This is a genomic window from Streptomyces capparidis (assembly GCF_054782095.1).
In genome coordinates, this window is record NZ_BAAGTD010000011.1 from 1 (window position 1) to 41,106 (window position 41,106).

40 protein-coding genes and 2 pseudogenes are annotated in these 41,106 nt (G+C 74.2%); 26 read left to right on the top strand and 16 right to left on the bottom strand.

All coding sequences use genetic code 11. The features are described from left to right. Positions 1 to 649, bottom strand: a pseudogene (locus ACYVO2_RS11410) (hypothetical protein); the annotation flags it as partial. A 64-nt stretch (positions 650 to 713) separates the two neighbouring features. Then, complete coding sequence (locus ACYVO2_RS11415; RefSeq protein ID WP_461007579.1) at positions 714 to 1,016, bottom strand: hypothetical protein; 303 nt, start codon at positions 1,014 to 1,016, stop codon at positions 714 to 716. Positions 1,017 to 1,152: 136 nt separating this feature from the next. Between ACYVO2_RS11415 and ACYVO2_RS11420 the strand changes: the two genes are divergently transcribed. Continuing rightward, complete coding sequence (locus ACYVO2_RS11420; protein WP_461007580.1) at positions 1,153 to 2,148, top strand: LuxR C-terminal-related transcriptional regulator; 996 nt, start codon at positions 1,153 to 1,155, stop codon at positions 2,146 to 2,148. A 135-nt stretch (positions 2,149 to 2,283) separates the two neighbouring features. Here the strand turns inward: ACYVO2_RS11420 and ACYVO2_RS11425 are convergent, their stop codons facing one another. The 3 genes from ACYVO2_RS11425 to ACYVO2_RS11435 form a co-directional block, all read right to left on the bottom strand. Continuing rightward, complete coding sequence (locus ACYVO2_RS11425; protein ID WP_461007581.1) at positions 2,284 to 3,351, bottom strand: HalD/BesD family halogenase; 1,068 nt, start codon at positions 3,349 to 3,351, stop codon at positions 2,284 to 2,286. Between the two features lie 94 nt (positions 3,352 to 3,445). Then, the gene (locus ACYVO2_RS11430; protein ID WP_461007582.1) at positions 3,446 to 4,075 is read right to left on the bottom strand and encodes a hypothetical protein; all 630 of its coding nucleotides are present in this window, start codon (positions 4,073 to 4,075) and stop codon (positions 3,446 to 3,448) included. Positions 4,076 to 4,124: 49 nt separating this feature from the next. Continuing rightward, positions 4,125 to 4,277, bottom strand: a complete 153-nt coding sequence (locus ACYVO2_RS11435) for a hypothetical protein (protein WP_461007583.1) — start codon at positions 4,275 to 4,277, stop codon at positions 4,125 to 4,127. A 325-nt stretch (positions 4,278 to 4,602) separates the two neighbouring features. Here ACYVO2_RS11435 and ACYVO2_RS11440 point away from each other — a divergent pair. Continuing rightward, positions 4,603 to 6,658 (top strand): annotated as a pseudogene (locus ACYVO2_RS11440) (thioredoxin domain-containing protein). Positions 6,659 to 6,674: 16 nt separating this feature from the next. Here the strand turns inward: ACYVO2_RS11440 and ACYVO2_RS11445 are convergent. Both ACYVO2_RS11445 and trhA read right to left on the bottom strand, forming a co-directional pair. After that, on the bottom strand, positions 6,675 to 7,343 hold the full coding sequence (locus ACYVO2_RS11445; RefSeq protein WP_461007584.1) for an acyl-CoA-like ligand-binding transcription factor: 669 nt from the start codon (positions 7,341 to 7,343) through the stop codon (positions 6,675 to 6,677). Between the two features lie 533 nt (positions 7,344 to 7,876). Beyond that, complete coding sequence (gene trhA / locus ACYVO2_RS11450) at positions 7,877 to 8,527, bottom strand: PAQR family membrane homeostasis protein TrhA (protein WP_461007585.1); 651 nt, start codon at positions 8,525 to 8,527, stop codon at positions 7,877 to 7,879. Positions 8,528 to 8,907: 380 nt separating this feature from the next. Here trhA and ACYVO2_RS11455 point away from each other — a divergent pair, with 380 nt between their 5' ends. After that, positions 8,908 to 10,770, top strand: a complete 1,863-nt coding sequence (locus ACYVO2_RS11455; protein WP_461007586.1) for a phosphoenolpyruvate carboxykinase (GTP) — start codon at positions 8,908 to 8,910, stop codon at positions 10,768 to 10,770. 162 nt (positions 10,771 to 10,932) lie between these two features. On the opposite strand, the gene ACYVO2_RS11460 is transcribed toward ACYVO2_RS11455, so the two are convergent. The 4 genes from ACYVO2_RS11460 to ACYVO2_RS11475 all read right to left on the bottom strand — a co-directional run bounded on the left by ACYVO2_RS11460 (position 10,933) and on the right by ACYVO2_RS11475 (position 15,823). Beyond that, positions 10,933 to 11,352, bottom strand: a complete 420-nt coding sequence (locus ACYVO2_RS11460) for an SCO4983 family protein (protein WP_461007587.1) — start codon at positions 11,350 to 11,352, stop codon at positions 10,933 to 10,935. Positions 11,353 to 11,493: 141 nt separating this feature from the next. Beyond that, the gene (locus ACYVO2_RS11465; protein WP_461007588.1) at positions 11,494 to 12,708 is read right to left on the bottom strand and encodes a pyridoxal phosphate-dependent aminotransferase; all 1,215 of its coding nucleotides are present in this window, start codon (positions 12,706 to 12,708) and stop codon (positions 11,494 to 11,496) included. Between the two features lie 138 nt (positions 12,709 to 12,846). Further along, positions 12,847 to 14,460 carry an N-acyl-D-amino-acid deacylase family protein gene (locus tag ACYVO2_RS11470; protein WP_461007589.1) on the bottom strand — a complete coding sequence of 538 codons (1,614 nt, stop codon included), beginning with the start codon at positions 14,458 to 14,460 and terminating at the stop codon, positions 12,847 to 12,849. An 85-nt stretch (positions 14,461 to 14,545) separates the two neighbouring features. Further along, on the bottom strand, positions 14,546 to 15,823 hold the full coding sequence (locus ACYVO2_RS11475; protein WP_461007590.1) for an alanine racemase: 1,278 nt from the start codon (positions 15,821 to 15,823) through the stop codon (positions 14,546 to 14,548). A 208-nt stretch (positions 15,824 to 16,031) separates the two neighbouring features. Between ACYVO2_RS11475 and ACYVO2_RS11480 the strand changes: the two genes are divergently transcribed. The 17 genes from ACYVO2_RS11480 (at position 16,032) to ACYVO2_RS11560 (ending at position 30,743) form a co-directional block, all read left to right on the top strand. Continuing rightward, entirely contained in the window at positions 16,032 to 17,087 is a 1,056-nt protein-coding gene (locus ACYVO2_RS11480; RefSeq protein WP_461007591.1) for a sugar kinase, read from the top strand. Next, positions 17,084 to 17,866, top strand: a complete 783-nt coding sequence (locus tag ACYVO2_RS11485) for an IclR family transcriptional regulator (protein WP_461007592.1) — start codon at positions 17,084 to 17,086, stop codon at positions 17,864 to 17,866. The genes ACYVO2_RS11480 and ACYVO2_RS11485 overlap by 4 nt, the downstream gene beginning before the upstream one ends. Further along, the gene (locus ACYVO2_RS11490; protein WP_461007593.1) at positions 17,863 to 18,258 is read left to right on the top strand and encodes a RidA family protein; all 396 of its coding nucleotides are present in this window, start codon (positions 17,863 to 17,865) and stop codon (positions 18,256 to 18,258) included. The genes ACYVO2_RS11485 and ACYVO2_RS11490 overlap by 4 nt, the downstream gene beginning before the upstream one ends. Positions 18,259 to 18,548: 290 nt before the next feature. Further along, positions 18,549 to 20,093, top strand: coding sequence for a GntP family permease (locus ACYVO2_RS11495; protein WP_461007594.1), 1,545 nt, complete (start codon positions 18,549 to 18,551; stop codon positions 20,091 to 20,093). Between the two features lie 246 nt (positions 20,094 to 20,339). Further along, the gene (locus tag ACYVO2_RS11500) at positions 20,340 to 21,218 is read left to right on the top strand and encodes a hypothetical protein (protein ID WP_461007595.1); all 879 of its coding nucleotides are present in this window, start codon (positions 20,340 to 20,342) and stop codon (positions 21,216 to 21,218) included. Next, complete coding sequence (gene cpaB / locus ACYVO2_RS11505; protein ID WP_461007596.1) at positions 21,215 to 21,925, top strand: Flp pilus assembly protein CpaB; 711 nt, start codon at positions 21,215 to 21,217, stop codon at positions 21,923 to 21,925. Before ACYVO2_RS11500 ends, cpaB begins: the two co-directional genes overlap by 4 nt. A gap of 7 nt (positions 21,926 to 21,932) precedes the next feature. Continuing rightward, on the top strand, positions 21,933 to 23,588 hold the full coding sequence (locus ACYVO2_RS11510; protein WP_461007597.1) for an AAA family ATPase: 1,656 nt from the start codon (positions 21,933 to 21,935) through the stop codon (positions 23,586 to 23,588). Further along, positions 23,581 to 24,006 (top strand): TadE/TadG family type IV pilus assembly protein, encoded by a 426-nt coding sequence (locus ACYVO2_RS11515; RefSeq protein WP_461007598.1) that lies wholly within the window; start codon positions 23,581 to 23,583, stop codon positions 24,004 to 24,006. The genes ACYVO2_RS11510 and ACYVO2_RS11515 overlap by 8 nt, the downstream gene beginning before the upstream one ends. A 7-nt stretch (positions 24,007 to 24,013) precedes the next feature. Further along, a complete protein-coding gene (locus ACYVO2_RS11520; RefSeq protein ID WP_461007599.1) occupies positions 24,014 to 25,348 on the top strand; it encodes a CpaF family protein in 1,335 nt (444 codons plus the stop codon). Beyond that, the gene (locus ACYVO2_RS11525; RefSeq protein WP_461007600.1) at positions 25,349 to 26,287 is read left to right on the top strand and encodes a type II secretion system F family protein; all 939 of its coding nucleotides are present in this window, start codon (positions 25,349 to 25,351) and stop codon (positions 26,285 to 26,287) included. A gap of 1 nt (position 26,288) precedes the next feature. Further along, on the top strand, positions 26,289 to 27,173 hold the full coding sequence (locus ACYVO2_RS11530; RefSeq protein WP_461007601.1) for a DUF5936 domain-containing protein: 885 nt from the start codon (positions 26,289 to 26,291) through the stop codon (positions 27,171 to 27,173). 127 nt (positions 27,174 to 27,300) lie between these two features. Beyond that, complete coding sequence (locus ACYVO2_RS11535) at positions 27,301 to 27,534, top strand: hypothetical protein (protein ID WP_461007602.1); 234 nt, start codon at positions 27,301 to 27,303, stop codon at positions 27,532 to 27,534. Positions 27,535 to 27,536: 2 nt separating this feature from the next. After that, positions 27,537 to 28,223, top strand: coding sequence for a pilus assembly protein TadG-related protein (locus ACYVO2_RS11540; RefSeq protein ID WP_461007603.1), 687 nt, complete (start codon positions 27,537 to 27,539; stop codon positions 28,221 to 28,223). A 20-nt stretch (positions 28,224 to 28,243) separates the two neighbouring features. Continuing rightward, positions 28,244 to 28,849, top strand: coding sequence for a hypothetical protein (locus ACYVO2_RS11545; protein WP_461007604.1), 606 nt, complete (start codon positions 28,244 to 28,246; stop codon positions 28,847 to 28,849). Positions 28,850 to 28,857: 8 nt separating this feature from the next. Next, positions 28,858 to 29,472, top strand: coding sequence for an OmpA family protein (locus ACYVO2_RS11550; RefSeq protein WP_461007605.1), 615 nt, complete (start codon positions 28,858 to 28,860; stop codon positions 29,470 to 29,472). A 41-nt stretch (positions 29,473 to 29,513) separates the two neighbouring features. After that, positions 29,514 to 30,185 carry a maleylpyruvate isomerase N-terminal domain-containing protein gene (locus ACYVO2_RS11555; protein WP_461007728.1) on the top strand — a complete coding sequence of 224 codons (672 nt, stop codon included), beginning with the start codon at positions 29,514 to 29,516 and terminating at the stop codon, positions 30,183 to 30,185. 51 nt (positions 30,186 to 30,236) lie between these two features. Beyond that, positions 30,237 to 30,743, top strand: a complete 507-nt coding sequence (locus ACYVO2_RS11560; protein WP_461007606.1) for a hypothetical protein — start codon at positions 30,237 to 30,239, stop codon at positions 30,741 to 30,743. Here ACYVO2_RS11560 and ACYVO2_RS11565 read toward each other — a convergent pair. After that, the gene (locus tag ACYVO2_RS11565; protein WP_461007607.1) at positions 30,730 to 31,098 is read right to left on the bottom strand and encodes a DUF192 domain-containing protein; all 369 of its coding nucleotides are present in this window, start codon (positions 31,096 to 31,098) and stop codon (positions 30,730 to 30,732) included. The genes ACYVO2_RS11560 and ACYVO2_RS11565 overlap by 14 nt on opposite strands. A 26-nt stretch (positions 31,099 to 31,124) precedes the next feature. Here ACYVO2_RS11565 and ACYVO2_RS11570 point away from each other — a divergent pair, with 26 nt between their 5' ends. The 6 genes from ACYVO2_RS11570 (at position 31,125) to ACYVO2_RS11595 (ending at position 38,213) form a co-directional block, all read left to right on the top strand. Then, the gene (locus ACYVO2_RS11570; RefSeq protein WP_461007608.1) at positions 31,125 to 31,838 is read left to right on the top strand and encodes a prepilin peptidase; all 714 of its coding nucleotides are present in this window, start codon (positions 31,125 to 31,127) and stop codon (positions 31,836 to 31,838) included. Positions 31,839 to 32,030: 192 nt separating this feature from the next. Further along, on the top strand, positions 32,031 to 32,792 hold the full coding sequence (locus ACYVO2_RS11575; RefSeq protein ID WP_461007609.1) for an isoprenyl transferase: 762 nt from the start codon (positions 32,031 to 32,033) through the stop codon (positions 32,790 to 32,792). A gap of 442 nt (positions 32,793 to 33,234) precedes the next feature. Further along, on the top strand, positions 33,235 to 34,572 hold the full coding sequence (locus ACYVO2_RS11580; RefSeq protein WP_461007610.1) for a PhoH family protein: 1,338 nt from the start codon (positions 33,235 to 33,237) through the stop codon (positions 34,570 to 34,572). Positions 34,573 to 35,335: 763 nt separating this feature from the next. Beyond that, positions 35,336 to 36,043 (top strand): aggregation-promoting factor C-terminal-like domain-containing protein, encoded by a 708-nt coding sequence (locus tag ACYVO2_RS11585; protein WP_461007611.1) that lies wholly within the window; start codon positions 35,336 to 35,338, stop codon positions 36,041 to 36,043. Between the two features lie 250 nt (positions 36,044 to 36,293). Beyond that, positions 36,294 to 37,685: an AI-2E family transporter gene (locus tag ACYVO2_RS11590; protein WP_461007612.1), complete on the top strand. Its 1,392-nt coding sequence runs from the start codon at positions 36,294 to 36,296 to the stop codon at positions 37,683 to 37,685. A gap of 114 nt (positions 37,686 to 37,799) precedes the next feature. Beyond that, a complete protein-coding gene (locus ACYVO2_RS11595) occupies positions 37,800 to 38,213 on the top strand; it encodes a nuclear transport factor 2 family protein (protein WP_461007729.1) in 414 nt (137 codons plus the stop codon). 94 nt (positions 38,214 to 38,307) lie between these two features. Here ACYVO2_RS11595 and ACYVO2_RS11600 read toward each other — a convergent pair whose 3' ends face one another. The 4 genes from ACYVO2_RS11600 to ACYVO2_RS11615 all read right to left on the bottom strand — a co-directional run bounded on the left by ACYVO2_RS11600 (position 38,308) and on the right by ACYVO2_RS11615 (position 40,831). Continuing rightward, entirely contained in the window at positions 38,308 to 38,844 is a 537-nt protein-coding gene (locus ACYVO2_RS11600) for an alkyl hydroperoxide reductase (protein ID WP_461007730.1), read from the bottom strand. Positions 38,845 to 38,849: 5 nt separating this feature from the next. Then, complete coding sequence (locus ACYVO2_RS11605) at positions 38,850 to 39,404, bottom strand: peroxiredoxin (protein WP_461007613.1); 555 nt, start codon at positions 39,402 to 39,404, stop codon at positions 38,850 to 38,852. A 117-nt stretch (positions 39,405 to 39,521) separates the two neighbouring features. After that, on the bottom strand, positions 39,522 to 39,863 hold the full coding sequence (locus tag ACYVO2_RS11610) for a type II toxin-antitoxin system antitoxin (RefSeq protein ID WP_461007614.1): 342 nt from the start codon (positions 39,861 to 39,863) through the stop codon (positions 39,522 to 39,524). A gap of 5 nt (positions 39,864 to 39,868) precedes the next feature. After that, positions 39,869 to 40,831: an SPFH domain-containing protein gene (locus ACYVO2_RS11615; RefSeq protein WP_461007615.1), complete on the bottom strand. Its 963-nt coding sequence runs from the start codon at positions 40,829 to 40,831 to the stop codon at positions 39,869 to 39,871. Positions 40,832 to 41,106: the final 275 nt, after the last annotated feature.

Sequence of the window (41,106 nt, forward strand, 5' to 3'; positions counted from 1 at the left end):
CCAGCGCGCCGGGGGCGGGGGCGGGGGCGGGCCGGGGCGCGGCAGGTTCGGGGCGGGTGCGCGGCGACGCCTCGGGGACGGCGGCGGCCGTGGCCTCGTGCTCGCGGGCGCCGTCCGGCACGGCCTCGTGCTCGCGGGCGCCGTCCGCCCGCCCCGTGCCGTCCCCGCCCGCCGGGGAGGGCTCCCCGGCCTCGGCCAGCAACGCCTCCAGCTCGCGCCGCAGCGCCGCGATCCACTCCCTGCGCCTGGCCCGCTCCTCCCGCAGCGCCCGCGCCCGGCGCGGCCCTCCCGCGAGCGCCCCCGTCACCCCCGCCGCGCACGCCAGCGCCCCCATCCCCGCGGCCATCGCGGGACCGGCGCCCGACGCCAGCTCCACCGCGGCGCCCAGCGCCCCGAACCCGGCGCCCGCGGCCCCCGCCGCCCCCGCGGGGAACCGGCCCTGCCCGCGCGCCGCCCCCGAGGCCAGCAGGTACGCGGCGTACTCGGGGAAGGACCCGGCCGCGACCCGGGCCGCCGCGGCACGCGCGCGCTCCCGCCGGGCCGGATCGTCCGTGACCCGCTCCACCAGGGCGTCGAACACCCGCAGATGCTCCTCGCGCGCGAACGCGGCGCCGTGCTGCCCACCGTTGCCCGCCGGACGACCGGACATCTGGCTCCCCTCGTGACCGCCGCGGGCGGGGCCTGCGCCGCGCCCGGGGGGAGTGGTCTCCCCCCTACCAGGACGCCGCCGCGTTCAGTGCCCGTTCCGGACCCTGCCAGGTGAAGTCCCAGCCGCGCAGCTCCCCGCGGCGCAGCGCCTCCCGGCACACCTCCACCGCGGCGTCCTCCGCGGCCCGGGCGCCCGGGCCGTTCATGAACAGCACCGCGTACACCCCGAAGGGCGTGGCCTGGGTGTAGATGTGCTCCAGGCCGTCGTCGGGCTCCGCCGTGGAGCGCAACTGCCGGGCGATGTCCGGAGCCCCACCGGGCGCTTCATGTCCTTCGAAGGCGTGAAAACGGGCGGTAAAGGCGTACATGGCGGTCATCCCCCGATGTGTGGGCTGCGGAGTCTTAGGGACTGAATGCGGACTGGGCAACGGACGAGCGGGGAGCCTACGATGCGGAGACCTCGGAGTCGTCCGGCATGAGGTTGGGGAGGCCAGAGTGCTGCACGTGTTCGGGATAAGCGAGCGGGCGGAAGCGGTCTACCGCGTGATGCTCTCCGACCCGAGCCTCGGCGTCAGCGATCTGGCGGAGCGTCTGTCGATCGATCCCGACCAGGTGCGCTCGGCGTTCGACGAGCTGGCGCGGGCCGCGCTGCTGCGGCCGTCGCTGACCACCCCCGACCAGTGGCGGGCCGTCAGCCCCGAGGCGGGCCTGGAGGCGGTGCTGGCGCGTCAGGAGGCCGAGCTCGTCGCGCAGCGCAACCGCATCGAGGAGGCCCGCGCCGCGGCGGCAGCGCTGATGGCGGAGTACACCAAGCTCCGGCCGGGCTGGCAGTACGCCGAGGTCGAGCAGCTCATCGGCGTCGCCGCGGTGCGGGAGCGCATCGGTGAGCTGGCGCCCACCGTGCACACCGAGGTGCTCAACTTCCAGCCGGGCGGCGGCCAGTCGCAGGACAGCCTGGACGCCAGCACCCCGCACGACGAGCAGATGCTCGGCCGCGGGGTGCGGCTGCGCTACGTCTACCTCGACAGCGTCAGGAACGACGCCAGGACCCTCAGCTACGCCCGCTGGCTGACCGAGCTCGGCGGGGAGATCCGCACCGTCCCCGCGCTGCCCATGCGGATGATCGTGTACGACCGCAAGCTGGGCATCGTCCCGATAGACCTCGACGACAGCCGCGCGGGCGGGGTGCTCATCCAGGGGCCCGGCATGATCGCCGCGCTGACCGCGCTGTTCGAGCACGTGTGGGCGAACGCGGTGCCGCTCGGCGAGCCCCGCAGGCAGCGCGACAAGGGCACGGCGGACGCGCCGAGCACCCAGGAGCGGGAGATGCTGCGCCTGCTGGCGCAGGGCCTGACCGACGAGCTGGTGGCGCGCAAGCTCGGCGTCTCGGTGCGCACCATGCGCAGGGTGGCGGCGAACCTGATGGACCGCCTGGGCGCGCGCAGCCGCTTCCAGGCGGGGGCGCTCGCGGCGGCGCGCGGCTGGATCGAGCTGGACTGAGCGGGGCGACCGGGACGGACGGGCCGTCCGGCGGGTCCGAACCGGCCGGTCCGGGCGGAGGCTTCCGGCCGCGGGGCCGTCCGGCGGGGGCGGGAGCGGCGCCGTCCCGGCGGGTGCGCGTCGTGGGAACGCCATTCAGTCCACCCTTCGCTTGCTCCGGCCCTCCTCGGCCGCGCGCAGCCGGGTGACCTCGACCTCGTCGAGCTCGCCCCGGCGCAGCACGTCGATCGCCTCGGCGACCTCCCGCACCGCCTCGGTGAGCCGGCGCACGATCAGGTCGCGGTCGTCCGTCCACGGCACCTCGCGCAGGAAGTCGTCCAGGCGGCCCCGGGCGCGCCACGCCTTGTGCCGGGCGAAGTCCACGTAGCGGCAGAAGCGCTCTACCTCGGTGTCCGGGTCGAGCTGCTCCTCGGGCCGGCCGCGCAGGAAGTAGGTGCGGTTCGGGTCGGGGTGGCTCAGGTCGCGGGTGTCGTAGCAGGAGCCGAGGGTGAACCGCTCGCCGGGCGAGCGCAGCGGCTCGGCCCGGTGCACCAGCGCCGACCCCTGGATGAGCACCGCGTACCCCGGTCCCGGCATCACCGGGGACACCACCCGCTCCGGTGGCAGGCCGCGCCCCTCGCGGAAGTGGTCGGCCGCCTCCTGCCGGGTGCCGTGGAAGTACTGGAACCGGCCACCTTCGAGGAACGCCGGGTCGTGCACCACCAGCATCATGGCCAGGCCGTTGTCGTCGTGGTGCCAGCCGTCGAAGGCCGCCTCCGGCTGCGGGTGGACGTAGTTGATGTGGGCCAGGTTGAACGGCAGCGCGGTCGGGACCAGGCCCGTCCCGGCGATGGCGCTGAAGAAGGCGGCGACGTCCGGGGACAGCGACAGGTCGCGCAGGAACCGGGAGCGGTACACCGCGCCGCGCAGCACCGGGGCCACCCGCGGGTCGGGGCTGTGCACGGCGTGCGGCCACAGCCGCTTGATCACCGCGCGGACCTTCTCCACGCCGGTGTCGGACAGCACCCGCAGGCAGGAGGTGACGGCGAGCTGCGACGGGTAGCCGGACCTGAAGCCCTCGTCGTAGCCGAGATCGGCCAGGGTGACCACTTCCCCGGGCTGTTCGAGCTGCAAGTCCGTCCCCGGGTGGAACGCGGGTTCATCCTCCAGGTACGAGTAGCCGGGCGGCGCCTCGCGTGGAAAGATGTGCGGCTCGGTCAGCATCGGGGGCTTTACTCCTATCGCTGAGCAGCAGTGGCAGGAGCGGGGCCGGCGGGTGGCACGCCGGCCCCGCTCCTGGCGCAGGGGCCAGCCGTGGTCACACGGGCGCCGCCCTGCGGTCCCCTGCGCTCATTTCGCCGCCGACGGCCACGTCGAACGTGGTGTCGTACGACCCTCCGTCACGGAGGATCTCCAGCCGGCGTCGCATCAGGATCTGCAGCACATGCGGGGGAAGCGGCAGTTCGTTGACGCTGAGCGAGGGGAAGCTGCTCGGTGGGGTGTCGGTCGGAACTCGGATCTGGTCGTTTCCGATGTCGTGGTGGCCGGCGTCGTGGGGGTTGTCGGCCGGTGAGGAGGCGAACCAGGTGCTCTCGGTGCGCACGGTGATGTTCGTCAGGCCCTGGAACCGCATGGCGATCCCCTGGGCGACGTGCAGCACCCTGCGCGGGTCGGGGGTGAACTCGAGGCGGACGGCGCGGCGGAGCGTCGGGGAGCCGCGCCGGCAGTCCACGAAGTCCCCGGTCAGCGGCTGACCGGGCGCGCCGAGGAACGTGAACCGCGTGCTGTGGCCGACGTGCACGACGAAGTCGTCGTACGCGTCCCGCCGGAAGAAGTGGACATCACTCACCAGCGAGGCGGGAGCCACGACAAGGGTGTGGCTCCGGTCGGCCGTCTCGGCGCAGAGGTTGGCGTCCCAGTGCAGGCCGGGGATCGTCGGCTCGCCCATCCCCACCTCAAGCCCTCCGCGTCCGTGGATGGTTCGAGGACCGCCGCGGTCAGTCCCAGCCGTTGTCGGCCGGGCCCTGGACCACGGCGTGGTCGGCGGTGGAGGAAACACTGGCGGCCTGCGCCGCCGTGGAGAGCCCGGCGACCACGGCGATGGCGGCGACGAACGCGACGGCCAGCCGCTTGATGACCTTCGTGGGCATTGTGGTTCCTCCCATTGTGCAAGGTTCGTGAATTCCCCGTCCCGACCCCCCGTGGCCATAATCTTTCGTCGTTCGGGCGACTTCTGTCATCCGGTAGCGCTGTCAGCCTGCTGCCGTGCAGGAGGCTGACAGGACGATGCCACCCCCCGGGGAGCGCCCCCGACCTGCCCCGCCCCGGCGCGCCGCCCCCCGCGCCGCACCCCCACGGGCGGCCGTCGCGATCCCGCCACGGCGCCCGCCCGCCGCCCCCGCCCGGGGCCCGCCGCCCGCCCGCCCCGGGCACGCCTGCGCGGCGGCGGGGGGCCGTGCGTGGGAGAGTGGGGGCATGAACAGACTGAGCGGAAGCCAGTCGCCTTACCTCCTCCAGCACGCCGGCAACCCGGTGGACTGGTGGCCGTGGGGAGAGGAGGCGATGCAGGAAGCCAGGCGGCGGGACGTGCCCATTCTTCTTTCGGTGGGATATTCGTCCTGCCACTTATGCTTCCGCTGACCACTGGTGCCACGTCATGGCACACGAGTCCTTTGCGGACGAGGAGACCGCCGCCCAGGTCAACGCGCACTTCGTCGCGGTGAAGGTCGACCGCGAGGAGCGGCCGGACGTGGACGCGGTGTACATGGAGGCGGTGCAGGCGGCGACCGGGCAGGGCGGATGGCCGATGACGGTCTTCCTGACCCCCGACGGCGAGCCGTTCTACTTCGGCACCTACTACCCGCCCGAGCCGCGCGGCGGCATGCCCTCCTTCCGGCAGGTGCTCGACGGCGTCGCCGCGGCCTGGCGGGAGCGGCGCGACGAGGTCGGGGAGGTCGCCCGGCGGGTGGTTGCGGCGCTGGCCGGGCGGAGCCTGGCGGACGAGGGCGCGCGGCCGCCCGGCGACGAGGAGCTGCACACGGCGCTGCTCGTGCTGTCCAGGGAGTTCGACGCCCGCAACGGCGGGTTCGGCGGGGCGCCGAAGTTCCCGCCGTCGATGGTGCTGGAGTTCCTGCTGCGGCACCACGCGCGCACCGGGGCCGCGGCGGCGCTGGAGATGGTCGAGCGCACCTGCGAGGCGATGGCCCGCGGCGGCATCCACGACCAGCTCGGCGGCGGTTTCGCCCGCTATTCCGTGGACGCGTCCTGGGTGGTGCCGCACTTCGAGAAGATGCTCTACGACAACGCGCTGCTGCTGCGCGTGTACACCCACCTGTGGCGGGCCACCGGCTCGGACCTGGCCCGGCGGGTCGCGCTCGGCACCGCCGACTTCCTGCTGCGGGAGCTGCGCACCCCCCAGGGCGGGTTCGCCTCCGCGCTGGACGCGGACAGCCCCGACGAGCACGGGCGGTCGGTGGAGGGCGCCCACTACGTGTGGACGCCGCGGCAACTGGAGCAGGTGCTCGGGCCCGAGCTCGGCGCCCGGGCGGCCCGCTGGTACGGGGTGACCGAGGAGGGCACCTTCGAGCACGGCACCTCGGTGCTGCGCCTGCCGGGCGAGGGGCTGCCGGGCGAGGGGCCGGAGCCGGGGGCGCGCGAGGCGCTGCTCGCCGCCCGCGGGGCGCGGCCCCGCCCGGAGCGGGACGACAAGGTGGTGGCGGCCTGGAACGGGCTGGCGATCGCCGCGCTCGCCGAGGCGGGCGCGCTGTTCGACCGGCCCGACCTGGTGGACGCCGCGGAGGCCGCGGCGGACCTGCTGGTGAGCGTGCACCTGGTGGGCGGCCGGCTGCTGCGCACGTCGCGGGACGGCCGGGCCGGGGACAGCGCGGGCGTGCTGGAGGACTACGGCGACGTCGCCGAGGGCCTGCTCACCCTGCACGGCGTCACCGGCGACCCGTCGTGGCTGACGTTCGCCGAGGTGCTGCTGGAGACCGTCCTCACCCGGTTCACCGGCGAGGGCGGCGCCCTGTACGACACCGCGGACGACGCGGAGCGGCTGATCCGCCGCCCCCAGGACCCCACCGACAACGCCGCGCCCTCCGGCTGGACGGCCGCGGCGGGCGCGCTGCTGTCCTACGCCGCGCTCACCGGCTCCGCCCGGCACCGGGAGGCGGCGGGGCGGGCGCTCGGGGTGGTGCGCGCCCTGGCGGTGCGGGCGCCGCGGTTCATCGGGTGGGGCCTGGCGGTCGCCGAGGCGCTGCGGGACGGGCCGCGCGAGGTCGCCGTGGTGGGCCCGGCCGGCGACCCGGCCACGCGGGCGCTGCACCGCGCCGCGCTGGTGGGCACGGCGCCGGGCGCGGTGGTGGCCGTGGGCGAGCCGGACGCGGACGAGGCCGCGCCGGTGCTGCGCAACCGGCCGCTGCTGTCGGGACGTCCGGCGGCGTACGTGTGCCGGGGTTTCACCTGTGAGCTGCCGACGGCCGACCCGCAGGCACTGGCGGAGCGGCTCGGCGCGGGCACGGTTCCGGCGTGAGGGACGGCCGCGGGGCTCACGGCTCCGCGGCCAGACCCCGGCCCAGGAGGTCGAGCGCGGCGTCCACGTCGGCGAACAGCCGTTCCGGGCCCGCGTCTTCCGGCCAGCCGGAGAACGCCTCCGCCAGGGCGGCCACCAGCGCGCCGCTCACCACCCGTACGGGGAGCGAACCGGGGGCGTGCCCGGTGCGCGCGGCCACGGTCTCCTGCACCGCCTCGCGCCAGGGCTCCAGGGTGCCCGCCGTCCTGGCCCGCAGGGCGGGCACCTCGCGGAACAGCCGTATCCGCACCCGCAGTTCCTCCCGGGAGTCGGCCAGGTAGTCGCCGAGCACCTGCCGTGCGACCTGCCGCAGGGACTCCGGCACCGGCTCGTCGGCGGGCCGCGCGCGCAGCGCCGCCGCCACCCGGCCGCCGTACTCGTCGGTGAGGACGATGTCCTCCTTGGCGGGGAAGTAGCGGAAGAAGGTGCTGGTGGAGACCTCGGCGGCGGCGCAGATCCGCTCCACCGTGGTGGCGTCCCAGCCGTGCAGCGCGAACAGGCGGTACGCCTCGCGGCGGATCGCCAGCCGCGTCCTGGCCTTCTTCCGCTCCCGCAGCCCGGGCCCGGCGGGTGCCGCCCCCGGGGCGGCGCACGGGGACGGCGGGCCCGCGGTCGTGCCCCCAGAGGCGGTGCGCACGGGTGTCATGGCGTCGATTTCCGGTCAGCGCGCGGCAGTTGAGCCGTGGGGCGCCTGCCTGATTTGGCGTAAGTCCGACGGTTGTTCGAGCGTGATTGTCGGTGGGGTCTGTCACTCTGGGTTCTACAGCGGTATGCCATCAGTGACGATGGTCGCGAACGCAAGGCGGCAGTCCTGTGAAGGGGGAAGGTATGAAGGCACCTCATCGTTTCGGGCACCGGCTCTGGGTCGGTGCGGCCCCGGCGCTGCTGGCCGCCGGGTTCCTCCTCGGCGGCGCGGCGGCGGTGCTGGGGCTCGCGCTGGTCGGGGCGGCGGTGGTGGCCGGGTACGCGTCCTCGCCCTCCCGGGCCACGCACCGCACGGTGCACGCGGCGCTCACGTCCGGCACCTGCCCGCGCTGCGGCCCGGCCCGCGGCACCCTCGCGGTGCGCCGCGGCGGCCCTGCCGTGCCCGCCGCCTGGGCGCCGTACGGGATGCCGCTGGCGGGCGTGGCGGGGCCGGGCGCGCCGCGGCCGGGCCGGTGCGGGCGGGGGCCCGCGTGGTCAGGAGTGCGAATAGGCGACGATCGAAATGCCCACGTAGTGCGTTACGAACGCCGCCAGGGTGAAGGAGTGGAACACCTCGTGGAAGCCGAACCACCGAGGTGAGGGGTTGGGCCGCTTGATGCCGTACACGATTCCGCCGGCGCTGTAGAGCAGTCCGCCGACGACCACGAGCACCAGCACCGCCATGCCGCCGGTGCGCAGGAAGTCGGGCAGGAAGAACACGGCGGCCCAGCCCAGCGCGATGTAGCACGGTGTGTACAGCCAGCGGGGAGCGCCGACCCACAGGATGCGGAACGCGATGCCGGCCAGCGCTCCCGCCCACACCAGCCACAGCAGCAGCTCACCGCGGCCGTTGGGCATCAGCAGGATGGTGAGCGGCGTGTAGGTGCCGGCGATGATCAGGAAGATGTTGGAGTGGTCCAGGCGCCGCAGCACGGCGTTGCCGCGCGGCCCCCAATGGCCGCGGTGGTACAGGGCGCTGACACCGAAGAGCAGGCAGGCGGTGACGGCGTAGATCGCGCAGGCGACGCGGGCCCGGGGAGAACCGGCGAGCGCGACCAGGGCGATCCCCGCGACCACGGCCGCGGGGAACATGCCCAGATGCAGCCAGCCGCGCATTTTCGGCTTGGCGACTTCCATGTGGGGCATCCGCGGAGCACCGGGGGCGGTGTGCTCGGCGGGAGGTGCTGACGGGGTGTTCGCGGCGGCAGGGATCGCGGGGGCGGCAGCGGCGGAGCGCGCCGCGGGCGGAGATGTCTCCTCTGCTGTCATGAGTGCACTTTACCTACGCGCACGTAAGTTACTTCTAAGTAAAGAGTGGTCCTGGTCACCACGGATTTGCTGGACAAGTGGGGCTGTCGCCTTAAATGCTGATCTTTGGCATGCTCGACACCGGACGATTGCCATGAAGCGTCCGGGTCGTCGCCCCCAAGGGGCCCCTCCACGCTGTGGAGACAAGCGGGTAGTAACATCCGCGAAACCCTCAACCTTGACGCCGATTCGTGCGGAATCGGCGGAACGGAGCAATCGTGGCACGCGAGAAAGCGGCTCCCTCTCCCAAACCCTCGGCCCAACCCTCCGGCGGCACTCCGCCCACCCGTCACAAGGGTCTCCTCGAGTGGGTCGGGCGGATCGCCGACCTGACCCGGCCCGACGAGATCGTCTGGTGCGACGGATCCGAGGAGGAGTACCGGCGCCTGTGCGACCTGCTGGTCGAGAAGGGCACGTTCAAGCGGCTCGACCCCGTCAAGCGCCCCGACTCCTACTACGCGGCCTCCGACCCCTCCGACGTGGCCCGCGTGGAGGACCGCACCTTCATCTGCTCGGAGCGGCAGGAGGACGCCGGGCCCACCAACCACTGGAAGCACCCCGAGGAGATGCGGGCGATCTTCGCCGACATCTTCGAGGGCTCCATGCGCGGCCGGACGATGTACGTCGTCCCGTTCTGCATGGGCCCCCTCGGCTCGCCCCTGTCCGCGCTCGGCGTGGAGATCACCGACTCCCCGTACGTCGCCGTGTCCATGCGCACCATGACCCGCATGGGCAGCGCCGTGCTCGAGCAGCTCGGCGAGGACGGCGAGTTCGTGCGGGCGGTGCACTCCCTCGGCGCCCCGCTGGAGCCGGGCCCCGACGGGGAGCAGGCGGCCGACGTGCCGTGGCCGTGCAACACCACCAAGTACATCTCCCACTTCCCCGAGACCCGGGAGATCTGGTCCTACGGCTCCGGCTACGGCGGCAACGCGCTGCTGGGCAAGAAGTGCTACGCGCTGCGCATCGCCTCGGTGATGGCCCGTGACGAGGGCTGGCTGGCCGAGCACATGCTGGTCCTCAAGCTCACCCCGCCGCGGGGCGAGCCGAAGTACGTCGCCGCGGCGTTCCCCTCCGCCTGCGGCAAGACCAACCTCGCGATGCTGGAGCCCACCACCCGCGGCTGGACGGTGGAGACCATCGGCGACGACATCGCCTGGATGCGCTTCGGCGAGGACGGGCGGCTGTACGCGATCAACCCGGAGGCCGGGTTCTTCGGCGTGGCGCCGGGCACCGGCGAGCACACCAACGCCAACGCCATGAAGACCCTGTGGGGCAACGCCGTCTTCACCAACGTCGCCCTCACCGACGACGGCGACGTGTGGTGGGAGGGCATGACGGAGGAGCCCCCGGCCCACCTGACCGACTGGCGGGGCAACGACTGGACGCCCGAGTCCGGCACGCCCGCCGCCCACCCCAACGCCCGGTTCACCGTGCCCGCGGCGCAGTGCCCGACCATCGCGCCCGAGTGGGAGGACCCCAGGGGCGTGCCGATTTCGGCCATCCTCTTCGGCGGGCGCAGGGCCAGCGCGGTCCCGCTGGTGACGGAGTCCTTCGACTGGCGGCACGGCGTCTTCCTCGGCGCCAACGTGGCCAGCGAGAAGACCGCGGCGGCCGAGGGCAAGGTCGGCGAGCTGCGCCGGGACCCGTTCGCGATGCTGCCGTTCTGCGGCTACAACATGGGCGACTACTTCGCCCACTGGCTGCGGCTCGGCGAGCGGGCGGACCCGGAGAAGCTGCCGCGGATCTACTACGTCAACTGGTTCCGCAAGGACGCCGACGGGCGGTTCGTGTGGCCGGGCTTCGGCGAGAACAGCCGGGTGCTGAAGTGGATCGTCGAGCGTCTGGAGGGCAGGGCCGAAGGGGTGGAGACCCCGATCGGCGTGCTGCCGACCAGGGAGGCGCTGGACACCGAGGGCCTGGACATCTCCGAGGAGGACCTGTCGCTGCTGCTGTCGGTGGACCGTGAGGTCTGGAAGCAGGAGGCCGCGCTGATCCCCGAGCACCTGGAGACCTTCGGCGACCACACGCCGCCGCAACTGTGGGAGGAGTACCGCAGGCTGGTGGAGCGACTGGAGCGGTAGGCGGCGGCGGGGGTCCGGGGGCGGCTCCTCCGGCAGCCGGAGGGCTCCGCCCCCGGACCCCCGCCATCGACCCCCGCCCCGGCCCCGTCGGGGGCCGTGCCCCCGGCGGCCGCGGCAGCCGTCGTCGGGGGCGCCGCCCTCCGGTTCCTCACATGTGCGCCGTCAGGCCGCCGGCGCCACCGCCGTGTCGGGGGTGGCCGGGGCGTGGGCCTCCATGCGGCGGCAGGCGAGCATGGCGGTGGTGGTGTCCTGGCGGGCGGCGGCGACGACCAGGACGCGGCCGGCGAGGGTGTGCGCCTGCCGGTGCAGCGCGGCACGGCCAGGCCCGTCGCCGGGGCGGGTGCCCTCCCAGATCCGCACGGGCGCGGTCTCGGGGCTGAGCTGCGCGATCCGCTCGGCGATCTCCCGGGCGGCGTCCGTCAGGTCCTGGGTGCCGTCGATCGCGCGCAGCTCGTCGGTGACCGCGAGCAGCGCGGCGAGGTGCCCGGCGAGCTGGGACCGCAGGTGCTCGGCGCGCGACTGCCGGGGGACGGCGGGCTCGGTCATGGTGTGCACCGACCTGGCGCGAATCGGCTCGTACACGGTGACCTCCCGGGAGTGCCTGAGGAGCGGGTGCCTGAATGCCATCCTAACTTGGACTGTGTCTAAAAAGCGAGCCGACTCGCGGTGTTCCCGGGTGGTCGGTGAGCGGTTCGGCCGGTTCTGTGCCGGTTCGGTGCCGGTTCAGTGCTGGCTGTAGCCGTCCAGGAACCGCCCGATGCGGGTCACCGCGTCCGTCAGGTCCTCGGCGCGCGGCAGCGTCACGAGGCGGAAGTGGTCCGGCTCCGGCCAGTTGAAGCCGGTGCCCTGCACGATCATGATCTTCTCGGTGCGCAGCAGGTCGAGCACCATCTGCCGGTCGTCCTTGATCTTGTGGACGGCCGGGTCGAGGCGCGGGAACAGGTACAGCGCGCCCTTGGGCTTCACGCAGGTCACACCGGGGATGTCGGTCAGCGCCCGGTACGCGGCGTCCCGCTGCGCCAGCAGCCGCCCGCCCGGCAGCACCAGGTCCCGGATCGACTGGCGGCCGCCGAGCGCGGTGGCGATCGCGTGCTGCGCGGGCACGTTCGCGCACAGCCGCATGTTCGCCAGCACGGTCAGGCCCTCGATGTAGCTGGCGGCGTGCGCCTTGGGGCCGCACACGGCCAGCCAGCCGGAGCGGTAGCCGGCGACCCGGTACGCCTTGGACAGGCCGTTGAACGTCAGCGTCAGCAGGTCGGGCGCGATCGCGGCGGTCGGGGTGTGGGTGGCGCCGTCGTAGAGGATCTTGTCGTAGATCTCGTCGGAGCAGACGATCAGCCGGTGGCGGCGGGCGATGTCGGTGATCCCGCGCAGCAGCTCGTCGTCGTACACCGCGCCCGTGGGGTTGTTGGGGTTGATGACGACGATCGCCTTGGTGCGGTCGGTGACCTTCCGCTCGATGTCGGCCAGGTCCGGCATCCAGTCGGCCTGCTCGTCGCAGCGGTAGTGCACCGCGGTGCCGCCCGCCAGCGACACCGAGGCGGTCCACAGCGGGTAGTCCGGCGCGGGCACCAGCACCTCGTCGCCGTCGTCGAGCAGCGCCTGCATCGACATCTGGATCAGCTCGGAGACCCCGTTGCCCAGGTAGACGTCCTCCACGTCCAGGGGCACGCCCTTGGTCTGGTAGTGCTGCATCACGGCCCGCCGCGCCGGCAGCAGGCCCTTGGCGTCGCCGTACCCGTGCGCGTCGCCGAGGGTGCGGAGCATGTCCTCCAGGATCTCCGGCGGGCACTCGAAGCCGAACGGGGCCGGGTTGCCCGTGTTCAGCTTGAGGATCCGGTGGCCCTCGGCCTCGAGCCGCATGGCCTCCTCGAGCACCGGACCGCGGATCTCGTAGCAGACGCCTGCGAGCTTCGTGGACTGGATCACCTGCTGCATGCCGGTTACCTTACGGGCGCGCACCGTCCCGGGCGCACGTGTTTTTGCCCACTTGGGGGAGGACTGGGACGCTCTTTGCCGTCCCCCGCGCCCCCGCCCGCGCCCCCTTCGCGCTGGTCGGGGCGGGGCGCCCCGGGGTCAGCCGCGCGGGGCGCGCCGCACCGAGCGCCCGGCGAGTTCGTCCGTCCGGCGGCCGTCCCGGACGGCGAGGCGCCCGTCCACCAGCACGTGCGGGATCCCGGTGGGCGGGGTGCGGGGCGCGGCGAAGGTGGCGCCCGCCGCCACCGTGTCCGGGTCGAAGAGCACCAGGTCCGCCCGGTACCCCTCGCGGACCAGGCCCCGGTCGGGCAGCCGCAGCCGGGCCGCGGGGCGCGAGGTCAGGTGCGCCACGCACTCCTCCAGGCCGAGCACCCCCAGCTCGCGCACATAGGTGCCCAGGTAGCGGGGGAAGGTGCCGTACGCCCGCGGGTGCGGCTTGGCCCCGACCAGCAGGCCGTCGCTGCCGCCGGTGTGCACCCGGTGCCGCATGATCGCCCGCACGTTCTCCTCGTGCCCGACGTGCTGGAGGATCGTGGTGCCCAGCTTGTCCGCCACCAGGATCCGCCGCGCGGCCTCGAACGGCGGCACCCCGTCCCGCTCCGCCGCCTGCCGCACCGTGAGCCCCACGTACCCGGCGAGCGAGGGGTCCGCCACCCCCGACACCTCGATGGTGTCCCACTCGATGGGCACCCCGTGGCAGCCGTCGGAGCCCTCCTCCTCCAGCACCGTCCGGATCCGCTCGCACTGCGCGGGGTCGGCCAGCCGCCGCAGCGCCGCCTCGGGGCCGCCCTCGGTGGCCCAGCTCGGCAGCATCGCGGCGAGCGTGGTGCAGCCCGGCAGGTAGGGATAGGTGTCCAGGGACACGTCGGCGCCCTGCTCCAGCGCCGCGTCCAGCAGGGCGAGCAGCTCGGCCGCCCGGCCCTTGTTGACGCCGAAGTTCATGGTGGCGTGGGCCAGGTGCAGGGCGCAGCCCGAGGCGTGGGCGACCCGCACCATCTCCGCGTACGCCTCCAGCGCCCCCGCGCCGTAGGAGCGGTGGTGCGGGCAGTGGTAGCCGCCGTAGCCGGCGAGCACCCGGCACAGCTCGGTCAGCTCCGCCTCGTCCGCGTACATCCCGGGCGTGTAGGTGAGGCCGGACGACATGCCGACGGCCCCCTCGGCGAGGCCGCGGGCCACCAGCTCCCGCATCCGGTCCAGCTCCCGCGGGGTTGCGGGCCGGTCCTCCCAGCCGACGGCGAGCATGCGCACCGTGCCCTGCGGGACCAGGTAGGCGGCGTTGACGGCGATGCCCTGCCCGTCGAAGCCCCGGTCCAGGCGGTCCAGGTACTCGCCGACGGAGCGCCAGTCGAAGTCCACGTCCGCGCCGTCGCCGTTCCAGCCGGTGATCTGGCGGCGCACCTCGGGCAGGGTGCGCTCGTCCACGGGGGCGTAGGACAGGCCGTCCTGCCCGACGACCTCGAGCGTGACGCCCTGCGCGAGCTTCGCCTCGTGCGCCGGGTCGGTGAGCAGCGCCAGGTCGGAGTGGGCGTGCATGTCGACGAAGCCGGGCGCGAGGGCCAGGCCGTCGCAGTCGAGCGCGGCCCGGCCGGACAGGCGGGGGCCGCCGGGGCGGCGGATCTCGGTGATCCGCCCCCCGGTGATCCCGACGTCGGCCAGGTGCGAGGGCCCGCCCGAGCCGTCGACGACCCGTGCGCCGCGCAGAACCAGATCCATGACAGGTGCCCTTCTCGTGAGGAGACGCGGGGAGGTGCCGTGGTCCCGGGCGGGGGCCGCCGCCCGGGAGCGGGCCGGGGAGGTCTCAGAACCAGGTGCGGACGAAGTCCGTCACCGTGCCGTCCGCGCCCACCACCGGGATCAACTGCCACTTGTCGAAGGCCGTGCACGGGTGGGAGAGCCCGAGCCCCACCCAGTCGCCGACCTCCAGTTCCGCGCCCCGCTCCAGGTGGACGAACGCGTGCTGGTCGGCGAGCGCCGTCACCCGCATCCCCGTGGCGGGCCGCACCTCGCCGTCGGCGCCCCGCACCTGGAGCGGCCGCGGCAGGTGCAGGTCGAACGGGGCGTCGCGCTTGCCCGCGTTGAGGAAGGCCAGGCCCGGCTCGGGGCGGGAGACCACCTGCGCCCACAGCCGGAAGGCCGGGTGCAGCCCGTCCCCGCCCGGCAGGCGGTTGAACGGGGTGACCTCGCGGTAGTGCCCGTCGTCGTGGGTCACGTACGCCCCGGACCGCAGCAGCTTCAGCAGCGGCCGGCTCGCCCCGCCGGCCTGCTCGAACACCTCGGCGACCGCGTCGAACCAGGCGCTGCCGCCCGCGCTGAGCACGATCCGCTCCGCCTGCTCGAACCGGCCGGCCGCGTCGAACCGCTCCAGCAGCGCCACCAGGCGGCGCAGCCAGGCGCGGACCGCCGGCGGCGTCTTCTCGGGCAGCTCGCCCTCGTAGCCCGCCACCCCGACCAGGCGCAGCACGCCCGAGCGGGCGACCGCGTCGGCCACCGCGTCGGCGGTCTCCTCGTCCCGCACCCCGGTGCGCCCGCCGGCGCAGCCGAGCTCCACGACCACGTCCAGCGGCCGGGTGGCGCCGGCCGCGCGCAGGGCGGCGTCCATCAGCTCGGCGCCGCGCACCGAGTCGACGTAGGTGACGCAGGTGAAACCGGGGTCGGCGGCCAGCTCGCCGGCGAGCCAGGCCAGGGCGGCGCCGTCCACCACCTCGTTGGCCAGGAAGACCCGGGGCACGCCGAACGCGCGCGCCACCCGGACCTGGCTCGGCACGGCCAGGGTGATGCCCCAGGCGCCGTGGGCGAGCTGGCGCGCGAACAGGCCGGGCGCCATCGACGTCTTGCCGTGCGGCGCGAACGCCAGGCCGCGCTCCTTCGTCCACCGGCCGAGCAGCGCCAGGTTGTGCTCCAGCGCGGGCCCGGACAGCGTCAGCAGCGGGGTGGTGAACCCGCCGGTGAACAGGTCGCGCCGCTCGGCCGCGAGCTCGCCGACGGTGCGGCCCTCGGCCTGCGGCGGCAGCCCCTTGAACCGCCAGTCCACGCGCTCGTCCGCCAGGGCGTCCGGCGCCGCCACGGGTTTCGTCACGTCCCCGCCTCTCTCGTTGCAAAGCTTGCAACAGTCATTGCATGGAATGCTTCCTGCTGTCTAACATCCCGCTCACGGGTGGTCAACGCCCCGCCCGCCGCCACCGCGCGCACCCCATCACAGCCGGATCACACCCGGCGAACGATCGAGCACCCGGCACAGGCGCCCCGCACCGGGCCGCCCCGACACAGCGAGGACCCCAGCAGACGTGACCCCACCAGCCGCCGCCCCCGCCCCCGCCGCCGTGGACGCGGTGTGCCTCGGGGAGTCGATGGTCACGTTCCTGCCCGACCGCCCGGGGCCGCTCGCCGACGTGCCGACCTTCCACCGCGGCATCGGCGGCGCCGAGTCCAACGTCGCCTGCTGCCTCGCCCGCCTCGGCCACAGCGCGCGCTGGCTCAGCCGGGTCGGCGCCGACGGCTTCGGCGACCACCTCCTCGCCGAGATCGCCGCCGCGGGCGTGGACACCGCCCACGTCGCCCGCGACCCCGAGCGCCCCACCGGCGTCTACTTCAAGGAGCGGCTGCCCGGGCGCACCGCCGTCGCCTACTACCGCACCGGCTCGGCCGCCGCCGCCATGTCGCCCGCCCTGGTGCCCCGCGCGCTGGCCTGGTCGGGCCGGATCCTGCACCTGTCCGGGATCACCGTCGCTCTGTCCGCCTCCTGCCGCGCCCTGGTGCGCCGGCTCGTCGAGCCGGGCCCCGGCCGTCCGCTGGTCTCCTTCGACGTCAACTTCCGCCCGGCGCTGTGGGGCCGCGGCGGCGACCCGGCGGAGCTCGCGGAGATCGCCCGGCGCTGCGACATCGTCTTCGTCGGCCAGGACGAGGCCGAGGCCGCCTGGGGCGCCGCGGGACGCCGGGCCGCCACGCCCGCGGACGTGCGCGCCGCCCTGCCGGAGCCGCCCGTGCTGGTGGTCAAGCAGGGCGCGGCCGGCGCCACCGTGCACTGCCGCCGGGACGACGGCACGGACGCGACCTGGTTCGAGCCCGCCCTGGACGTGGCGGTCGTCGAGCCGGTCGGCGCGGGCGACGCGTTCGCCGCCGGGTTCCTGTCCGCCACCCTGCGCGGGCTGCCGCCCCCCGCCCGGCTGCGGCACGGCCATGTGCTGGCCGCCGTCGCCCTCACCGTCCCGGGCGACCTCGCCGAACCGCCGCCGCGGGCCGCCGCCGACCGGCTCGCGGCCATGGACGAAGATGCCTGGAGGGCCCTGCGGCTCGGCCCGGGGTGGGCCGGGCGGGCCACGAGGGTGGAGGAACGTCCATGAGCCAGACCGTCGACCGCGCCCTGCGCATCCTGCCGCTGCTCGCGGAGGGCCCGGCCAACCTCGAACAGGTGGCCGCCCGCCTCGATGTGCACAAGTCCACCGCGCTGCGGCTGCTGCGCACCCTGCACGAGCACGGCCTGGTCTACCGGCAGGGCGACCAGCGGTACCGGCTCGGCGCCCGCCTGTTCGCGCTGGCGCAGGCCGCGCTGGAGAACCTGGACGTGCGGGAGACCGCCCACCCGCACCTGGTCGCGCTGAACGAGGAGTGCGGCCACACCGTCCACCTCGCCGTCTACGAGGAGGGCGAGGTCGTCTACATCGACAAGGTCGACAGCCGCTACCCGGTGCGCATGTACTCGCGGATCGGCAAGCCGGTGGCGATCACCGTCGCCGCCGTCGCCAAGCTGCTCCTCGCCGACCTGCCCGAGCCCGAGCGGCGGGCGCTGGCCGCCCGGCTGGAGTACCCCCGCTACACGGCGCGCTCCATCACCGGCCCCGAGGAGTTTCTCGCCGAGCTGGCCAGGGTGCGCGACCAGGGCTGGGCGACCGACTTCGGCGGCCACGAGGAGTCCATCAACTGCGTGGCCGCGCCCATCAGGGGCGCGGACGGGCGGGTCGTCGCCGCGATGTCCGTCTCCGCGCCCAACGTCGTCGTCGGCTCCGACGACCTGCTGTCCCTGCTGCCGCGGGTGCGCGCCGCCGCGGAGGCGATCAGCCGCGAGTACGCGGGCCAGGCACCCCCGAACACCGTCAACCGTGAAGGACTGCACGTCACATGAGCGAGAAAACCGCCGTCACCACCGACCAGGCCCCCACCCCGCCCGCGAGGTTCTCCCAGGGCGTGCGCAAGGGCGGTGTCCTCCAGGTGGCGGGGCAGGTCGGCTTCGACCCGGCCACCGGCGCGCCGGTCGGGCCCGGCCTGGCCGAGCAGACCGCGCAGGCGCTGCGCAACGTCCGGGCCGTGCTCGAGGCGGGCGGCGCCACCTGGGACGACGTGGTGATGATGCGCGTCTACCTGACGGACACCGCCCACTTCGCCGAGATGAACCGCGTCTACGACGAGTGGTTCGCCGCCACGGGTGACGGCCCCTACCCGGCCCGCACCACGGTGTACGTGGGCCTGCCCGCGGGCCTGCTGGTGGAGATCGACGCCCTGGCGGTCCTGGGCTGACGCCCCGAGGGCCGCGCCCGGCGTCCCCCGCCGGACCGCGGGCGCGGCCCGCCCCCTTCCCGTCCCGCCCCCTCCCGCCGCCCGGCCCCTCCCGCCGCCCGGCCCCCGGCCGCGTCATCCTCCGCCCGGCGCCCACCGCCTCCCCGGCCGCCCGGCCCTCACCCCACCTCCACCTCCCCGGCGATCCCGCCGCGCCGCCCTCCCGCGCACCCGGAAACCGGCGCCGCCGCCCTCCCGCGCTCCCGCGCGCCCGAAAACCCCCCGGCACCACCACTTCCCCGGAGCCCTGCATGAAGGAAGAAACCCCGCACACCGGCGGCCTGCTCCTGCTGATCGACGGCACGGCGGGCCTGCTGACCATCGCGGTCCTGGGCATAGCCCTGCTGCTGTACCTCATCATCAAGGTCCGCCTCCAGCCCTTCGTCGCCCTGCTCGGCGTCAGCTTCGCCGTGGCCCTGGGCGCGGGCATCAGCGTGGAGGAGCTGTTCGGCACCGTCCAGCGCAGCGACGTCGTCGGGCTCACCCAGTCCGGGTTCGGCGGCATCCTCGGCAGCGTCGCCATCGTGGTGGGCCTGGGCACCCTGCTCGGCGCGATCCTGGAGGTCTCCGGCGGCGCCGAGGTGCTCTCCTCGCGTCTGCTCGGCCTGTTCGGCGAGCGGCGCGCCCCGCTGGCCATGGGCCTGACCGGGCTGATCTTCGGCATCCCGGTCTTCTTCGACGTCGGCATCTTCGTGCTGGCCCCGCTGGTCTACGCGGCGGCCAGGCGCAGCGGCAGGTCCGTCCTGCTGTACGCGCTGCCGCTGCTCGCGGGCCTGTCGGTCACCCACGCCTTCCTGCCGCCGCACCCGGGCCCGGTCGCCGCGGCCGGGCTGCTCGGGGTGGACCTGGGCTGGATGATCCTCATGGGCGCGCTGTGCGCGATCCCCGCGGTGGCGGCGGCGTGGGTGTTCGCCGCGTGGGCGGGGGAGCGGATCTTCGTGCCCGTGCCGCAGGAGATGGTGGAGGCCACCGAGGAGGCCAGGGCCGCGGTGCGGGCGGAGATGGCCGCGCGCGACACCCGGCCCGGGAAGTCCGCCGCGGCGGGCGGCCCGGCGGTCGGGAGCGGCCCGGCGGACGGGGACGACGGGGCCGACGCGGGCACGCCGGACGGCGCCCCGGCCGAGGAGCCCGTCTCCCTCGGCACCGTCCTGCTGATCATCGGCACCCCGCTGATCCTCATCCTGCTGGCCACCTTCTCCTCCATCACCCTGGACAAGGGCGACGTCCGCTCGGTGCTGGAGTTCGTCGGCGACCCGTTCGTCGCGCTGACCGTGGCCCTGCTGCTCGCCTACTGGCTGCTGGGCGTCCGCCGCGGCTGGAGCCGCCGCAGCCTGGAGGCCGTCACCTCCGCCTCGCTCAAGCCGGTCGGCTCGATCCTGCTGGTCGTGGGCGCGGGCGGGGTGTTCGGCAAGGTGCTCAGCGCCAGCGGCGTCGCCCAGGCGCTCGCCGACACCTTCCGCGACGCCGGGCTGCCGGTGATCGTGCTGTCGTACCTGATCTCCTCGGTGATCCGGATCGCCCAGGGGTCGGCGACCGTCGCCATCATCACCACCGCCGCGATCGTCAAGCCGCTGCTGGACGCGGGCGACCACTCCCAGGCGCACCTGGCGCTGGTGATCGTCGCGATCGCCTCCGGCTCGATCATCGCCTCGCACGTCAACGACGGCGGGTTCTGGATCGTCTCGAAGTACTTCGGCATCTCCGAGCGCGACACCCTGCGCACCTGGACCGTCCTGGAGACGGTGCTCTCGGTGGCGGGCTTCGCCACCTCCGGGCTGCTGAGCCTGGTGATCTAGGGCCGGGACGGCGGTGGTCCAGGGCCGGGACCGCGGCGGGCGGGGCGGCTGCGGGCCGCGCCGCCCGCCCCCGCGCCCGCCCCCGCCCCGGCGCGCCCCCGCGCTCCGCGCGCGTCCGCCCGGTGCCCCCCGGATGTTGCGTTATCGACGCCTGCGGGGCATCCCCTGAACTGCCCCGCGTCGTTAAGCTGACCCAGGGTTCCGCCGACGGGCGAGAGTGGGGGTCGGGTGCCAACTGCGATAGCCGTGACCAGCGCGGACCTCGTCCTACCCGCCCTCGGCGGGCACGCGCCGCCGGCGGTGGTCCTCACCGGCCCGGGCGACGGCGAGGGCGCGGCCGGGCCGCTGGAGCCGCTGCTGGCCCGCGTGTCCGCGGCCCTGGACACCCACGGCCACGTGGTGGCGCTGGTGCCCGCGTCGCTGCCCGTGCCCGAGCGCAGGCGCCTGCACGCGGCGCGCTCCATCCTGGAGACCGACCGGCTGGCCCTGGTGGAGACCGACCTGCCGCCGCTGGCGTCCGCGCTGCTCGCCCTCCAGTTGCGCCACCTGTGCGCCACCGAGCTCGGGCCCGGGGTGATCGCGGGCGCGGCCCGCTTACTGTCCTACTACCTGCACGCCGGCGCGGTGCTCAACAGCGTCACCCGGCTCGACCGCGTGCAGGTGGACCTCAAGTCCCATCTGCGCTCCTGGGTCCCGGGGGCGCAGTTCGCCGTGCTCGCCCACCCCGCGCCCCGGCTGGTGGAGCTGTCCGGCGGCGCCCGGGTGCCGGGGCCCGACTACCTCACCGACCTCGCCGTCGGCGAGGCGGGCCTGCGCGTGGACTGGGTCAAGGGCGACCTGGCCCGGCAGTGGCGCTGCCGCCATGTGCACGAGGTGCCGCTGCCCGCCGCCTCCGCCCGCTGGTGGGGCAACCAGCGGCTGGTCGAGTTCGCCGCGCACATCCCCGACCCCCGGGTGCTCCACCAACTGGTGACGTCCGTCCGCAGGGACCCGTGCGGCTGGTGCGGACTGGAGATCATCGGCGACGAGTGCCTGTTCTGCTCGGCCCGACTGGAGCACCGCGCCGAGCACCGCCCGCACCTGACCGGCAAGAGCGACAACGAGATTGGTTCCACACCTCGATGAACTCACGTCAACGGCGCGGTGTCGTCCTCATCGTCCTGTCCGCGGTCTGCGCCGTCGCGGCCTTCGCGGGCGTACTCGCCGTCATCGACGACGTGGAGTCCAAGGTCGGCCCGGAGGTCACCGCGTACGAGCTGCGCCGAAACGTGAAGGCGTACGAGGAGCTGCGGGAGGACCAGTTCACCGCGGTGCGCGTCCCCGAGCGCTGGCTGCCCGAGACCGCCGTGCGGGACCTGGACTTCATCCGGGAGCGGATCGCCGTCACCGCGCTGAGCAAGGGTTCACTGCTCCAGCGCGAGATGGCCGCCGAGCGGCCCGAACTGGGGCCGGGGCAGCGGGAGATCGCCGTGATGATCGACGCCGGGACCGGGGTCGCGGGCAAGATCCGCGTCGGGAACCGGGTGGACATCTTCGCCACCTTCGACGGTGACGAGCGCCGCGGCCGCGCCGACTCCTCCCAGTTGATCGTCAGCCGGGCCAGGGTGCTCGGCGTCGGCGAGCTGAGGGCGCTGGACGACAGCCGCGACGACGACGAGTACGACACCGACGAGGTCGTGCCCATCACCTTCGCCCTGTCGGTGCAGGACGCCCAGCGCGTCGCCTACGCCGAGTCGTTCGCCACCCATGTGCGCCTGGCCCTGGTGGCGCCCGGCGACGACAGCGCGCCGAAGCCGGACGAGCGCTCCTACACCCTCGACGAGGACCAGTGAGGCACGCATGATCATCCGCGTCCTGTGCGGGATCGGCGATCCCGACACCGCCAGAGCCCTCACCACCCTCCTCGGCCAGGTCCCCGGGGCCGAACCGGGCCCCGCGGTCGCCGACTCCACCGCGCTGCTGTCCGCGCTGGGCCGCCTCGCCGAGACCACCGTGGACGACCTGCCCGAGGTGGTGCTGGTCCACGAGCGCATCGGCCCGATGCCCGCGCTGGAGCTGGTCCGCGAGGTCGCCATGCGCTTCCCCGCCGTCGGCGTGGTGCTGCTGTCGTCCTCGCCCAGCCCCGACCTGTACGCCGCCGCCATGGACGTGGGCGCGCGCGGCGTGATCGGGCTGCCGCTGTCCTACGAGGAGCTGGCCTCCCGCACGCAGACCGCGGCGGCCTGGGCGTCCGGGATGCGCCGCCACCTGGCGCCGGGCGCCGCCGAGTACCCGACCGGGCCCGGCGGCACCCTGGTCACCGTCACCGGGGCCAAGGGCGGCGTCGGCGCCACCGTGACCGCCGTCGAACTCGCCCTCGCCGCGCGCGCCGCGGGCCGCGCCACCGCGCTGGTGGACCTCGACCTCCAGGCCGGCGACGTCGGCTCCTACCTGGAGGTGCAGTTCCGGCGCTCGATCGCCGACCTCGCCGACATCCAGGACATCTCCCCGCGCGTCCTGAAGGACGCCATGTTCACCCACCCCACCGGGCTGGCGCTGCTGCTCGCCCCGGCCGAGGGCGAGCGCGGCGAGGACGTCACCGACCGCTCCGCCCGCCAGGTCCTCACCGCGCTGCGCGCCGCCTTCGAGGTCGTGGTGGTGGACTGCGGCACCCAGATGACCGGCGCGAACGCCGCCGCCGTGGAGATGGCCGACACCGCGGTGCTGGTCACCACCCCGGACGTGGTGGCCGTCCGCGCCGCCAAGCGGATGACCCGGCTGTGGGACCGCCTCCAGGTGCGCAAGGCCGAGGACACCGTCGTCGTCCTCAACCGCCACACCCGCGCCGCCGAGATCCAGCCCGCCCTGGTCGAGCGCATCACCGGCGCCCGGGTCGCCAGGTCCGCCGTGCCCGCCGCCTACCGCGAGCTCCAGCCCGTGGTGGACGCGGGCCGGCTCCAGGACCTCGACGCCCGCTCCACCGTCCGGCAGGCCCTGTGGGCGCTCGCCGCGGAACTCGGGCTGCCGCGCCACCAGGACCCGGGCGAGAGCGGCCGGCACGCGGCCCGGCAGCAGGCGCGCGGCGCCCGCAGGCGGGGCCGCCTCGGCGAGGGCCGCGGCCTGGGCGGCCGGTTCGGCAAGGGCCCGCCCGGCGACCGCGGCCCCTTCGACGACAAGGGGCAGGCCAGCATCGAGTTCCTCGGCATGACCCCGACCATCCTGGTGGTGCTGGCCCTGGTCTGGCAGTGCGTCCTGCTCGGCTACACCTTCACCCTGGCCGGGAACGCCGCCGACACCGCCGCCCGCGCCGCCGCCACCGGCGGGGCCTGCTCCTCCGGCGGCGAGCACCTGCCCGGCGCGTGGCGCGGCGGCGCCGACATAAGCTGCGCGGAGTCCGACGGCATGGTGCACGCGTCGGTGCGCCTGGACGTGCCCGCCCTCTTCCCCGGCGTCGCCTCCTTCCCCTTCACCGTCTCCGGCAGCGCGGGCGCCGCCCTGGAGGACCGCGATGAGTAGCCGGGAGCCCGCCACCACCGCCCCCGCCACCACGCCCGCCCGCCGGGGCCGGGGCCGGGCCCGGGGCGGCCGCGACCGCGGGCAGGCCGCGCTCGAACTGCTCGGCGTCATCCCCGTGCTGATGCTCATCGCCCTGGTCGGCGTCCAGCTCGGCATCGCCGCCCACGCCGCGTCCCAGGCCGGCACCGCCGCCCGCGCCGCCGCCCGCACCGCCTCCCAGAACGACGACTCGGGGCCCTCCCCGCAGGCCGCCGGCACCGCCGCGGTCAGCGAGTGGCTCCGCGACGACCTGACGCTGTCCGTGGCGGAGGGCGAGGAGTCCGTGACGGCCACCGCCACCATCAACATCCCGTCGCTGATCCCGGGCCTCGGCGGCTTCGGCCCCGTCGTCCGCACCGCCGACATGCCCAAGGAGTGACCCGCAGATGAGCCTGCGCGCCCGGCTGGCCTCCGAGGAGACGTCCCAGCACCACCACGAGGGCCACCTCGTCGCGGTCTACCGCGCCCGGCTGCTCCAGGAGATCGACCTCGCCGAGATGTCGGCGCTGGACGCCGGGGAGCGCCGCTCCCGCCTGGAGCGCGTCCTCGGCCACATCATCAGCCGCGAGGGCCCGGTGCTGTCCAACGCCGAGCGCGCCACCCTGGTGCGCCGCGTGGTGGACGAGGCGCTGGGCCTCGGCGTGCTGGAGCCGCTGCTCGAGGACGCGTCCATCACCGAGATCATGGTGAACGGGCCCGACCACATCTATGTGGAGCGCTCCGGCCGCGTCGAGCTGCTGCCCGCCCGCTTCGCCAGCACCGAGCAGCTCATGCAGACCATCGAGCGCATCGTGTCCACCGTCAACCGCCGCGTGGACGAGTCCAACCCGATGGTGGACGCCCGCCTGCCCACCGGCGAGCGGGTCAACGTCATCATCCCGCCGCTGTCCCTGACCGGCCCGGTCCTCACCATCCGCCGCTTCCCGCGCGCCTACACCCTCACCGAGCTGCTGGAGCTCGGCAGCCTCGACGAGTCGATGGTCGTGCTGCTGTCGTCGCTGATCCGGGCCAAGTTCAACGTGATCGTCTCCGGCGCCACCGGATCCGGGAAGACCACCCTGCTCAACGCCCTGTCCGGGCTCATCCCCGAGGGCGAGCGGATCATCACCGTGGAGGACGCGGCCGAGCTCCAGCTCCAGCAGAGCCACGTCATCCGCCTGGAGTCCCGCCCGCCCAACGTCGAGGGCCGCGGCCAGATCACCATCCGCGACCTGGTCCGCAACTCGCTGCGCATGCGCCCGGACCGCATCATCGTCGGCGAGGTGCGCGGCGGGGAGACCCTGGACATGCTCCAGGCCATGTCCACCGGGCACGACGGCTCGCTGGCCACCGTGCACGCCAACTCCGCAGAGGACGGCGTGATGCGCCTCCAGACCCTCGCCTCCATGAGCGAGGTGAAGATCCCCTTCGAGGCGCTGCGCGACCAGATCAACAGCGCCGTGGACGTCCTGGTGCAGCTCACCCGGCACGTGGACGGCAGCAGGCGGATCAGCGAGATCGCCGTGCTGTCCTCGCGCGGCCGCATGGCGTTCCGGCTCACCAGCGTCTGCCGGTTCGTCGCCCAACCCATGGGCCCGGACCGCGTCGTGCGCGGCCACTACGAGCACCACCCGCTGCCCCGGTCCGTCGCCGACCGCCTCTACCTGGCCGGGGAGCCCGTGCCCGCCAAGTTCGGCGTGGCCGCCTCGGAGGACGAACTGATGGTCAGGGAGGCCGAGTAAGTGCGGGACACCTCTTTGCTCGCCCTCGGCGCCACCGCGCTGGCCTGCGTGCTCGCGGTGGGCGGCGCCGCCGCGTGGGCCACCGGGCAGGCCCGGCAGCAGGCCCTGGTGGACCGCCTGGCGCTGCCGCCCGGCGGGACCGGCCGGGGCCGCGGACGCCGCTTCGCCCGGCTGGACGCCCAGGTGCGGCGCAGCAGGTTCGGCCCCCGCCTGGAGCGCAGGATCGCCGCCACCGGGCTGCCCCTCACCCCCGGCGAGTTCACCGCCGCCGCGCTCGGCCTGACCCTCGCGCTGTGGGTGGTGGCCCACACCGTGCTCGCCCCGTTCTTCGGCCCGATCGCGGCGGGGCTGGGCCTGTGGGCGTCGTTCGCGTTCCTCAACTGGCGCCGCCAGGTCCGCATCGAGCGGTTCATCAACCAGCTCCCCGAGCTCGCCCGGGTCCTGGCCAACGCCGCCCAGGCGGGCCTGGCCCTGCGCACCGCCGTGTCCATGGCCGCCGAGGAGCTCCAGGCCCCGGCGGGCGAGGAGCTCACCCAGGTCGCCAACGCGCTGGCGCTCGGCCACTCGCTGGAGGACGCCCTCAAGGAGCTCCAGGACCGCCTGCCCTCCCGGGAGCTGGCCGTCCTGGTCACCACCCTGGTGCTGTCCGCCCGCACCGGCGGCGCCCTGGTCAACTCCCTGCGGAACCTCACCGAGACGCTGGAGGAGCGCAAGGAGACCCGCCGCGAGGTCCGCACCCAGCTCGCCCAGATCCGGGTCACCGCCTACGCCGTGCCGGTCCTCGGCATCGGCGCCCTGCTGATGATCGACCAGATCACCCCGGGCGCCCTGGCCGCGATGACCGGCGGCGGCGCGGGCCGGGCCGCGGTCGTGGTCGCGCTCGGCCTGTACGCGCTCGGGTTCTTCCTCATCCACCGCATGTCCCGCATCGAGGTCTGACATGGCCGTGCTGCTCGCCCTCGCCGTGGGGCTGTCCGTGCTCGGCGCCGGCTACGGCACCGCCCTGTACCGGCGCGACGCCAGGCTCCCCGCCGACCTGGCCCTCGCCCTGGAGGTCGGCGCCACCCGTACCACCCGTGTCGGCTCCCTCGTGGACCGCCTCGGCATGCGCTGGGCGCCCCTGGTGCTGCGGATGATGGGCCCCGCCCGGGTCGCCAGGGCCCGCGACCGCATCGACCACGCGGGCAACCCCAGGGGCCTGACCGTGCAGCGCTACGCCGCCCGCCGCGCCGTCTACGGCGCGCTCGGCCTCACCGCGGCCCTGGTGTTCCTCGCCCGCGGCCAGTGGCTCGTCACCCTGCTGTTCCTGGCCTTCGCCTGGTGGTGGGCGGACGTGGGCATCTGGGCGGCGGTGCGGGCCAGGCGCGACGAGATCGAGCGGACCCTGCCGGACTTCCTCGACGTGCTGTCGGTGGTCGTCACCGCGGGCCTCGGCTTCCGGCAGGCCCTGGACCGGGTGTCGTCGATGTACCGGGGCGCGTGGTCGGACGAGGTCCGCATCACCCTGCGCCAGATGGAGATGGGCATGAGCCGCCGCCAGGCGTTCGACGAGCTGCGCAGGCGCAACGACTCCGAGCAGGTCGGCCAGTTCGTCACCGCGCTCCAGCAGGGCGAGGATCTCGGCACCCCGATCGCCGACACCCTCATGCAGATCGCCCACGACATGCGCAGGGCCGACGCCCAGAACGCCCGCCGCAAGGCGGCGCGCACGGTGCCGCGGGCGACGGGGGTGGTGACGCTGCTGATGGTTCCGGCGACCATGATCCTGCTGGTGACGAGCTTGTTGCTGGGGGCGGACGTCGATTTCGACGCGATTCTCGGGTGACACCGGGAAGGGATGGCGGGAAACGACTCCGGATGGTTTGGTGTCCAGGTGCCCAAAGCCCTCTGGTGCACGTGGTTTTCGGCTCTACCTTGTATTCAGCGCGACTTTGCCCTGGGAGGGGACGCACATGGTGGACCTCGTGACGAGGACGGCGGCCAGATCGCGGCTCGCCGTGAAGGAGTGGACCCAGGACCGCGCCGAGGCGATCAGGTCCGAGGACCGGGATCGGGGGCAGACCGCGATCGAGTACCTGGGAATCGCGGTGATCATTGTGGCGATCATTCTCGCGCTGAACGGCACGAGCATTGGCCAGACGATTCAGGACGGCATCATGACCAAGATCAGCGAAATGCTCGGCTAGCGATGCGGCGGCTGCGCGACGACAAGGGACAGACCATTCCGCTGCACCTGATGGCGGGAGTGGGGCTGCTCTTTCTCGCGCTGGCGTTCTTCGCCGTCGGACAGGCGGAGGACTCGCGCAACGGCACCCAGACGGCCGCCGACGCGGCGGCGATCGCCGCGGCCAAGGACGCGCGGGACGGGGTGCTGCCCGGCCTGCTCGACGCGCTGACCGATGGGGACTTCGACCTGATCGGCGACCTGCTGGACGGCGGCGACTTCGGCTCGGGCGCAGGGCCCTGCTCGGCCGCCGAGGACTACGCGTCCCGCAACGGCGCCCACGTGACCGACTGCGGGCGCGTCTCCGACCCGGCGGGATACCGGGTGGAGGTCGAGTCCGACGAGAGCATGGGCGACTCGGTGGTGGACGGCACGGAGGACAAGCACGCCACCGCGTCGGCCACGGCGGTCATCGAACCCCGCTGCGAGCTGACCGACCTGCCGGAGGAAGAGGAGCCGCCCGCCCCTTCGGAGCCGCCCGCGTCCGAACCCCCGGCCGCGTCCGAACCCCCGGCCGACGGCGAAAGCCCGCCGCCGGAGGACGACCCGGAACCGGTGACGATCGACTGCGAAGACGGCCCGCTGACCCTCGATCCGGAGGACCCCGACCTCGACCTCGGGGACTTCTTCGAGATCCGGCTCACCGAGTGACGAGAAGGAAACTGCATCGCATGACGACCCAGCACACCACGAAGGCTCGTACCCGACTGGCCGCCTCGGCGCTGGTCGTCGGCCTCGCGTTCGCCGTCGCGGGGTGCGGCGGGGACGGGGACGGGGACGGCGACGACACCGGCGGCAAGCCGAAGGCGACCGCGTCGACGTCCGCCGACCCCGGCAGCGGCGGCGACGGCGGCGACGGCTCGGAGGCGCCGGAGCCGGTCCGGACCCTGGCCGAGGTCAAGGGCGAGAAGGACATGGTCCTCACCATCACCGAGGCGACCCGCGACTCCGGCGGATTCGTCACGGTGAAGGGGCAGGTCACCAACCGGGGAGACAAGATCTTCAACGCGACCAGGTGGACGGGACTCGAGCAGGAGGTGCAGAAGTCCGGTCCTTCCGTCGCCGGCGCCGTCCTGGTCGACCTCAAGGACAAGAAGCGCTACTACGTCCTCCGCGACACCGAGGGCGTGTGCCTGTGCACCCGGCAGCTCAGTCTCATCAAGCCGGGCGAGACCCGCCCTGTCTACGCCCAGTTCCCCGCCCCTCCCGAAGGGGTCACCGAGGTGGGCTTCGAGCTGCCGACCATGCCGCCCGCCACCATCACGATTTCGGGGTGAGTGCGCCCATGCAGATCAGACCCGTCCGACTGGCGGCCTGTGCCGCCCTGGCCACCGGCCTCGTCCTGACCGGCGCCCCCGCCGTCCAGGCCGCAGCCCCCGCAGCCCAAGCCGCCCCGCCCCGCTCCGCGCCGGTCGAGCTGGACCGCAGCGACCCCGATCTCCAGCTCGGCGACGGGGCCGAGCTCGCCGACCCCAAGGTGCTGGACATCAGGACCGTGGTGGAGGACGGCAAGGGCGAGGAGCGCAGGGAGGAGACCAACGAGGACGTGACGTTCGCGCTCCAGGCCGAGGTGCTCTTCCCCATGGACAGCGCGAAACTGTCCGCCGCGGCGCTGGGCCGGATCGAGACCATCGCCGACGAGATCGACGACCAGGAGGCCACCCGGGTACGGGTCTTCGGGTTCACCGACGACCTCGGCAGCGACGCCCACGGCGAGAAGCTGTCCCGGGAGCGCGCCGAGTCGGTGCGCCGGGTGCTGAGCCGCCATCTGGACCCGTCCGTCGTCTACGACGTGCGGGGCTACGGCGAGGACTACCCGATCGCGGACAACTCCACCGAGGAGGGCCGCAAGAAGAACCGCCGGGTGGAGATCACGTTCGACAAGTCCGAGGACGGCTGAGGGGCGGGGCGCGCCGGGGCGTTATCGTTCCCGGTGTGACCATGGAAACGACGGCGCGGGCCTTCCGCGGCGAGTGCGAGCGGCTCGTCGCGGAGCTCGCCGGACTGCCGCGGGCCGACTGGCACCGCCCGACCGCCTGCGAGCCGTGGACGGTGGCCGAGCTGCTCGCGCATGTGCGCACCGCGGTGGGCCGGCTGACCGCGATGCTCGCCGGGCCGCCCGTGCCCGGCCCCGCGACCGTCTCGGCGCGGGAGTACTACCGGCCGGACGCCCGCTTCTCGGCCGAGTCGAACGCCGAGCGCGTGGCGACGGCCCGGCGGGGCGCCGCGGACGGGGCCGATCCGGTGGGCGCGTTCGACCGCACCTGGCGCGAGGTGTACGCGGCGTGCCTGGCCGGGCCCGCGGACCGGGTGGTGCGGACCCGGCACGGCGACCCGATGCTGACGGAGGACTTCCTGCTCACCCGGGTGGTGGAGGTCGTCGTGCACGGCGTCGATCTGGCGCTGGCGCTGGACCGGGAGCCGTGGACGACGCCGGCCGCCGCGTCCGCCGTGGAGGAGCTGCTGCTCGGCGCGCCCCTGCCGGACGGGCTGCCGGAGCTGGGGTGGGACCGGGGGACGGTGTTGCGCAAGGCCACGGGGCGGGACCCGATGAGCGCGGCGGAGGAAGCGCGGCTCGCCGCGGCGGGGCTGCGCCGGCTGACGCTCGGCTGACCGGCCGCGCTCTCGCCCCCTTGGCCGTGGTTTCGTGCCAGGATGCCTCCTATGGCGGGGCAAAAGGGGCTTTTTGGACTGGTGTTCGGCGGGCTGGCGCTCGGTGCCCTGGGCGCCGTGCCGCTGACCGGCTGCGGGGACGGGACCGGCTCGCCCGACGGGTGGCGGTCGCTGCGGGCCGGGACGGTGCGGGTGCTGCACCCCAAGCAGGGGTGGGAGCAGGTGCGGGGCGACGCCCTCGGCGGTGACCTGGCGGCGGCGGTGCTCAGCGTGCGCGGGCGGTGGGCGGGGCGGATCTCGGTGCTCGCCGGGCCCGCGGCGCCGCCGCCCGGGGCGCAGGTGCACCACCGGGAGAGGTTCACCCAGGACGGCCGCGCCGTGGTCAGGACGGAGTACAGTCACCGCGCCCCCGGCAGCAACCTGCTGCTGCGCGGCGTGGACGTGGCGAGCCCCGGCGGGGCCGGACGGGAGGCGGTGCTGGTGCGCATCCGCGGCGCGGACGGCTGGGTCTCCCCGGTGGCGCTGCGGCAGATCGCCAACAGCGTCACCCTGGGCTGAGCGGCGGCTCGACCGCGAGCGTCACACCGGGGCGGATCCCCCAGCGGGCCATCGCCCCCGCCTCGGCCTCCAGCACATGACGGACCCGCAGCCGCTGCCGGGTCAGGCGCCAGGGCGGGACGGTGCGCACGGCGAGCACCGTCAGCCCGCGGTCGAGGAACGCCACGTCGATGGGGAAGCGCATCCCCAGGGTGTGGACGCCGGAGCAGGGGCTCAGCAGCAGCGCGCCCTCCACGCCCGTGCGCCCGAGCAGGCCCCGGGACCGCGCCCGGAACGACGCCGCCACCTCCAGGGGCACCGGCCCGCCACCGGGAATGCGTAGAGTGCCAAGGCCGTCCGCCGGGCCGCCGGCCATCGTCGTCCCCCTCCCGAGAGGTGCCGTTGAACCTACCACTCGTCCTCGCCGCCGCCGGGTACGGCGCCGCGGCCGGGGCCCTGCTGCCGGGCCCGGTCCACCGGCTGGCCGTGCCGCCGGGCGAGCCGTGGCGCACCGCCTGCCCGGAGGGCCACCGACTGCCGGTGCCGCGGGCGCGCTGCCCCCGCTGCGGCGCGCGCGGCGGCCCGGACGCCCGGCTGACCGCGGCGGTGACGGCCGCCGTGTGCGGGCTGCTCGCCCTGGCGGCCGGGCCACGGCCCGAGACGGCCGTATGGCTGCTGCTCGCGCCGTCCGCGGTGCTGCTGGCCGCCGTGGACCTCGCGGTGCGCAGGCTGCCGGACGCGCTGACCCTGCCGATGGCGGGCGCGGGGGCGGCGCTGCTCGGGGGCGCGTCCCTGCTGCCGGGCGCCGCGGGCGCGTGGACCGGCGCGCTGCTGGGTGCGCTCGCCCTGGGCGGTTTCCTGTTCGCGCTGTTCCTGGTCAGTCCGGCCGGGATGGGCTTCGGCGACGTCAAGCTGGGACTGACCGTGGGCCTGGTGCTCGGCTGGTACGGCTGGTGGCCGCTGCTCGCGGGCGCGTTCGCCGGCTTCCTGCTGGGCGCCCTCACCGGCCTCGCCCTGATCGCCGCGGGCCGCGCCGGCCGCCGCAGCGCCCTGCCGTTCGGCCCGTTCCTGCTGCTGGGCGCGCTGGCCGGGATGCTGGTGCCGGGCGCCGTCTGAGCCGGCCGCGCCCACCGCCCCGCCGGCGCCGCCCCGTTGGCACCCCTGGCGCATCGCACACCGTTCCGTTCAGTAGATTGATGCACTCACACAGGTGTCCGATCGGCGGATCGTGGAAGCCGATTACTGAGCCGCGGCGGGTGCGGAGTAGCCTTGCCCGGCGGCGCTGGGACCGGGAGGACTGGAGCCTCGATGAAGTTGCGCGACTTGGTGTACGGCCTGTACGCGCGCCGGGTGGAGCGGAAGCTGGACTCGGTCCGGGTTCCCAAGCACATCGGGGTCATCCTGGACGGCAACCGGCGCTGGGCCCGCGCCTCCGGCGGCAGCCCCGAGCAGGGGCACCGGGCCGGGGCGAACAAGATCCAGGAGCTGCTCGGCTGGTGCGAGGAGACCGGCGTCGAGGTGGTCACGCTGTGGCTGCTGTCCACGGACAACCTCAACCGGCCCCCGGAGCAGCTCAACCCCCTGCTGAGGATCATCGAGGGGGCGGTGAGCGGGCTCGCCGCCACCCGGCGGTGGAAGGTGCACCCGGTGGGCACCCTGGACCTCCTGCCCGCCGAGACCCAGCGGGTGCTGAAGGCCGCCAAGGAGGAGACCGAGCACGTCCAGGGCATCCTGGTGAACGTGGCCGTGGGCTACGGCGGCCGGCAGGAGATCGCGGACGCGGTGCGGTCGCTGCTCACCGAGCACGCCGGGCGGGGCACCTCCATCGAGCAACTGGCCGAGATCCTCGACGTCGAGCACATCTCCGAGCACCTGTACACCCGCGGCCAGCCCGACCCGGACCTGGTGATCCGCACTTCGGGGGAGCAGCGGCTGTCCGGCTTCATGCTCTGGCAGAGCGCCCACTCGGAGTACTACTTCTGCGAGGCGTTCTGGCCCGCGTTCCGGAAGGTGGACTTCCTGCGCGCCCTGCGCAACTACGCGGACCGGCACCGGCGGTACGGGGTCTGACCCGGCGCCGGGAGGGCGGGCGGGCCGCGGGCGACCCCCCGCGGAAGGCGCGCCTCGCAGGGCTCCTGAGCCTCGCTGTACCCCAGGTGTCACCCGAATGAACGTTGCACCCCCCACGGCATGCGCGTCCCCCGGAAGGGGAATACCCCCACCAGATCGGTGCCCGGGCCACGGGCGCCGGCGAGCAGCGGGTGGCATCGGGCCATCCGCCCGGGAGGCCCATTGCGCGCGAATGAGCCGTCGCTCCGGAAGGCCCGGCCGGTCCGGTGCCTCCGGCGGGGCCGTGCCGCGCCGAACGAGGGGGCCGGCACCCGGTCCCCGGGTCCGTCCCGGTCCCGTCCCGCGCGACACGGCGGCGCCTTCCCACTGATTCCCGGCGGTGCTCGTCGCGCAATACCGTCGTGGGCGCCGGTGCGCGCCCCGCGAGGGGGTACGTCAACAGGTGGTGGCAACCAAGAACCGCCGGGCGCACGACCGGCGCACCTATGTACTGGACACCAGTGTGCTGCTGGCCGACCCGGTCGCCATGACCCGTTTCGAGGAGCACGAGGTCGTGCTCCCCGTCGTGGTCGTCACCGAACTCGAAGCCAAGCGGCACCACCCTGAGCTGGGCTACTTCGCCCGCCAGGCGCTGCGGCTGCTGGACGAGTACCGGATCAGGCACGGCAGGCTGGACGCGCCCATCCCGATCGGGGACCTGGGCGGGACGCTCCGCGTGGAGCTCAACCACAGCGACCCGGCGCTGCTGCCGCCCGCCATGCTGCCGAGCGACCGCGGCCGCCTCGGCGACAACGACTCCCGCATCCTGGCCGTGGCCCGCAACCTCCAGGCCGAGGGGTACGACGTCACGGTGGTGTCCAAGGACCTGCCGCTGCGGGTGAAGGCGTCCTCGCTCGGGCTGCTCGCCGAGGAGTACCGCGCGGAGCTGGCGATCACCTCCGGCTGGACGGGCATGGCCGAACTGCACGTCTCCGCCGACCGGGTGGACGCGCTGTTCGGCGAGGAGGTCGTGGAGCTGCCGGACGCCGGCGAACTGCCCGTCCACACGGGCTTGGTGCTGCACTCCGAGCGGGGCAGGGCGCTGGGGCGGGTGACCGCCGACGGCAGGGTGCGCCTGGTGCGGGGCGACCGGGAGGCGTTCGGCATCCACGGGCGCAGCGCCGAGCAGCGCATCGCCCTCGACCTGCTCCTCGACCCGGACGTGGGGATCATCTCGCTGGGCGGCCGGGCCGGCACGGGCAAGTCGGCGCTGGCGCTGTGCGCCGGCCTCGAGGCGGTGCTGGAGCGCAGGCAGCACCGCAAGGTGATGGTGTTCCGGCCGCTGTACGCCGTGGGCGGGCAGGACCTGGGCTATCTGCCGGGCAGCGAGGCGGAGAAGATGAGCCCGTGGGCGCAGGCCGTCTTCGACACCCTCTCCGCGGTCACCTCCGCCGAGGTCATCGAGGAGATCGTGGGCCGCGGCATGCTGGAGGTGCTGCCGCTCACCCACATCAGGGGCCGCTCGCTGCACGACGCGTTCGTCATCGTCGACGAGGCCCAGTCGCTGGAGCGCAACGTCCTGCTGACCGTGCTCTCCCGCGTCGGCACCAACTCCCGGGTGGTGCTCACCCATGACGTCGCCCAGCGCGACAACCTGCGGGTGGGCCGCTACGACGGGGTGGTGGCGGTGGTGGAGAAGCTGAAGGGGCATCCGCTGTTCGCCCATGTGACGCTCACGCGCTCCGAGCGCTCCCCGATCGCCGCCCTGGTCACCGAGATGCTGGAGGACATCCACGTCTGACGGGCGACCGACCCGGGCCCGGCGGGCGCGCCGTCCACGCGGACGTCCGCCGGGCAACGGGTTCTCCCGTGAAATCGGTCGTTCTGTCAGCCGGGCTTCCCGCGGGGGTGGCCGGCCTCGCGGACGGACGCGGCGGAAACGGGAGAACCGGGCGAAGCGGAACGGCGCCGCGCCCCCGTCCCCGGGCGGCGGACGATCTCCGGCGCAACCGGGGAGAACCGGAAACAGGGGGACGAACGACGCGTGGACCGTGCGGCGTTGACCACACCGCCGCTCGCGGGGCCGGGCCTTCGGGCCCGGCCCCGCGCCGTGTCCCGGGGCGGCGTCCGGGCCCGGGCAAGCCGGGGCGATTCACCGCGTAGTGACCCGCTGGCCAGCGGTTTTCGGCAGTGAAAGGACACGACTCTAGGCCCGGCGTGCCCTGTTCGGCAGTGAAACCGCGGAACCGGCCGCGCCTTACGCCATGTGAGCTTTCCCACGCAACGGGGAATTGCGCCTGCACGTCCCGCTGGTGCAGGGTGTGGGTTCTGTCAGGCCCCGCGTACGGCAGTGGCAAGGGTGTCCTCATGGGCTCCCGGAGCTCTTGAGGCACAACACGAGAACTGAACACTGGTGGTGCCGTACGCCGCCCGAGTAGTACCAGCGAACCCGTCCGGGGGCGCACCGGGCCCGCGCCTTCCGTGGCCGTGTTTGGGAAGGCCAGCGCCAGGGGCACGATTGCGTCCGCGCGGTCACCACGCGGGCGATGCCGGAAGGATTGCATGTGACTCGGATCTCGGTCCGGGGATTCGCCGTGGCGTCCGCCACCGCGGTCACCGCTGTCGGTGCCGTCGTCGGTGGAGTCGCCTCAGCAGGCGAACAGGGAGACACGTCCCAGGCCACCGAGCCCGTGGGCGCCACGCTTCTCGCCGACATACCCAGTGGGGAGCAGGCCCAGCAGGCCGTCTCCGCCAACTTCGGCCAGCAGGCGCTGGCCCAGGCCGACGCCGCCGACACCGAGGCGCGCAAGGCCGCCGAGGAGGCCGCCCGCAAGGAGGCCGCCCAGCAGGCCGCCGACCGGAAGGCCGCCGCGGAGGAGGCCGCCCGCAAGAAGGCGGAGGAGCGCAAGCAGCGGGAGGAGGCCGCGAAGGCCGCCAGCCGCTCCGAGAGCCGTGTCGCCCTGACCCCGCAGAGCTCGTACACGGTCGCCCAGGTGCAGGCCATCGCCCAGCAGATCGTGGGCGGCGACCAGTACCAGTGCTTCAGCAACATCGTCACCCGGGAGAGCGGCTGGAACTACAAGGCCGTCAACCCCTCCTCGGGCGCCTACGGGCTGGTGCAGGCGCTGCCGGGCCACAAGATGGCCTCCGCGGGCGCCGACTGGCAGACCAACCCGGCCACCCAGATCAAGTGGGGCCTGAACTACATGAACGAGCGCTACGGCAGCCCGTGCGGCGCCTGGTCGTTCTGGCAGACCAACCACTGGTACTAGAGCCCCCGCCGCCTGCCGGGACCAGGGACTGACACCACGGGCTCCGGCGCGGGCCAAGGCCCCCGGACGGGTTCCGGACGCAGGCGCGCGAGCGAAGCGGCCCCCCGCCGACACCACGTCGGCGGGGGGCCGCTCCTCGTGCGCGTACCCGGCTTCGCCGCCGCGCCCCCGGCGGCGCGCGCCCGCTGCGGTAGCGTTCAGCCGTTGCACGTCTGGCACGGGCCCGGTAGCGGGGGTAAGAGGAAGCGTCATGTCCCGATTGCGTAAGTGGGGGGCGGGAGGGGCGTCCGTCCTGTCCACGATGTCCGCGCGGCTCTCGGCGGCCCGCCGCGCCGGGGCCGGCGACCCCGCGAAGGACGAGCCCGCGGGCGCCTCGCCCGGCCGGACCGGGCCCCCCGAGCCGCCCACGCCGCCCGTCGCCCACGGCGCCGTCCCGCCCGGGCACGAACTGCCCCCGCCCGTCGCCGTCGTCCCGTGGGGGATGCGGGTGGCCGCCGAGGTGGGCTGGCGGCTGCTGGTGCTGGCCGGAGCCGTCTGGGTGCTGATGCAGGTCATCGCCGAGGTGCGGCTCGTGGTGCTGGCGTTCTCCGCGGCGCTGCTGATCACCGCGCTGCTCCAGCCGCTGGTGTCCCTGCTGTGCCGCCTCGGCCTGCCGCGCGGGCTCGCCACGACCGCCACCTTCGTCACCGGGTTCGTCGTGCTCGGCCTGGTCGGGTGGTTCGTGGTCTGGCAGATCATGGAGAACGTGGAGAACCTGTCCGACTCGGTGCAGGACGGCATCGAGGAGCTCAAGCAGTGGCTGCTGGACAGCCCGTTCCACGTCACCGAGGAGCAGATCAACGACATCGCGGACAACCTCACCGAGGCGATCCGCAACAACAGCGAGGAGCTGACCTCCCGGGGCATCGAGGGCGTCACGATCATCATCGAGGCGCTGACCGGCATCCTGCTGTGCGCGTTCTGCACCCTGTTCCTGCTCTACGACGGGCCGCGCATCTGGAGCTGGGTGCTGAAGCTGTTCCCGCCCGCCTCGCGCGCCGCGCTGAAGGGCGCGGGCCCGCGGGTGTGGGCGACGCTGACCGCGTACGTGCGCGGCACGCTGCTCGTGGCGCTGATCGACGCGGTGTTCATCGGGACCGGGATAGCGCTGCTGGACGTGCCCATGGCCGTGCCGCTCGCGGTGATCATCTTCCTGGGGGCGTTCGTGCCGCTGGTCGGCGCCGTGGTCTCCGGGGCGCTCGCCATGGTGGTGGCGCTGGTGACGAACGGCCCGTTCACCGCCCTGATGGTGCTGCTGATCGTGCTCGCGGTGCAGCAGATCGAGGGGCACATCCTCCAGCCGTTCATCCTCGGCCGCGCGGTGCGGGTGCACCCGCTCGCGGTCGTGCTGTCGGTGGCCTGCGGCTCGTTGATCGCGGGGATCGGCGGCGCGGTGGTGGCGGTGCCGCTGGTCGCGGTGGTCAACACGGGGGTCGGCTACCTCGCCGAGCGCAGCCGGGAGATGACCCGTCAGCGCGCCGCGGCCCTGGCCACCCCCGGCGGCACACCCCCCGCACCCCCGGCGGGCGGCGCCAAGGAGGCCCCGCCGCCACCCGGTGAGGAGCACTCGGGGCCGGAGGACGGCCGGGGCGACGGGCCCTAGGCGCACGCCCGTGGCCCGGCGGCCGGCGGCGCGACCTCGACGGCCGATCGCCGCCGGTGCCGCGGCCCGCCGGCTGCCAGGCTCGGCGGCGTGACGAACTCCACCACCACACCCATGACCGAGTCGGTGGCCGTGCTGACGCGCATGTACGCGGCCGAGGCCGAGTACCTGGCCTCCGGCGGGACCGGCTTCGACGCGCTCGCGCCGTACTTCGCCCCCGACGTCGTGCTGTACCAGGCCGAGGCGCTGCCCTACGGCGGCACCTGGCGCGGCCACGCGGGCATCGCGGACCACATGGCCGCGATGAGCGCGACCTGGGAGTCGTTCGCCTTCTCGGAGCAGCGGTTCCTCGCCACCGGTGGGACGGCGGTGGTGCTCACCTCCGTCCGCGCGCGGGCCCGGGCCACCGGGCGCGAACTGGCCTTCCCCATCCTTCAGACGATCACCGTCGCGGACGGGCGGATCACCGAGGTCCGCCCGTTCTACTGGGACACCAAGGCGGTCGCCGACGCCTGCGCCGCCGGGTAGCGCGCCCATGGCGAGGGCCCCGCGGGGCGGCTCCCCGACGGGGGCCGGCCCCGCGGGGCCCTCGTGTCCTGATGCGGTCGCGGACCGCGGCGGGTCAGCTCCCCGCGAGGTGCTCCTCGGTGTCGAGGGTGACGCCGACGGCCTGGATCACAGAAGCGATCTTGACCGCCTCCTGGATCGCCTCCCGGTCGAGACCGGCCTTGCGCAGCACGTTCTCATGGGAGTCCAGGCACTGGCCGCAGCCGTTGATCGCGGAGACGGCGAAGGACCAGAACTCGAAGTCGGTCTTGTCCACGCCGGGGTTGCCGATGACGTTCATCCGCAGCCCCGCCCGCAGGTTGCCGTACTCGTGGTCCGACAGCAGGTGGCGGGTGCGGTAGAACACGTTGTTCATCGCCATGATCGCGGCGGCGGCCTTGGCGGCCTCGTACGCCTCGGGGCTCAGCCGCTCCCTGGCCTCCGGCTCGAGCTCGGTCAGCACCCGGCGGCTGCGCGAGGCGATCGCGCAGGCCAGCACGGTGCCCCACAGCCGCTGCTGCGGGAGCTGCGAGTTGCCGACGACCGAGCCCAGGTTCAGCTTCAGGTCCTTGGCGTACGCGGGAAGCGCGTTCTTCAGCTCGTCCAGGGCCATGCCGCTCACACGCCCGCGAGGAGCTTGCCCGCGTCCAGCGTGTCCTCGCCCTTGGTCCAGTTGCACGGGCACAGCTCGTCCGTCTGGAGGGCGTCGAGCACCCGCAGGACCTCGTTCGGGTTGCGGCCGACGGATCCGGCGGTCACCATCACGAACTGGATCTCGTTGTTCGGGTCCACGACGAACACCGCGCGCTGCGCCACGCCGTCCGGGCCGAGGACGCCGCACTCCGAGGCCAGCTCGCGCTTGACGTCGGCCAGCATCGGGAAGGGCAGGTCGCGCAGGTCCGGGTGGTTCTTGCGCCAGGCGTGGTGCACGAACTCCGAGTCGACGGAGACGCCCAGCACCTGGGCGTCGCGGTCGGCGAACTCGTCGTTCAGCTTGCCGAACGCGGCGATCTCGGTCGGGCAGACGAAGGTGAAGTCCTTGGGCCAGAAGAACACGACACGCCACTTGCCCTCGTAGGACTTGTGGTTGATCTGCGTGAACGCCTTCTCGGGGTCGAGGTCCACACAGGCGGTCAGGTCGTACTGGGGGAACTGGTCACCGACAGTGAGCACGGATGATCCTCCGGGGATTGCTTTTGTCCTGAAACAGCCGGTAACCCGGCACTTGGACTAGATCCAACTCTGACACAGGTCTCTCCGATTGGTGAAATCGGCAGCGCGTCTGCCAGGTTAAATCTTCCGGTCCCCGGTCCGCGGGCCAGCTTCCGCGGCTCCGCCGCGCCGTGGTGACGCAGGGTCGCCGTCGGGCTCTCCGCGCCCGCCTTCCCCGGCGCCGCCCGGTTCAACCGCGCCGGGCCCGTCGGGCGGCCGCTTGCGGGGGCGGCCCCGCCTGGGCAGGCCGCCCGCGGCGTCGGGCAGGCGGCCCGCCTCGCTGAGGGCGCGTCTGAGCAGGAACTCGATCTGGGCGTTGGTGCTGCGCAGTTCGTCCGCGGCCCACCGCGCCACCGCGTCGTGGACCGCGGGGTCCAGCCGGAGCAGGACTTTCTTTCGCTCGGTCACCGCCGCACTCACTGTCCCTACTGGTAGAGCGTGCCCGTGTTCAGAACCGGCTGGGCCGCGCGGTCCCCACAGAGTACGACGAGCAGATTGCTGACCATGGCGGCCTTGCGCTCCTCGTCCAGCTCCACCAGGTCCTGCTCGGCGATGCGGGCCAGGGCCGACTCCACCATGCCGACCGCGCCCTCCACGATGCGCTGCCTGGCGGCGACCACCGCGCCGGCCTGCTGGCGCTGGAGCATGGCCGCGGCGATCTCCGGGGCGTACGCCAGATGGGTGATGCGGGACTCCACGATCCGCACCCCGGCCGCCTCCACCCGGGCGGTGATCTCCAGGGACAGCCGCTCGGTGATCTCCTCGGCGTTCTCCCGCAGCGAGATCTCGCCCGCCTCGTGGGAGTCGTATGGGTACTCGATGGCGATGTGCCGCACGGCCGCCTCCGTCTGGATGGCGACGAACTCCTCGAAGTCGTCCACCTCGAAGACCGCCCGGGCGGTGTCCACCACCTGCCACACGACCACGGCGGCCACCTCGATCGGGTTGCCGTAGGCGTCGTTGACCTTCACCACCGCGGTCTCGTGGTTGCGGATCCGCGTGGACACGCGGCGGCGCTCGGTGAACGGGTTGACCCAGCGCACGCCGGGGGTGCGGACCGTGCCGGTGTAGGACCCGCCGAAGAACTGGAGCACCCGGGCCTCGCCCGGCGCCACCACGGTCAGGCCGCACAGGGCGGTGGCCGCGGCGGCGGCGACCAGGCCCGCCGCGACGAGCAGGGCGACGGGCGCCGCGGCGCCGCCGTCACCCGCGATCAGGGCCAGGGCGCCGGCGACACCCCCGGCGGCGGCGAGGAGCGCGGCGCCCGCGGCCAGGGCGACGGCCACCCCGCCCCGGTCTCTCGCCGCGCGCTCGCGGACCTGGGGTTCGGGCATTTCGACGGCGACGTCGGCCGCGGCCGGGGCCGGGGTGGTGGGTGCGGCGGGCATGGGCTTCCCCCTGTTGGTGATCCTCGTTGTGCTAGTGGAAGATTAGCAAAGTGATATCACTTTATGGGGTCGGGGGGAGAGACGGAAGGCAGGCGGAAGGCCGCGCGGTTCCCGCCACCCGGGCTCCCGCACCCCAGGCACCAGCCGGACACGGCCCCACCGGCAACCACCGGTGGCGAGACAGGTCTCCGGCTTCCCGGCTTCCCGGCTTCCCGGCTTCCCGGCTTCCCGGCTTCCCGGCTTCCCGGCTTCCCGGCTTCCCGGCTTCCCGGCCT

What these genes read in the sequence shown, in the direction of transcription:
- ACYVO2_RS11430 (WP_461007582.1), bottom strand. Translation starts at nt 4,075, where the DNA reads ATGGGCGAGCCGACGATCCCCGGCCTGCACTGGGACGCCAACCTCTGC.
- ACYVO2_RS11435 (WP_461007583.1), bottom strand. Translation starts at nt 4,277, where the DNA reads ATGCCCACGAAGGTCATCAAGCGGCTGGCCGTCGCGTTCGTCGCCGCC.
- ACYVO2_RS11550 (WP_461007605.1), top strand. Translation starts at nt 28,858, where the DNA reads ATGCAGATCAGACCCGTCCGACTGGCGGCCTGTGCCGCCCTGGCCACC.
- ACYVO2_RS11535 (WP_461007602.1), top strand. Translation starts at nt 27,301, where the DNA reads ATGGTGGACCTCGTGACGAGGACGGCGGCCAGATCGCGGCTCGCCGTG.
- ACYVO2_RS11485 (WP_461007592.1), top strand. Translation starts at nt 17,084, where the DNA reads ATGAGCCAGACCGTCGACCGCGCCCTGCGCATCCTGCCGCTGCTCGCG.
- ACYVO2_RS11415 (WP_461007579.1), bottom strand. Translation starts at nt 1,016, where the DNA reads ATGTACGCCTTTACCGCCCGTTTTCACGCCTTCGAAGGACATGAAGCG.
- ACYVO2_RS11520 (WP_461007599.1), top strand. Translation starts at nt 24,014, where the DNA reads ATGAGCCTGCGCGCCCGGCTGGCCTCCGAGGAGACGTCCCAGCACCAC.
- ACYVO2_RS11510 (WP_461007597.1), top strand. Translation starts at nt 21,933, where the DNA reads ATGATCATCCGCGTCCTGTGCGGGATCGGCGATCCCGACACCGCCAGA.
- ACYVO2_RS11575 (WP_461007609.1), top strand. Translation starts at nt 32,031, where the DNA reads ATGAAGTTGCGCGACTTGGTGTACGGCCTGTACGCGCGCCGGGTGGAG.
- ACYVO2_RS11465 (WP_461007588.1), bottom strand. Translation starts at nt 12,708, where the DNA reads ATGCAGCAGGTGATCCAGTCCACGAAGCTCGCAGGCGTCTGCTACGAG.
- ACYVO2_RS11615 (WP_461007615.1), bottom strand. Translation starts at nt 40,831, where the DNA reads ATGCCCGCCGCACCCACCACCCCGGCCCCGGCCGCGGCCGACGTCGCC.
- cpaB (WP_461007596.1), top strand. Translation starts at nt 21,215, where the DNA reads ATGAACTCACGTCAACGGCGCGGTGTCGTCCTCATCGTCCTGTCCGCG.
- ACYVO2_RS11530 (WP_461007601.1), top strand. Translation starts at nt 26,289, where the DNA reads ATGGCCGTGCTGCTCGCCCTCGCCGTGGGGCTGTCCGTGCTCGGCGCC.
- ACYVO2_RS11565 (WP_461007607.1), bottom strand. Translation starts at nt 31,098, where the DNA reads ATGGCCGGCGGCCCGGCGGACGGCCTTGGCACTCTACGCATTCCCGGT.
- ACYVO2_RS11445 (WP_461007584.1), bottom strand. Translation starts at nt 7,343, where the DNA reads ATGACACCCGTGCGCACCGCCTCTGGGGGCACGACCGCGGGCCCGCCG.
- ACYVO2_RS11590 (WP_461007612.1), top strand. Translation starts at nt 36,294, where the DNA reads ATGTCCCGATTGCGTAAGTGGGGGGCGGGAGGGGCGTCCGTCCTGTCC.
- ACYVO2_RS11600 (WP_461007730.1), bottom strand. Translation starts at nt 38,844, where the DNA reads ATGGCCCTGGACGAGCTGAAGAACGCGCTTCCCGCGTACGCCAAGGAC.
- ACYVO2_RS11470 (WP_461007589.1), bottom strand. Translation starts at nt 14,460, where the DNA reads ATGGATCTGGTTCTGCGCGGCGCACGGGTCGTCGACGGCTCGGGCGGG.
- ACYVO2_RS11595 (WP_461007729.1), top strand. Translation starts at nt 37,800, where the DNA reads ATGACCGAGTCGGTGGCCGTGCTGACGCGCATGTACGCGGCCGAGGCC.
- ACYVO2_RS11515 (WP_461007598.1), top strand. Translation starts at nt 23,581, where the DNA reads ATGAGTAGCCGGGAGCCCGCCACCACCGCCCCCGCCACCACGCCCGCC.
- trhA (WP_461007585.1), bottom strand. Translation starts at nt 8,527, where the DNA reads ATGCCCCACATGGAAGTCGCCAAGCCGAAAATGCGCGGCTGGCTGCAT.
- ACYVO2_RS11495 (WP_461007594.1), top strand. Translation starts at nt 18,549, where the DNA reads ATGAAGGAAGAAACCCCGCACACCGGCGGCCTGCTCCTGCTGATCGAC.
- ACYVO2_RS11555 (WP_461007728.1), top strand. Translation starts at nt 29,514, where the DNA reads ATGGAAACGACGGCGCGGGCCTTCCGCGGCGAGTGCGAGCGGCTCGTC.
- ACYVO2_RS11425 (WP_461007581.1), bottom strand. Translation starts at nt 3,351, where the DNA reads ATGCTGACCGAGCCGCACATCTTTCCACGCGAGGCGCCGCCCGGCTAC.
- ACYVO2_RS11490 (WP_461007593.1), top strand. Translation starts at nt 17,863, where the DNA reads ATGAGCGAGAAAACCGCCGTCACCACCGACCAGGCCCCCACCCCGCCC.
- ACYVO2_RS11545 (WP_461007604.1), top strand. Translation starts at nt 28,244, where the DNA reads ATGACGACCCAGCACACCACGAAGGCTCGTACCCGACTGGCCGCCTCG.
- ACYVO2_RS11560 (WP_461007606.1), top strand. Translation starts at nt 30,237, where the DNA reads ATGGCGGGGCAAAAGGGGCTTTTTGGACTGGTGTTCGGCGGGCTGGCG.
- ACYVO2_RS11540 (WP_461007603.1), top strand. Translation starts at nt 27,537, where the DNA reads ATGCGGCGGCTGCGCGACGACAAGGGACAGACCATTCCGCTGCACCTG.